The 57,671-nt window shown below is 50.0% G+C and carries 47 protein-coding genes and 2 riboswitches (1 of these 49 running past the window's edge); of the genes, 26 read left to right on the top strand and 21 right to left on the bottom strand.

Going from position 1 to position 57,671, the window contains the following annotated elements:
* The 4 genes in view from folB to AC4PME_RS07045 are tightly spaced (at most 18 nt apart) and all read left to right on the top strand, a layout consistent with a single transcriptional unit that may run on beyond the window.
* Positions 1 to 177, top strand: the 3' end of a protein-coding gene (gene folB / locus AC4PME_RS07060) for a dihydroneopterin aldolase (RefSeq protein WP_491045132.1). It extends 189 nt beyond the left edge of the window; only the last 177 of its 366 coding nucleotides appear in the window; its start codon lies off the left edge, out of view; the stop codon is at positions 175 to 177.
* Positions 177 to 671: a 2-amino-4-hydroxy-6-hydroxymethyldihydropteridine diphosphokinase gene (gene folK, locus AC4PME_RS07055; RefSeq protein WP_119500105.1), complete on the top strand. Its 495-nt coding sequence runs from the start codon at positions 177 to 179 to the stop codon at positions 669 to 671. Before folB ends, folK begins: the two co-directional genes overlap by 1 nt.
* A gap of 2 nt (positions 672 to 673) precedes the next feature.
* Positions 674 to 1,474, top strand: a complete 801-nt coding sequence (locus AC4PME_RS07050; RefSeq protein ID WP_491045133.1) for an undecaprenyl-diphosphate phosphatase — start codon at positions 674 to 676, stop codon at positions 1,472 to 1,474.
* Between the two features lie 18 nt (positions 1,475 to 1,492).
* Positions 1,493 to 1,864 (top strand): histidine triad nucleotide-binding protein, encoded by a 372-nt coding sequence (locus AC4PME_RS07045; protein WP_491045134.1) that lies wholly within the window; start codon positions 1,493 to 1,495, stop codon positions 1,862 to 1,864.
* 66 nt (positions 1,865 to 1,930) lie between these two features.
* Here AC4PME_RS07045 and AC4PME_RS07040 read toward each other — a convergent pair whose 3' ends face one another.
* Positions 1,931 to 3,619 carry a DUF8614 domain-containing protein gene (locus AC4PME_RS07040; RefSeq protein ID WP_491045209.1) on the bottom strand — a complete coding sequence of 563 codons (1,689 nt, stop codon included), beginning with the start codon at positions 3,617 to 3,619 and terminating at the stop codon, positions 1,931 to 1,933.
* A 270-nt stretch (positions 3,620 to 3,889) separates the two neighbouring features.
* Between AC4PME_RS07040 and AC4PME_RS07035 the strand changes: the two genes are divergently transcribed.
* Complete coding sequence (locus AC4PME_RS07035; RefSeq protein WP_491045135.1) at positions 3,890 to 5,887, top strand: cache domain-containing protein; 1,998 nt, start codon at positions 3,890 to 3,892, stop codon at positions 5,885 to 5,887.
* A 49-nt stretch (positions 5,888 to 5,936) separates the two neighbouring features.
* Here the strand turns inward: AC4PME_RS07035 and AC4PME_RS07030 are convergent, their stop codons facing one another.
* The 12 genes from AC4PME_RS07030 to AC4PME_RS06975 form a co-directional block, all read right to left on the bottom strand.
* On the bottom strand, positions 5,937 to 7,775 hold the full coding sequence (locus AC4PME_RS07030) for a TonB-dependent receptor plug domain-containing protein (protein WP_491045136.1): 1,839 nt from the start codon (positions 7,773 to 7,775) through the stop codon (positions 5,937 to 5,939).
* A gap of 165 nt (positions 7,776 to 7,940) precedes the next feature.
* Positions 7,941 to 8,094: riboswitch (cobalamin riboswitch) on the bottom strand.
* A 53-nt stretch (positions 8,095 to 8,147) separates the two neighbouring features.
* Positions 8,148 to 9,197, bottom strand: a complete 1,050-nt coding sequence (cobD, locus tag AC4PME_RS07025) for a threonine-phosphate decarboxylase CobD (RefSeq protein WP_491045137.1) — start codon at positions 9,195 to 9,197, stop codon at positions 8,148 to 8,150.
* Positions 9,194 to 10,156, bottom strand: a complete 963-nt coding sequence (locus AC4PME_RS07020) for a cobalamin biosynthesis protein CobD/CbiB (RefSeq protein WP_491045138.1) — start codon at positions 10,154 to 10,156, stop codon at positions 9,194 to 9,196. Before AC4PME_RS07020 ends, cobD begins: the two co-directional genes overlap by 4 nt.
* Positions 10,149 to 11,006 carry a cobalamin-binding protein gene (locus tag AC4PME_RS07015; protein WP_491045210.1) on the bottom strand — a complete coding sequence of 286 codons (858 nt, stop codon included), beginning with the start codon at positions 11,004 to 11,006 and terminating at the stop codon, positions 10,149 to 10,151. Before AC4PME_RS07015 ends, AC4PME_RS07020 begins: the two co-directional genes overlap by 8 nt.
* Entirely contained in the window at positions 11,006 to 11,599 is a 594-nt protein-coding gene (gene cobO, locus AC4PME_RS07010) for a cob(I)yrinic acid a,c-diamide adenosyltransferase (protein ID WP_119500114.1), read from the bottom strand. The genes AC4PME_RS07015 and cobO overlap by 1 nt, the downstream gene beginning before the upstream one ends.
* A gap of 89 nt (positions 11,600 to 11,688) precedes the next feature.
* Positions 11,689 to 13,170: a cobyric acid synthase gene (locus tag AC4PME_RS07005; RefSeq protein WP_491045139.1), complete on the bottom strand. Its 1,482-nt coding sequence runs from the start codon at positions 13,168 to 13,170 to the stop codon at positions 11,689 to 11,691.
* A complete protein-coding gene (gene cobC, locus AC4PME_RS07000; protein ID WP_119500116.1) occupies positions 13,171 to 13,797 on the bottom strand; it encodes an alpha-ribazole phosphatase family protein in 627 nt (208 codons plus the stop codon). It abuts the gene before it with no gap.
* The gene (gene cobU, locus AC4PME_RS06995; RefSeq protein WP_119500117.1) at positions 13,794 to 14,327 is read right to left on the bottom strand and encodes a bifunctional adenosylcobinamide kinase/adenosylcobinamide-phosphate guanylyltransferase; all 534 of its coding nucleotides are present in this window, start codon (positions 14,325 to 14,327) and stop codon (positions 13,794 to 13,796) included. Before cobU ends, cobC begins: the two co-directional genes overlap by 4 nt.
* Positions 14,324 to 15,121, bottom strand: a complete 798-nt coding sequence (locus AC4PME_RS06990) for an adenosylcobinamide-GDP ribazoletransferase (protein ID WP_119500118.1) — start codon at positions 15,119 to 15,121, stop codon at positions 14,324 to 14,326. The genes cobU and AC4PME_RS06990 overlap by 4 nt, the downstream gene beginning before the upstream one ends.
* Positions 15,122 to 16,195 (bottom strand): nicotinate-nucleotide--dimethylbenzimidazole phosphoribosyltransferase, encoded by a 1,074-nt coding sequence (gene cobT / locus AC4PME_RS06985; protein WP_119500119.1) that lies wholly within the window; start codon positions 16,193 to 16,195, stop codon positions 15,122 to 15,124. It lies immediately after the preceding gene.
* A 16-nt stretch (positions 16,196 to 16,211) separates the two neighbouring features.
* Entirely contained in the window at positions 16,212 to 17,222 is a 1,011-nt protein-coding gene (locus AC4PME_RS06980; RefSeq protein WP_491045140.1) for a FecCD family ABC transporter permease, read from the bottom strand.
* Positions 17,212 to 18,045: an ABC transporter ATP-binding protein gene (locus tag AC4PME_RS06975; RefSeq protein WP_491045141.1), complete on the bottom strand. Its 834-nt coding sequence runs from the start codon at positions 18,043 to 18,045 to the stop codon at positions 17,212 to 17,214. The genes AC4PME_RS06980 and AC4PME_RS06975 overlap by 11 nt, the downstream gene beginning before the upstream one ends.
* A gap of 164 nt (positions 18,046 to 18,209) precedes the next feature.
* A riboswitch (cobalamin riboswitch) is annotated at positions 18,210 to 18,351 on the bottom strand.
* A gap of 303 nt (positions 18,352 to 18,654) precedes the next feature.
* On the opposite strand from AC4PME_RS06975, the gene AC4PME_RS06970 reads away from it, so the two are divergent.
* Together AC4PME_RS06970 and AC4PME_RS06965 are read left to right on the top strand one after the other, a co-directional pair.
* Positions 18,655 to 19,491 (top strand): HDOD domain-containing protein, encoded by an 837-nt coding sequence (locus AC4PME_RS06970; protein ID WP_119500121.1) that lies wholly within the window; start codon positions 18,655 to 18,657, stop codon positions 19,489 to 19,491.
* A gap of 252 nt (positions 19,492 to 19,743) precedes the next feature.
* Positions 19,744 to 20,928, top strand: coding sequence for a benzoate/H(+) symporter BenE family transporter (locus AC4PME_RS06965; protein ID WP_491045142.1), 1,185 nt, complete (start codon positions 19,744 to 19,746; stop codon positions 20,926 to 20,928).
* Between the two features lie 17 nt (positions 20,929 to 20,945).
* Here AC4PME_RS06965 and rdgC read toward each other — a convergent pair whose 3' ends face one another.
* The gene (rdgC, locus tag AC4PME_RS06960; protein WP_119503293.1) at positions 20,946 to 21,851 is read right to left on the bottom strand and encodes a recombination-associated protein RdgC; all 906 of its coding nucleotides are present in this window, start codon (positions 21,849 to 21,851) and stop codon (positions 20,946 to 20,948) included.
* 98 nt (positions 21,852 to 21,949) lie between these two features.
* Complete coding sequence (locus AC4PME_RS06955; RefSeq protein WP_491045143.1) at positions 21,950 to 23,680, bottom strand: sensor histidine kinase; 1,731 nt, start codon at positions 23,678 to 23,680, stop codon at positions 21,950 to 21,952.
* Between the two features lie 198 nt (positions 23,681 to 23,878).
* On the opposite strand from AC4PME_RS06955, the gene phoB reads away from it, so the two are divergent.
* From phoB to AC4PME_RS06890, 13 genes are all read left to right on the top strand, one after another.
* The gene (phoB, locus tag AC4PME_RS06950; RefSeq protein ID WP_119500123.1) at positions 23,879 to 24,568 is read left to right on the top strand and encodes a phosphate regulon transcriptional regulator PhoB; all 690 of its coding nucleotides are present in this window, start codon (positions 23,879 to 23,881) and stop codon (positions 24,566 to 24,568) included.
* An 83-nt stretch (positions 24,569 to 24,651) separates the two neighbouring features.
* Entirely contained in the window at positions 24,652 to 25,950 is a 1,299-nt protein-coding gene (gene phoR, locus AC4PME_RS06945) for a phosphate regulon sensor histidine kinase PhoR (protein WP_491045144.1), read from the top strand.
* On the top strand, positions 25,947 to 26,909 hold the full coding sequence (locus AC4PME_RS06940; RefSeq protein WP_119500125.1) for a PstS family phosphate ABC transporter substrate-binding protein: 963 nt from the start codon (positions 25,947 to 25,949) through the stop codon (positions 26,907 to 26,909). Before phoR ends, AC4PME_RS06940 begins: the two co-directional genes overlap by 4 nt.
* Before the next feature lie 315 nt (positions 26,910 to 27,224).
* Positions 27,225 to 29,984, top strand: a complete 2,760-nt coding sequence (locus tag AC4PME_RS06935; RefSeq protein WP_491045145.1) for a beta-helix domain-containing protein — start codon at positions 27,225 to 27,227, stop codon at positions 29,982 to 29,984.
* Between the two features lie 123 nt (positions 29,985 to 30,107).
* The gene (locus AC4PME_RS06930; protein ID WP_491045146.1) at positions 30,108 to 32,759 is read left to right on the top strand and encodes a TonB-dependent receptor domain-containing protein; all 2,652 of its coding nucleotides are present in this window, start codon (positions 30,108 to 30,110) and stop codon (positions 32,757 to 32,759) included.
* Positions 32,760 to 32,932: 173 nt separating this feature from the next.
* Positions 32,933 to 33,691, top strand: a complete 759-nt coding sequence (locus AC4PME_RS06925; protein ID WP_119500128.1) for a DUF3450 domain-containing protein — start codon at positions 32,933 to 32,935, stop codon at positions 33,689 to 33,691.
* A 12-nt stretch (positions 33,692 to 33,703) separates the two neighbouring features.
* A complete protein-coding gene (locus AC4PME_RS06920) occupies positions 33,704 to 35,068 on the top strand; it encodes a MotA/TolQ/ExbB proton channel family protein (protein ID WP_491045147.1) in 1,365 nt (454 codons plus the stop codon).
* Between the two features lie 3 nt (positions 35,069 to 35,071).
* Entirely contained in the window at positions 35,072 to 35,596 is a 525-nt protein-coding gene (locus AC4PME_RS06915; RefSeq protein WP_119500130.1) for a MotA/TolQ/ExbB proton channel family protein, read from the top strand.
* A 23-nt stretch (positions 35,597 to 35,619) separates the two neighbouring features.
* Complete coding sequence (locus AC4PME_RS06910; RefSeq protein WP_070123859.1) at positions 35,620 to 36,027, top strand: ExbD/TolR family protein; 408 nt, start codon at positions 35,620 to 35,622, stop codon at positions 36,025 to 36,027.
* 3 nt (positions 36,028 to 36,030) lie between these two features.
* Entirely contained in the window at positions 36,031 to 36,639 is a 609-nt protein-coding gene (locus AC4PME_RS06905; protein ID WP_119500131.1) for an energy transducer TonB, read from the top strand.
* A gap of 5 nt (positions 36,640 to 36,644) precedes the next feature.
* Positions 36,645 to 37,949 (top strand): tetratricopeptide repeat protein, encoded by a 1,305-nt coding sequence (locus AC4PME_RS06900; protein ID WP_119500132.1) that lies wholly within the window; start codon positions 36,645 to 36,647, stop codon positions 37,947 to 37,949.
* 352 nt (positions 37,950 to 38,301) lie between these two features.
* Complete coding sequence (locus tag AC4PME_RS06895; protein ID WP_491045148.1) at positions 38,302 to 38,949, top strand: class I SAM-dependent methyltransferase; 648 nt, start codon at positions 38,302 to 38,304, stop codon at positions 38,947 to 38,949.
* Between the two features lie 95 nt (positions 38,950 to 39,044).
* Positions 39,045 to 40,151 (top strand): energy transducer TonB, encoded by a 1,107-nt coding sequence (locus tag AC4PME_RS06890; protein ID WP_491045149.1) that lies wholly within the window; start codon positions 39,045 to 39,047, stop codon positions 40,149 to 40,151.
* Positions 40,152 to 40,167: 16 nt separating this feature from the next.
* Here the strand turns inward: AC4PME_RS06890 and AC4PME_RS06885 are convergent, their stop codons facing one another.
* The 4 genes from AC4PME_RS06885 to AC4PME_RS06870 form a co-directional block, all read right to left on the bottom strand.
* A complete protein-coding gene (locus tag AC4PME_RS06885; protein WP_119500135.1) occupies positions 40,168 to 41,235 on the bottom strand; it encodes a response regulator in 1,068 nt (355 codons plus the stop codon).
* Positions 41,236 to 41,248: 13 nt separating this feature from the next.
* Positions 41,249 to 44,563 (bottom strand): PAS domain-containing hybrid sensor histidine kinase/response regulator, encoded by a 3,315-nt coding sequence (locus tag AC4PME_RS06880; RefSeq protein WP_119500136.1) that lies wholly within the window; start codon positions 44,561 to 44,563, stop codon positions 41,249 to 41,251.
* Positions 44,563 to 45,705, bottom strand: a complete 1,143-nt coding sequence (locus tag AC4PME_RS06875) for an FIST signal transduction protein (RefSeq protein WP_119500137.1) — start codon at positions 45,703 to 45,705, stop codon at positions 44,563 to 44,565. The genes AC4PME_RS06880 and AC4PME_RS06875 overlap by 1 nt, the downstream gene beginning before the upstream one ends.
* Before the next feature lie 95 nt (positions 45,706 to 45,800).
* Entirely contained in the window at positions 45,801 to 46,241 is a 441-nt protein-coding gene (locus AC4PME_RS06870) for a hypothetical protein (protein ID WP_491045150.1), read from the bottom strand.
* A 94-nt stretch (positions 46,242 to 46,335) separates the two neighbouring features.
* Here AC4PME_RS06870 and AC4PME_RS06865 point away from each other — a divergent pair, with 94 nt between their 5' ends.
* The 6 genes from AC4PME_RS06865 (at position 46,336) to AC4PME_RS06840 (ending at position 53,926) form a co-directional block, all read left to right on the top strand.
* Complete coding sequence (locus AC4PME_RS06865; RefSeq protein ID WP_491045151.1) at positions 46,336 to 47,424, top strand: PQQ-dependent sugar dehydrogenase; 1,089 nt, start codon at positions 46,336 to 46,338, stop codon at positions 47,422 to 47,424.
* Positions 47,425 to 47,612: 188 nt separating this feature from the next.
* Complete coding sequence (gene acnB / locus AC4PME_RS06860; RefSeq protein ID WP_491045152.1) at positions 47,613 to 50,225, top strand: bifunctional aconitate hydratase 2/2-methylisocitrate dehydratase; 2,613 nt, start codon at positions 47,613 to 47,615, stop codon at positions 50,223 to 50,225.
* A 67-nt stretch (positions 50,226 to 50,292) separates the two neighbouring features.
* Positions 50,293 to 50,742: a DUF192 domain-containing protein gene (locus tag AC4PME_RS06855; protein ID WP_490708402.1), complete on the top strand. Its 450-nt coding sequence runs from the start codon at positions 50,293 to 50,295 to the stop codon at positions 50,740 to 50,742.
* Positions 50,743 to 50,775: 33 nt separating this feature from the next.
* Entirely contained in the window at positions 50,776 to 52,125 is a 1,350-nt protein-coding gene (gene lysC, locus AC4PME_RS06850; protein WP_119500141.1) for a lysine-sensitive aspartokinase 3, read from the top strand.
* Positions 52,126 to 52,163: 38 nt separating this feature from the next.
* The gene (locus AC4PME_RS06845; RefSeq protein WP_491045153.1) at positions 52,164 to 52,871 is read left to right on the top strand and encodes a helix-turn-helix domain-containing protein; all 708 of its coding nucleotides are present in this window, start codon (positions 52,164 to 52,166) and stop codon (positions 52,869 to 52,871) included.
* Positions 52,872 to 52,981: 110 nt separating this feature from the next.
* A complete protein-coding gene (locus AC4PME_RS06840) occupies positions 52,982 to 53,926 on the top strand; it encodes a DMT family transporter (protein WP_119500143.1) in 945 nt (314 codons plus the stop codon).
* Here AC4PME_RS06840 and AC4PME_RS06835 read toward each other — a convergent pair.
* Both AC4PME_RS06835 and AC4PME_RS06830 read right to left on the bottom strand, forming a co-directional pair.
* On the bottom strand, positions 53,880 to 55,502 hold the full coding sequence (locus AC4PME_RS06835) for a sensor domain-containing diguanylate cyclase (RefSeq protein WP_491045154.1): 1,623 nt from the start codon (positions 55,500 to 55,502) through the stop codon (positions 53,880 to 53,882). The genes AC4PME_RS06840 and AC4PME_RS06835 overlap by 47 nt on opposite strands.
* Before the next feature lie 134 nt (positions 55,503 to 55,636).
* Complete coding sequence (locus tag AC4PME_RS06830) at positions 55,637 to 57,661, bottom strand: methyl-accepting chemotaxis protein (RefSeq protein ID WP_491045155.1); 2,025 nt, start codon at positions 57,659 to 57,661, stop codon at positions 55,637 to 55,639.
* Positions 57,662 to 57,671 lie beyond the last annotated feature (10 nt).

Raw genomic sequence — 57,671 nt, 5'->3', positions numbered from 1 at the left:
CAGGATGCCGCCGCCGATCAGACCTTTGAGTTGCTTGAAGCCCTGGGCGGCCACGTGATGAACGCTGTCTTTAAGAGCTTTCCTGTCGGGCACATTAAGCTGGCGATCACCAAGCCGGATATTCTGCCGGATGTGAATACAGTGACAGTGGTCTTTGAACAGAGTCGTGGTGACTGATGCACCTTATTACCATCAGCCTGGGCACAAATGTTCAGCGTACCTGGTACGCCAGACAAGGGTACGTTTATTTAAAACGTCACTTTTCTGCGGTAACGTGTTCAAGAATGTTTGAAAGTGAAGCGGTTGGCTTTGATGGTTCACCGTTTTATAACTGTGTGATCAGTGCTGAAACGACTTTAAGTCCCGGTGATGTGAATGCTACGCTGAAAGCGATTGAGCGTGAAAATGGCCGGACTCACAGTGAAAAAAAGTATTGTGCTCGCACTCTGGATTTAGATCTATTAACCTACGACAACGTAGTGACAACGCACCCTGTTGCGTTGCCGAGGGCAGAAATTTTGCACAATGCATTTGTACTGCAACCCCTTGCAGAACTGTTGCCTGACCACGTGCACCCCGTAACAGGAAAAACCTACCGGCAGTTGTGGCAGGAATACGATCAAACTTCCCAACGGCTATGGCCAATCGATTTTACATGGAGTGATTCTTAGGGATGACGCTTTTTGAAATTATTATTCTTGCCCTGATCCAGGGTATAACTGAATTTTTGCCAATCAGCAGTTCGGGACATTTGTTGTTGCCGGCGGAACTGCTTGGCTGGGATAGTCAGGGGCTGGCCTTTGATGTGGCTGTTCACGTAGGCAGCTTGCTGGCCGTTATGCTGTATTTCCGTCAGGAAATCGCGCAAATGACAGTGGCCTGGCTGACCAGAGGATTTACAAAGAATCAGAATACCGACAGCAAGCTTGCCTGGTATGTCATTCTGGCGACTATTCCTGCTGTGCTTGTGGGCCTGGCACTGGATGACTGGATTGAAATGAATGCCAGAACTGCGCTGGTGATAGCGGCCACAACCATTATTTTCGGACTCTTATTGTGGTATGCCGACGTGAAAGCGACACACACACAGTCGCTGGAAAATATCACCATGAAACAGGCGATCATCATTGGTCTCGCTCAGGTGATGGCGCTGATCCCGGGCACATCACGCTCTGGCATCACGATGACGGCCGGATTGATGTTGGGTCTGGACCGCGAGAGTTGTGCGCGGTTTTCTTTCTTACTGTCTATTCCGGTAATTCTGGGAGCCGGTACGTTGAAAACCTTTGATTTAGTTCAGGCGACAACAGCAGTAGACTGGAGTGCGTTACTGTACGGTGCGGCATTCTCGTTCATCAGTGCCTATTTATGTATTTTCCTGTTCCTGAGCTGGATTTCCCGTATCGGCATGCTGCCGTTTGTGATCTACCGCATGATTTTAGGCGCGGTGTTGCTTTGGTTCGTGTTCGCTTAACCTGCATGGAGAATTAGAATGTCAGAGACTATTTTTACGAAAATCATCAACAAAGAAATTCCCGCTGATATCATTTATGAAGATGATCTGGCGCTGGCATTCAAAGACATTAATCCGCAGGCGCCGGTGCACTTTCTGGTGATCCCGAAAAAGCCCATTGCAACTATTAACGACATTACAGAAGAGGATCGTGCCGTGGTCGGGCACTTAAGTTATGTGGCTGCGAAAGTAGCCGCAGAACAGGGCTTCGCAGAGCAGGGCTATCGTACGGTAATGAACTGCAATGAGTTCGGTGGTCAGACGGTCTATCACATTCATCTGCACGTACTGGCAGGTAAGCCGCTGGGCTGGCCTCCGTACACTGAAAAGCTGAAGACAGCGCTGGAATAAGCAGGAAGTCACAGAGAATGTAACCTCCCGACGAGCCCTGCAATAACATGCAGGGCTTTTTAATTTCTACAATCCCAGAACGTCTTTACCTTGTTTAAAGGTAATATCGACAGGAATATTAGCGGCTTCGAGCTTCGCCAGGTCAGACGCTAATTCAGGTTTTATGATCCACATTTCGTCCACCAGTTTTGCGACACCGTCGTAATCGCCGTCACCCTGATAAGTTAATATTAACCGGCTTAGTGCTTCTACCGCGCTGCCCATTTTTTCCATGTTTACGCTGTAGTAGCCGTCTTCATCTTTGGTAAACGCACCTTGTTGAGCAAAGAAGTTAAAGCGGATCATATTGGCTTTGCCGTGGGCAGAGCTGGCACCGAAACGCACGGAACGGAAAATCCCGGCAAGGAAAGTCACGTAGTAATCTTCAAGTACACCTTCAGTGATCTCGCCTTTTTCCAGCAGGCTCTGCACCATGTATAAACCGAGAATGTCAGCTTTCCCTTCTTCAAGGGCTGATGCATGTTCTTTCAGTGCGGCACGCACGGTGCTGCTGCCGTCCAGCGTGTTTTTGATACCCAGACCATGAGCAACTTCATGGAACATGGTATTGGCAAAAAACGCGTCGAAGGTGATGTGATTGCGCTGTTCAGGGTTGATAAGTTCATCTGCAATGGGCATGAGGATCTCGTCGAATTTGGCGCGCATGGCGTTTTTAAGCTGCAAACGCCGTGTTCCTTTCGCCAGCTGTACCCGCTCATCATTAGGCAGGTTAATTGCTATAGTTTTACTGCCCGCATTGGAGTGGCCTGCGTAGTAGATGACATCATAGGCGTTTAAATCAGCATCGGAGCCGGGCATTTCTGCTTTGTAGGCATCCGGTACCGGTAAGCCCTTTTGCAACTCCGGCAAAAACTGCGCGTATTTAGACAGTTTGTCACTCCAGGCCAGGTCTTTAATCAGAACATAAGCTTCAAAGGCGGCACGGTAACCGAAAAGCTGATCTTCATAGGTTTCAATGGGGCCAATCACCAGTTCAACAGGATTGGTTTTCATGTCCATCCAGGCCATATCTGATGCGTAATAATCGTTGCTTAACAGGGCGTCTGCCCGCAAATTCAGGTAATTCGCAAATTCTTCATTGCCGGCCAGTTTTGCGGCTTTTCTCAGCAGCGCCGCCGCTTCGGTAAGCTCAGGTTTGTATGCGTCTGAGTAGGGTACGCTGTAAAGAGAGCCGTCGTCTTTGCGTTTTACCAGCGAATAAAGGCCGTCCTTATCCGCAAAGTCTGCTGCCGCGAACTCCTCTTTAGTCATGTCGTGAGGATAGAATTCTGCGCCGGCGGGCTTGCTGTCTGTGTTTTTAAGAAAAGCGGCGTCACCGTTCAGGCGATCCCAGGGGCCATAATTAATATCTGCAAAACGGGCAACGTCTTCGTTACTGAAAGACTTCAGGAACGTATCTTTATCGCCACTGAACGCCTGCTTCCAGAAAAGTCTGTCCATGATGACAGAGGCATCGATGAGCAGCGAAAGCATGGCCTTCTGATCATCAGAAAAACGTGACAGATCAGTGGTTAATTCGACAGGCTTGTAAATAGATAGACGGGCAGGGTCGACCAGCAACTGGCCGGATTTTTCTGAAGCAGATTGCGCTTCAGGTGTATGGGTGGTTGTCGTTTCCGGTGCTTTTGAGCAGGCTGACAGCGCAAAAACGGCAGCGGCGACGGCAATACTCAAACGGGCTTTACGGGTATTCATTATCATCGTTATTTTTCCAAACAAGTTTGTCCCACCGATTGATACACAAAACATTGTGCATGTTCAACATCTGCTGCGGTCACTTGCGCTGAATATCCGTCTGTTAAGGGGAAGTCCTTTTAACAACTTACGCCGGCATGACGCATAAAAAAGTTTAAAAAAAAGCCAGATTTAACAAAATTTATACAAACTAGCGTTTTAATATCTGCTAGGGTAATTTAAAAATTCTGATTAAAAACAATAATTTATACTAAAGTATAAGGTGTCACAGTGGAAGCGCTACTCAAAAATAATAAAAGTCAGTTCCTCGATATTTTTACAACAGTATCCGGTCATAAATCGAATCTGGTCAGTCTCAACAGCTGGTGGGATAAGGTGGCACTGGTCGGCAAAATCAATTCTCTGAATGTACCCCAGAGTTTGCTCAGCAATATGCTGGAAACAAAAGCCGAATTCAGCGAGCTGCAGGAAATCCTTATAGAAAATCTGCTGTCTGAAAACATGCAGCAATGCGGAGTAAAAAATCAGGCTGTAGCGCAAACACTCATTGATATACCGGTCCGAAATCTGTTTGAACGCACTGCAGACGTTGGATTTCTGGCAACTGATGCTGACATACTGGCTTTCCTGAGTGACAGCACAGATCACGTACCGGATACGTCAGCCATAGTAAAACGCCTGACTGAATATGCTGCCAAGTATTCTGTCTATGATGACATTATGTTGTTTGATGAGACCGGACAGTTAAAAGCGCAGATGGATACAGGCGCAGATATTTCCGGCGATGATCCGGTGATTGCAGAAGTACTGACCGGCGAACATGAATATCTGGAAATTTGTCGCTATTCTCCTCTGAGGCCAGCCTTTCCCTTGTCCTCCCTTTTCCTTGCGCCTGTGAAAGATCCTGAAACTCAACGTGTTACCGGCGTTTTATGTATGAGTTTCAAGCTGGAAGGTGAGATGCGCAGTTTGTTTGCCGATCTGGATGACGGGTCCGGTGCGATCATGGCACTGCTCGATAAGCAGGGAAATACACTGGTGTCGGCTGACGAAACTGTGCTACCACGGGGGACAGCGCTGAATGTCAGTCGCAGCAATCAGATCATTACTCTGGGTAAGCATGAGTACTACTGTACCGTAGCCCGGACACGCGGCTATCAGGGCTATGCCGGGCTTGGCTGGCAAGGATGTGTATTGCTGCCGTTTGCCAGCATGTCGGCACATTCTGAAAACAGTGATGAAAACAGTGACGATGTTCAGCGCTGGCAAGGCTTTTCACCGGCATTGAGTAACATACGTCACAAGGCGAAAATTGTGACTGAGGACCTGGATCTCGTTGTGCTTAACGGACGGATAGCTGCTGCCCGCAGTGATGCTGACGAGTTTATTCCTATTCTGGAAGAGATCCGGCAAATTGGCAGACAAATGCAAACAATTTTTACCGACTCAGTAAGTCAGTTGATGAATACTGCGCTGAACACGCATTACGACGGACTGATTTTTCAGGCTGCTCTTGCCATCGATATCATGGACAGAAATCTCTATGAGCGGGCGAACGACTGTCGTTGGTGGGCACTTACCGGTTTGTTTCAAAGCGTACTCAACAAGAGGCAGATTTCCCCTGATGATGCTGCAGCAATGGCCGGCGTGCTCGGCTATATTAACGATCTCTATACTGTTTATACCGGCCTGTATATTTATGACCGGAATGGAAAGATCGTTGCCGTTTCCCGTCCGGCAATGAAAGCGCTGGAAGGGACCACGGTTCATGCTGATACAGGGGCCGGACAGGTGTTTAACCTGAAAAGTTCACAGCAATTTTGTGTATCAGAATTTGTGCCCTGTCATTACTATGAAGATAAGTACACCTACATTTACAACGCTGCGATTGCCAATGACGGTCAGGTAAATGGTGGGATCGGACTGGTGTTCGACAGTGGGCCCGAGTTTAAACAAATGCTGGAGGATGTCACCGGCGGGGAAAATGACGGTATATTTGGTCTGTACACCGACAGGAACGGGCACGTGATCAGTGCCACTGACAATGCAAACTGGAAAACCGGTGACAGAATTACATTGCCGGATACCATCAGTAAAGGTGGTAACGGGCACAAAGGTGCAGGTATTCATGAGATTAACGGCGAGGAATATATTCTGGCTTTTGCTGTATCAAAAGGCTACCGGGAATATAAAACGTCAGACGGTTATCATAATGATGTTATCGCTATTATCGGTGAGCCAAATCAACCGGTAAAATCACAGCAATAAAAAATGGCTGCCCGGGGCAGCCATTTTTGTCTGTATTAATGCACAACTATCAGAATGCGTAAGTCAGACCAACATGGGCTGCCCGTCCACGTGAACGGAATGCTGATGCGCCCTGATAATCTTCATCCAGCGCGTTTTCAATGCGACCAAATACGTCCAGGTGCTCATTAACACTGTAACGTGCGCTCACATCTACCAGTGCATAGTCTTTCAGCTTTACACCACTGTCGACTGCATCAGCGACCAGACGGACGTTAGCTTCTGCGGTCAGTGCTTCGTACTGATACATAACCCCTAATGAACCCAGTTGCCGGGGCCGACGGCTGCGCTGAGCGCCGGTGGCATCTTCGGTATCGTTATAGGTATAGTTAGCTTTCAGTAACCAGGCATCTGTTACCGCCCACTGACCAATCAGCTCGACACCGTCAGAATACGACGTGCCGGATTCCTGCAGATAACCGGAGTAAGTGGCGAGATCAAAAGAAATGGCGTCTTCGATTTTTTGATCGAAGTAAACCACTTCAACAGATGTGCCTGCAGCCGGGGTAAATTGCAGGCCGATTTCGTAACCTTCTGAGGTTTCTTCTTTCAAATCGATGTCTGAAGCAGGGGCATAACCGAAATCACGGTTGTACTGAATTTCGTACAGGCTCGGCGCGCGGAAACCTGTTCCGTATGCACCACGTAATTTCAAATCACCCTGTTCCAGTGCCCAGATGTATGCAGAACTCAGACGGAAGCTGACATGTTCGCCGAAATCTTCGTTATCATCGTAGCGAACGCCGGCGGTGGTGAATAAGTTTTCAGTAAATTCGCTTTGCAGCTCGGCGTAGTAACCGGTCTGTGTGCGGCTTTCTCCGGAAGATGTAATGCTCTCTTCCTCCCAGTCGATACCGTAAACTACGTTGTTCTGAGCATTTACCTGTGTATTACCCAGATATTCGACACGCTCGATATTCCCTTTCGTGAAGTAGCTTTGCTCGCCGAGAGTCAGGTTTTCACGCTCTACCAGGCTTTTAGAGTACGCCAGTTGCTGGTTACCTGAATCTGTTTCGTAGTTTGCATTTACGCGAAAGTTGGTCTGTTTGAAATTGCTCTGACAGTCGTCTACGTAACCATCGCTGTAGCAATGGTCAAACTCACCTTCACCGTCGTTATTACGGACAACAAAACCCAGAGATAAATCTTCAACCGGACGAACATTCACGCGGGCGTGCACGGTGGTATTTTCATAGCCGTCATCATCCTGCAGGGTGGTATCGTCAAGACGTGCGTTAAAGCCATCTGTTGAGTAATCGGACACTGACAAATAACCGTCGACCAGTTCTGTACCGGCACCCACTTCACCGGCAATGTTATTGGTGTTATACGCGCCGGCAGAGGCGGACACGCTGCCAAATGTACCCTGTTCAACACGACCGGTCTGAATGTTGATAACACCACCGGCATCTGCGCCGTATACCAGGCCTTGTGTACCACGGAGGATCTCTACCCGCGACACATTGGCGCTCTGTAACTGACCAACGTGGGGTTGAACCTGTGTGCCAGTTGGATCAGAGATGTCCACGCCGTCAATACGGATAAGCGTACGGTAACCTTCTTCACCACGGATCCGCAGTGCCGACGTCGAACCGATACCGCCGCTGTCAGTCACATGAATGGATGGCTGAATGCGCAGTACTTCTGCCAGGTTGGCATAACCGCGAAGTTCGATTTCTTCCTGCGTAACAACAGATACGGAGGTTGCCAGTTGCCGCAGTGGCGTGGCAATACGGCTTGATACGACAACGTGTTCAATAGCGTCTTCTGTACTGCCTGCGTCTGCCGCCATAACAGATGTAGCAGCGCAGCTCATAGCAACGGCCAGGGCCAGTTTGCTGGTTTTCATGTGTGTTCCTCAATCTTATTGGTGTCAACGATTGAAGGAGGGAAAGGGAGTGCGGAAACGTAAAGTCAGTTTAGCCTGAACATCCGGCATGGTGTTACATGCAGGAATGAAATGCATAAGGTAGTCACGAACAATGCAATCCGATGAAGCCCTCCGCTTCATTCGTAAAAAACTGTCTGACAGGCCGGTGTCGGGCTGAATGCATTAACTGCATTGTACCGTTGCGGGGGCAGCGGTGGATTAGAACCACACTTCCCGTTTACCTTACCCAAATACACATCGGTGTGTACCGGTAAGCACCTGAAACAGCGGGCGCAACCTTACAAACAGCAGAGGCTAAAGTCAATGTGAACAGGCGGTTTGGCACTAAATTTACGGCCTTTCTATGATCCCGCCCACCCTGGCGACAACTTGTGCCAGGCGGGGTCTTTGCGAAACAGTGACCATACCAAACCGCAGTGCGTCTTTCTCATCGGTAAGACGGGGATAAACCCCCTCAGCACAGAATGCTGAAAACAGGTCCGGAGCGCGGGGATGTGGCATGGTGCAAAAGAGCGGTGTGCCCGAACATTTAACGCCGAAGTGCGTTGTCAGTAAGTTACCCATCCACAATGCAGACTCGTTGAGTTGCCGGCGCCGCGCTGATTGCCATGACACATCGTTAAATGCGGATTCCAGCACATGTAATGCCGGCCCGTTAATCTGCCAGGGGCCCAGTACCGCGGAGCAACGTTCCCGCCATTGACGGGATGCAAACAAAAAGCCGGCGCGGATGCCGGCAAGGCCGAAGAATTTCCCTGCCGAGCGCAATACCAGTAAGTTATCCCCGTGCAGAGACTGCAACATGGAATGTTCCGGTGTGCAGTCCATAAATGCCTCGTCAATGATGAGGAGGCCGTTGAGCGCATGCAGTTGTTCCTGAAGGGGAGCGAGTGTGGTCCTCTCTTCAAGGGTGCCTGTCGGGTTGTTCGGGTTTATCACTACAACAATATCGCCGCTTTTCAGTGCGGTCAGATGAGGGAGATGCCGGTACCGGTAAACCTGTATGCCAGCATCTGTCCAGGCTTTTTCATGTTCCTTGTAGCCCGGATGCGGCACCCATACACGGGATGGTTTGCGCCCCGCGCGGCTGACTATGGCAGGTAAGTGCTGAATAACGCTCTGTGACCCGGCAACCGGTAAAAGGCTGTCACAGCCGTAATAGTCTGACGCTGCCTTAAGAAACGAAGGGGTAACTTCGGGCAGACGGTGCCAGGCTGAAGACGGTAAATCCGGTAGCGGATAACTTTCCGGCGCAATGCCGGTAGATACGTCCAGCCAGTCTGCAACCGGCCGGTTATATTGCTGTGCGATTGCATGCAGGCGGCCACCATGCTCAAGCGGTGACGCAGAAGATGATGGAGTTAAAGGTGATGACGTCAAAATGAAAGTGCTCCGGCAGCGAATATGGCGGAAAAAACTGATATTACGACACAGAATAACACTGCAGCTTTACTTACCAGAGTGAGACTTTGCCGGATATGCTCCGGCTCTGGTTTGCTGCCGCTGCCCAGTTGCGGTGCCGGCACAGATACACCGTGATAAACCGGCGTTCCGCCTCCGATGGTCACGCCCAGCGCATGTGCGCCGCCAGCCATAACCAGCCCGCCATTAGCACTTTTATAGGTTGATGATTGTTTCCGGCTCTTAGCCAGGTTGGTAAACAACTGTCGCGGATGTTTTTGTATTAAGTAGCCTGCAGCAGAAAGCCAGGCGCCGGGCAATGCCATCATATCGTCAGCTTTCGCAGCAGCCCGTCCGAAGTAAAAGTAACGGACATTTTTGTAGCCCCACATGGCATCCAGCGTGTTCACCAGCCGGTGGAGCAGGGCGAATGCAGGTCCTCCGGCTGCGAAATAAAACAACCCGGAGATAACAGCGTCATTCCCGTTCTCCAGCACGGATTCAACCGTGGCGCTGGCCATCTCGTCTTTGCTCAGGCTGGTTGTATCTCTGGACACCATATAACCGGTAAAGTGTCTGGCGGTGGTGAGGTCGTTCCTGCTCAGCGGTCCGGCAATCTGCAGCGCATGAACACGCAAACTTTGCAGGCCGGTACATAAATAAAGCGTCAGTGCGCTGAAAATAACGTACAGCCAGCCGTTCAATGTCCATTGTAAGTAAAGCACAAGGCAGAAGGCCGGTACGGTAAGCAACATTAGCGCCAGCGAACCGGTAACGATACTGAATGATGACGCCGGAGCACGGTTAAGAAAATGCTCAACCTTACCGGCAAGGGTACCGAAGCCAACCAGCGGGTGAAAGCGTGCTGGCTCGCCCAGTAACCTGTCAAGGAGCAGGGCCAGCCACAACACCAGCGGGATGACTACCCATTCATTCATTAGAGGCGTAAAACCGACGTGCTTTGTCTATGCCTTCACACATACTTTCTACTTCCCCGAGCATGCGGGTGGTCATGCGGTGAACTTTGTCTGCATCCGGAGTGAGAATAAATGCATTCTCTACGGCGGGAATATTGGGCCATTTTTGCCAGTCCATTTTGTCCGGCTGTCCCCGCCCGTGGGTTGAAGGTTGAATAATGATCTGTGGTCTGGCTGACAACACCTGCTCGAGGCTGACCTGAGGATAATCGTCATCAATACTTGCAAAAATATTGTCTCCGCCACATACCGCGATTTGTTGCTGCAACCAGGCTTCGCCGGCAACCGTGCGGAGAGGCCGGGCCCACAGTTCATAAAATACGCTCACCGGCATGGCAGAGTTATACCTGTTTTTTAAGGTTTCAAGACGCATAAGGTAGTCATCTGCAATGCGGTTGGCGGTGGAGTCCCGGCCTGTGATTTGACCTAACAAGCGGATCTCTTCTGCCACGTCTTCCAGTTTGCCCGGTTGGGTATACACCACATTAATATTGTACTTTTCCAATCGCAGTAAATCTTCAGCAGGATTACCGGTTCGCCAGGCAACCACAACATCCGGTCGTAACTGAAGGATTTTTTCAATCTGTAAGCGGGCGTAGTTGCCAATTCTCGGAATGGATGAGGCAGCCTGCGGGTAATCGGAATGGTCGGTGGTGGCAATGATTTGATCGCCGGCACCGATTTCATACATTGACTCAACCAGATGCGGCGCCAGCACGATTAACCTGAGTTGTTGTTTCTGTAAATCGTCAGCACGGACGGCGACAGACAGAAATAAACAGAGAAAAGGCAGCAGAAAGCGCAATCTCATCACCAGTCGATTCCTTTTTGCGCTTTAATGCCGGCGTCGAAGGCGTGTTTGCGGGATTGCACTTCACTGACAGTATCTGCGATATCGATAACTGCGCGGTGGCAGGCACGTCCGGTCACGACCACGCTCTGGTTTACCGGGCGGTTTTTCAGGGTATCAATGACGTCATCGAGGTCAAGATACTTGTAGGTCAGCATGTAAGTAATTTCATCCAGCAGGACCACATCAATGGACGGATCGTTGAGCCAGACTTTCGCCTGCTCCCAGGCTTTGGTGGCGGCTTTAATATCTGTGTCTTTGTCCTGAGTTTCCCAGGTGAAGCCGGTTCCCATCACGTGGAAGGGTACACCTACCTGTTGCAGCAAATCCCGTTCGCCGCAAGGCCAGGTGCCTTTGACAAACTGCACCACGGCAGCTTTCAGACCGTGACCTGCTGCCCGCGTGACAGTGCCGAAACCCGACGTTGACTTGCCTTTACCGTTTCCGGTGATCACAATCAAAATGCCCCGTTCTTCCGTGGCCTGTGCAATGCGCTCGTCTACTTTCTCTTTTTGCGCCTGCATGCGCTTTTTATGTTTATCCTGTTCACTCATGTTTTTGTACCTTTTACGTTTTCAGGGCCGTGCCTGACTCTGATGTTCTGATCGCCACGCACTATACGTGGTTACCGGCTGACAATGGATTACGTTAAATTCAGGATTGCGTTAAGTTTCGTCCAGTCCAGATACTCGTCACACATGCTGGCAAGCCGCGCGATTTCCCGCTCCTGTTGAACCTCGTAAGGCACGGCTAAATCTGTTTTTAATCCTGCCCAGTCAATAATGTGCTGCAACGCTTCCGGCGAATCAAAAATGCCGTGTAAGTAAGTACCTGCTACCTGATTATCGTTGCTGATACAGCCATCTTGTCCGCCATTTTTTAGTATGGCAAAGGGCGACTGCCCCGGGGAAACGGTGCTTCTTCCTGCATGGATTTGATAGCCGCTGACAGGAATACTGTCTGCCTGATGCAAACAGAGTTGTCCTTCGTCACGGGTCAGTTGCTTTTCTTTTTCGAGACGGGTGGAGACGGGCAGATATCCCAGTCCCTGACTGCTGCCGGCTTTATCTTCTATTCCGTCCGGGTCGTGAATGTCTGTGCCCAGCATTTGATAGCCGCCGCAAATTCCCAGTACTTTTCCCCCGTAGCGCAGATGCCGGTTAATATCGTGGTGCCAGCCGCACTGGTGTAATAATGCCAGGTCGCCGCGAACATTTTTGCTGCCCGGTAAAATGATGAGATCAGCGGGGGGCAAGGGACTGTGTTGCGGCACAAACTGCAGGTTGATTTGCGGATGGGTGCGCAACATATCGAAATCTGTATGGTTGCTGATGCGGCTGAAAACCGGCACAACCACGTTCAGAACCGCCTGTTCAGGGTTTGTATACTGAGAGGCCTGAATGGCATCTTCAGCGGCCAGTTGCAGGTTGTGCAGGTAAGGCAGTACCCCTAAAACCGGTTTCCCGGTCTTCTTCTCAAGCCATGTCAGTCCTGATTCCAGCAGACTGATATCGCCGCGGAATTTGTTGATCACCATGCCGCATATTCTTTCACGCTCACTGCCAGAGAGCAGCGCAAGAGTGCCCACCAGTTGGGCAAACACACCACCCCGGTCAATATCAGCAACCAGAATAACCGGACAGTCCGCAGCTTCGGCAAAGCCCATATTCGCAATGTCACGGTCGCGCAGATTAATCTCTGCCGGACTGCCTGCACCTTCAACAATTACCCGTTCATACTTAGCGGTGAGTCTGCGGTGCGATGCCATGACGGCTTCCATGGCGATGGTTTTGTACTGGTGGTAGGGCGCAGCCTGCATGTTGCCAATGGCTTTACCATGCACAATTACCTGTGCGCCTGTGTCGGAAGATGGCTTCAGCAGAATAGGGTTCATATCCGTGTGCGGTGCAATGCCCGCTGCCTGTGCCTGCACTGCCTGCGCACGGCCAATTTCACCACCTTCTGCTGTTACCACACTGTTTAAGGCCATGTTTTGCGGCTTGAAAGGGGCTACGGTGTATTGTCTGTTCTTCAGACACCGGCACAGGGCGGCAACCAGCATACTTTTTCCGGCATCGGAAGATGTGCCCTGAACCATTAACGTGGTATGACTTTTATATCCCATTTATCTGTCTGCTCCGTTTACAGCCGGTGGCGGTACGCCAATGAACTGAATGGCAGGCAGGGCATCAGCATAATCGCCAATAGTTATCCGGGTCAGACTACCGTAGCCGATAGTCAGGTGTTGATATACGCTGGCCTGTTGCCAGTCGATATTCAGTAACCGGGCGATGATCTGGCGAATCACACCGCCATGGGTGACAACCAGACAATGTTGCCCTTTTACATCGTGCAGCAGGGTATGCCAGGCGTCCATCACACGTTGATGGAATTCTGCAAGGGGTTCTCCTCCCGGCAGCGGACAGGCAACCGGTTGTTGCCAGAATGCTTCCATCGCCGGCCACTTATCTCCTGCGTCATCAAAGGGCAGGCCGTCCACATCACCAAACCGGCATTCTGCGATGCCGGACAGCAAAGACAGTGGAGCTGTCAGGGCTTCACTTAATGCCACTGCACCTTTGCGGCAGCGCTGCAAAGGAGAGGAAATGAGCCGCTCTGCGCCGCTGACATGAGGCACTTGAGACATCATCTGCTGTAAACCGTTGTCACTGAGAGGCACATCGGTTTCGCCGTAAAGTGCCGGTTTCCCTGCTACTTCGCCGTGTCTGATTAAGTCGATTGTGGTGATCACTGTCCGGTTCCTTTTTTCAGTGACAGGGGCAGACCGGCAGCCACAAAAGTCACGTTGTCAGCCGCTAAAGCCACCGCCTGATTCAGCCAGCCGGCAAGATCGACAAATCTGCGGCTGACAGCATCAGCAGGAATGACGCCAAGACCCACTTCATTCGCCACCACGAAGGTAGGGCCGGTACGGGTACTGAGTACATCTGTAAGTGCGCTGAACAGTGCCGTAAAATCCTGATCCGGATAATGATACAACTGATTATTGAGCCACAGTGTCAGGCAGTCGGTAAGCACGATATCGTCTGCAGGCAGTGCAGCCAGCGCCTCTGCCAGTAACAGCGGCGCTTCAACAGTTTGCCAGTGTGCTGGACGGTCCTGGCGGTGGCGTGCAATACGTAACTGCATCTCCTCATCCAGGGGCGTCGCTGTAGCGATGTAGTGAACTTGTTGCACACTTTGTGCAGCGGCTTGTTCTGTAAGAGTCTGTGCGTAGCGGGATTTGCCGGAACGGGCGCCGCCGGTAATAAAATGGATCACAGGGTACCTCCGGCTACGGCTGCGAAGAACAGATAAATCAGCAACTCCTGGCATTGTTGGGCTGCGCCGAGGGTATCACCGGTAAACCCCTGAATGTGTTTTTGCATACGATTTTTCAGCACGCTGCGCATCAACAGGCAGGCTGCAAGCAGCAGCAGACTGTGCGCTAACGGAATAAACAGCAACATCAGACCGCCGGTAATAAACAGAAATGCCATTGAAGCTGTATTGTAAGGCACTGCAAACGGCATGCTCTTGCTGGCTTTACCGCTGAGATCGCCGGTGGCATAGGGAAGATGCTGCACATGGCTTAACGCGAATGCCCTTGAAAGCGGAACGGCGGTCAGTAATGCCGGGAGCAGCGCATCCTGTGCAGCCAGTACCGACAGCAGTAACCATTTGCCCACCAGTGCGCCGGTGAGTGCGCAAACACCGTAAGTACCCAGCAGGCTGTCTTTCATGATTGTCAGTTTGTGTGCTCTGTCCCGGCCGCCGCCGAATGCATCGGCCGTATCGGCAAGACCATCCTCATGGAAGGCGCCGGTGAGCATAAGGCTGAGTGCAATCATCAGAAAAACACTGATTTCAGGGGCGAAGACTAACGACAGCACACTGTAAAAAGCATAGAGAATAAGGGCGACTAGCCAGCCGGTAAGCGCAAAGTATTTACCGGCATCGTGCATGGCTTCGTCGCTGTAGGCTACATATTTGCCCACAGGGATACGGGTGAAAAAACTTAACGCCAGCAGAAAACTGGCAGTATGCCGGTTAAACCCGGAAATGCGATGACTCATTTACAGCACCACTTTCGCACTTTCAAAAGAGGCCATGTCGTTATAGAAGGACGCAGCAGCTTTTAACAGCGGTAACGACAACGCCGCGCCGGTGCCTTCGCCCAGCCTCAGGCCTAAATCCAGCAAGGGCGTGGCATTCAGTTGCTCCAGCACAAACTTGTGCCCCCGTTCCGCTGAGCAGTGACAAAACACCATATAATCCCGCACTTCGGGGGCAATTTTTGTCGCCAGCAGCGCCGCAGCCGAGACAATAAATCCGTCGACCAGAATGAGCTTGCCCGCCTGTGCGGTTGCCAGCATTGCGCCTGCTATCTGCCCGATTTCAAAGCCGCCGGTGTGAACCAGTGCCTGTTCAGGACTGACGGGTAAATTCCCGCAGGCAGTTTCAGTTCTGGCCATTGCCTGTTCCAGCAAGTTTTGTTTCACTGTTAACTGAGAGTCGTTAATGCCGGTGCCTTTGCCGGTCAGATTTCTAACCGGTTCGCCGGTGAGTGCGCTGATCAGAGCGGCTGCCACACTGGTGTTGCCAATGCCCATTTCGCCAAAGCCCACCACATTGCAGCCTTTACCGGTAATGCATTTAGCCACGTCAGCACCATGCAGGATGGCCAGTTCGGCCTCCATGTCAGACATGGCGGGTTGACGGGAGATGTCATGACTACCGGAAGCAACCCGTTTAACGATGTAATCTTCATGGGATACCGGGAGGGCTTTAATCATCCCGCAATCTATGACTTTCAGAGCCAGCCCGTTGGTGGCACAAAAGGCATTGATGGCTGCGCCGCCATTGAGGAAATTCAGCACCATCTGCTGAGTCACAGTCTGCGGGGCAATACTGATATTATGGGCAGCAATACCGTGGTCGGCAGCGAACACCAGCATGGCCGGTTGAGTAATGTAGACAGGTTGGATCGTTCCCTGCCATTGCATCAGCGCCAGTTGCAACGCCAGTGACTCAAGTTGGCCCAGTGCTCCCGGTGGCTTGGTTTTGCCATCTATATGCCCGCGGATCAGCGGTTCCGGTTCGCGGTTTAATGGCGGGACTGACCAGAATGTACTTTCAAATATCGACATAAATTATGACTTGTCCTCAGGTCTGACGCTGTCGCATGACCAGCAGAAAGAAAACACTGCCGATGGCCGACGTGATAATACCGATGGGAATTTCCCTTCCGGTAAAGGCAGTGCGGGCGAATACATCTACCCACACCATGAAAAATCCGCCGAGCAGCGCGCAACCAATAAACAGGATGCGGCTGGTGACGCCCAGCCAGTGCCTGACAATATGCGGGATCATCAGTCCCACAAAACCAATGCCACCGCAGTAGGAAACAATGGCCGCTGTCAGAGCGGCGCAAAGGAGTAAACATAAAACGCGCATCCTGGTGACGTTTACGCCCAGCGTACGGGCACTTTCATCGCCCAGCAGTAACGCATCAATCTGCGGTCCGTAGAGGTACAACACGCCGGTACTTACTGCCACAATCAACAGCATGGCCCAGGCATACCAGCCTTCCACCCGCGCCAGCGATCCCATGAGCCAGAACACCACCTGGTTGGCAGCGAAAGGGTCACCGACAAACAATAAAAACTGGCTGAGTGCACTGAGCATGAAAGACACGGCAACACCAGCCAGTAACATGTGTTCTATGCGTCTGCCGAAAGTAGTGTGTGACAACACCTGCACCAGCAGCACAGCCAATACCGCTCCGGCTAACGCAGATGCGGGCAGGGCGATGCTGTACATTTGTGCCGGAAAACCGGCTTCGCTGCCGGCAGGGCTGTTAAACAGCAGGGCGGCAACGGCTGCGCCAAGTCCTGCGCCTGCAACAACGCCGAAAAGATAAGGATCGGCCAGGCCGTTCCGTGTGACATTCTGCAGTGTTGCGCCGGCTACAGACAAACCTGCACCCACAAGAAAGCCGGTGAGTACGCGGGGAGCACGAATTTCCATAAAAATGGCTTGATCAACCGGATCGGCACATTTTGCAAATACGCACTGAAAAATCGTATCTGCGGATAATGATGCTGCACCAAAAAACAGTGACAGAACAGGGGCTGAAAGTGCCAGTAATACCAGCAGGAACCATTTAAACTTCATGGGATTGTCCTGAATGCTGTTGCCATTGATGCTCAGTATTTTGTGGCATGAACTCTACACGGGCAGAGCCGGGTGAATGGCCTTTATGGACGGTACAGGGGATCCTGAATGTGGCACTCAGCCTTTCTGCTTCCAGGACCTGTTCCGGTGTGCCGGTGGCAATGGCTTTACCGTTGTTGAGTAAAACAACGTGATCGCAGTAGGCGGCAGCCAGATTTAAATCATGCAAACTGACAATCACGGTTTTCCCGTGTTGCTGACAAAGGCTGTGCAGCAAATGCAGAACCTGGTGCTGGTAATACACGTCAAGATGATTAACCGGTTCATCCAGCACCAGTAGTGATGCGCCCTGTACAAGAGCTCTGGCGATAAGGCACCGTTGTTGTTCACCCCCGGACAACTCACTGAAAAACTGGTCCCGTTTGTCGCTCAGGCCCACATCATTCAGCGCGCAGTCCACCACCTGCATGTCTGCTTTGGTGTAACGGGACAGCAGGTTTTTATGGGGAAGCAAGCCCATGGTAACCACCTGACGACTGGTGAGGGCAAATACCGTATCGTTTACCTGATTGACCACGGCGATTTGTCTGGCGAGTGCCTGAGGAGAAAGGGTATTAAGGTGCTGGCCCTGCCATATTACCTTGCCTTCACTTTGCCGCTGGCCGGTGAGGATTTTCAGTAAACTGGTTTTACCCGCCCCGTTAGGGCCCAGAACACCGTGAAACTGACCACCGCAAAAGGATAAGGTCATATCATCAAGAATGACTTTGTCACCGGCTTGTAACCGGATGGCTTCAGTTTTTAAAGCCGTGGTTGTGGTCATGGTGTTCTGCCGCGTCAATCCGGGCGCAGGAGAAAACACCGGTCAGAACCGGTACAGGCAAGGTCTCCTGCCAGAAGATGTGGCAGAGACAGTGTCACTGTCTTCGTGTTTTCCCGCACGAGTTAAGTATTTAAATGGTTATATTTGCACCTTGATGTCTGTCAAAAGGCGCAAGGCCGGAGTTTGGTATCTGACTTTGCTGACAGGCAGCATTACAGTTGCGGGTACAGTTCCGGATTTTCACCGGATTCCCAATCAGGCTGCTCATTATCTGATGAGTACAGCACCTCCGGAATGTGTGCCGGAGTCTAGCAAGTTTTCTGCTGGCTGACGAGTTCGCTGATACATATATCAACGATTTACCTGCCTGTTCATGCCACAATACTTTAGGAGAGAAAACGTATGACAGAAGAAACGCCTGTATATGACCTGTTTCAATAAAATCGCATTTGCAGGATGCAGATTACTTATTCTGCTGATATATTTTCATTAACACGCTTTAATGATGGCCTGGTCGTTCCACTGCGAAGGATTGCCGGATTTCCACATACCTCTCGGCTACTCTATGCTTTCAGGCAAGTGGCTTACAGACACTAAAAAGGTAGGTATATGTCAACACAAAACGCGCTTCTCACGATTCTTGTTGAAAAGATTAATAACGATACACTGGTACTGCCCACTTTACCGGCCATTGCGCTGAAAGTCCGTAAGGCAGCAGATGATCCGAACGTGAATCTGAATGCCATGGGAGACGTTATCGGCAAAGATCCTTCTTTAAGTATGCGGATGATCAAAATTGCCAACAGTGCATACCTGGGTCGTACAGTTAAAGTCACATCCATCGGTCAGGCGGTAACCCGTATCGGCCTGCGCCAGATAAAGAACATTTCCACTGCGCTGGCAATGGAACAGTTGTTCGTGTCTAAGAATGACGTGGTTGCCAAACACCTGAAAAAAGAATGGGCTTCAACGGTTAATGTAGTGGCCTATTCTATGGCGACGCTGCAGCTTTACATCAACCGCACAAAGAACCGTGAGCTGAGCCTGGACACCATGACCCTCGCTGCACTGGTTCACAACATTGGCGTACTACCTATTCTCACAGAAGCTGAACGCCACGAAGAGGTGTTTGCGAACCCGACCTTCCTGAATGTTGCCATTGATAAGTTGTCCGGCCGGATTGGCGGCAGCATCATGCGAGCCTGGGATTTCAGTGATGATTTCACCGTGGTAGCCGAGCAATGGCGGGATCTGTCAGTCATACCGGAGAAGCTGTCTTATCTGGATTTTGTCCGTGTCGGTGCAGCGCTGGCGGGTAAAATGGAAGGTCAGAAAGATGCCGTTCTGAATCTGGCAATTCAGCGTGGCGTAATTGAAGACATTAAAGAACTGACCACTGACGAATATAAAGAAATGTGTGTTAACGCCAAGCAAGTCTTCGCCTGAGCTTAACCGCAATACCCGACCGGCAGCGCTGTTGCCGGTCTGAATCTTCCGCTCATCCCCGACAACATCCACGTCCTTTCTGACTTTTTCTGTTCATATTCCTGTTCTTTCGTTTACAGGTATTCCTTTTATCCCGGACAGAGACGTTTTCGGGTGAACGATGAATTCGTTTGTGCGCTATAGCGCACAGTGATAAACTCTGTTGCCTTTAATGTGCGTTATAGCGCACGTTTCAACTTGACGGAGAATATCGTGTCCACATCATCACTTCCAAAGCTGAGCCATATAACTGCCGGACTCACCGCTGTTATTGTGGGGTACAGCAGTGCAGTGGTGCTGGTAATAAAGGCTGCTCAGGCTTCCGGAGCAGATGCGGGCATGATTGTCAGTTGGTTGCTGATGCTTGGACTGGGTATGGGCATTACCTGTATCGGCTTTTCCTGGTTTTATAAGGTGCCGGTGGTTACGGCATGGTCCACGCCGGGCGCTGCTTTTCTCATTGGTGCTGCAGGCGGATTTTCGCTGGCAGAAGTCATCGGGGCTTTTGTCATCGCGGCATTGCTGGCACTTATCGCCGCCCGGAGCCGCTTTATTACTACGCAAATTGAGCGCATCCCGTCTGCGGTGTCTTCGGCCATGCTGGCGGGCATTCTACTGCCGGTATGTCTGGGCATATTTTCTGACGCGCCGGAGCATCCGCTTCTGGTGGTTATCTTTATCAGTGTGTATTTGCTGAGTACGGTATGGTTTACCCGCTACAGCATGCTGATATTGCTCGCCGTGGCACTGGTTGCTGGTATGTGGGTGGCCGGTGAGCCCGCAATGGCGTTTGAGTGGGCCTGGCCGGTGCCTGTTTGGGTCGCCCCGGTATTTACCCTGTCAGCGACTGTGAGTCTGGCAGTGCCGTTATTTCTTATCACGCTGTTATCGCAGAATTTACCTGGCATCGCTATCTTAAAAAGTTATGACTACCATCCGGATGTGAGACAGGTTCTGTCAGGGGTGTATGTGGTCAATCTGATCACTGCACCTTTCGGGGGTTTTGCACTGAATCTGGCAGCCATTACTGCGGCGATTTGTATGGGGGAGAACGCGGGAACAGACCGCCAGCAACGTTATAAGGCCGGAATCATGGCCGGTGCAGGTTATATACTCTTTGGTGTACTGGCTTCGCTGGTGGTGTATTTGTTCAGCCAGATGCCGCTGGTGGTTGTGCATCTGCTTGCCGGACTGGCTTTATTCAGCACATTACAGGCATCATTGATCAAGGCGCTGGATGATCAGGCTCACCGTAAAGCGGCTTTGTTGACTTTTCTTTGTTGTGCATCCGGCATCACTGTGGCTCAGCTTGGGGCACCGGTATGGGGATTACTGGCTGGTTTATGCGTGCTGGGGCTGGATAAACTGCAGGCCCGCGTTAAATCAAAGCGGGCCTGAGCCGGGTAAGCTTAACGTTATTCGTCGTTAAGCTTCAACGTGGTACGCATGAAATCGAGGAACTGACACAGTTCGGCTGACATCAGTGCAAACTCTGCATCCATACGGGCTTCAACCTGATCTTTAGGAATATCTTCAGATTCTTCTTTTAAACGGTCAGTAAATTTCACCCGCTTAAATGAACCGTCTTCCGCGATGGTCGCTGTGAGTACTTCCTGCCAGGCGAAGCCGACTTTCTGAACCAGCTTGCCGTTGTCCAGGTGCATAGTGATTTCTTCGCTGTCCAGAGGCTGGTTTTTACAACGGATCACACTTTCCAGATCGTCTGTCGACTTCAGCTCTGCTTCTTCAAGCAGTTCAATACCTTCCGGCGCGCCATCTGTCAGCCAGTGGGTCAGCTCTGATTGCAGGCTGCGGCGGGCCAGTGGTACGACAGGCAGTGACGAAATGGCTTTACGGACCAGAGCGAGCCAGGCTTCAGCTTTACCGTCTGCAGACGCGTCTATTACGACCATTTTTTCAGGAATAGAAATGAAGCCATGGGTGTACGTGTTACGCACGAATGCCTGTGGCAGCAGTTGGAAAATGATTTCCTGCTTCAGATCCTGCTGTTGTTTTTTGCCCACCGGTGAACCGGTTTCCGCTTCAATGTGTGCGACCTTGTCTGCCAGTTCAGCATTGACCACTGAAGAGGGGAGAATTTTTTCCTGTTTCTTTACCGTGATCCAGTAGCGTTCCTGCACTTTGTGGAACATCACGCCTTCTTTTCCGGCCTGAGAGAAAGGCGAAGCAAAGCCCATAGTGGCGGTGTCCTGTTTACCACAGGGACGGAAAGCGTTATCCATCAGCATTCGGCTGAGATCATCATCGTCCAGAGAAAGTGGTTGAGTAAGCTGATAGGCTTTGAGGTTTTTGAACCACATAGAAAATACGTCCTGATCCAGATTGTTTTTATTAAGGGCGGCAAGCGTACCAATGCCAGCGATTTGCTGCAACGCCGGGCTATGGTTTTTAGTAAAGATCAGGCGTGTTTATCAGGGAAGCGGATAACGTAGCGGAGGCCTTTTTCCGGTTCGCTGAAGGCTTCAATTGAACCGTCCAGCGTCTGGGTAACCAGGTTAAACACAATATGTGTACCCAGACCACTGCCACCCTGGTTTCGTCGGGTTGAGTAGAAGGCGTCGAATAAATGAGTTAAAGCCTCTTTACTCATTCCTTTACCATCATCCTGATATTCCATCACGATATGACCGCCATCACGGGACACGGCCAGCGAGATATGTCCTTCTTCTATATGCTCAAAGCCGTGCATCAATGAGTTGATCATCATATTGGTGACAATCTGGGCAATGACGCCGGGCGCGCAGAGGATCTCAAGATCAGCAGGACACTGAATATTGACCTGATGTCTGGTGTTCTTAAAGGTAGGTTTCAGCGACTGTAAAATTTCATGCAGGTAGCTGTTCAGATTGAAAAGGCGCTCTGCTTCACTGGTCTGATCTACTGCGACCTGTTTAAAACTGGCAATCAAATCAGATGCCCGGTTCAGGTTGCTCAGTAGCAGGGTGGACGCCTGTTCGGCTTCATCTATGAAAGCATTCATGGACTTGTTCGATAACGTTTTGTCATCGAAGGCGGCCCGTAATGATACCAGGCGCTCATTCAGGTAACTGGCAGCGGTAACACTCACGCCGATGGGGGTATTAACGTCATGGGCGATACCGGCTACCAGACCGCCCAGTGATGCCATGCGCTCAGATTCCACCAGTTGATCTTTGATCAGATTGAGCATTTCCATATTTCTTGCCAGTTCAGTATTCCGCTTCCGCAATTCATCTTCAATGTACTGACGGTTTTCGTTTTCCTGGCGCAGTTCCCGCTGATTAGCGATGAGCTCATCTTTTTGTTGTTCAAGATCGAGCATAATTTGCGATAAGGATGCGGTTTTTTTTGCAACTTCCTGCTCCAGGATGAGGTTCTGATCATCCAGTTTTTTATTCGCCTGGCGCAGAGCTTCCCGGGTACCTTTCAGCTTTTCCTGGGAGTCGACGAAGTCGTCGATAACCTGATTAAAAGACTGTTGCAGCATGCGTAATTCGTTGTCTTCGCCGTCTGTCACCTGAATTTTAGAATCTTCCGGATGTTCAGGATCGAAAGTCGTCATTTGCCCGGTCAGTTCTGCCAGTGGCTCAGAGAGCATATGTTTAAAGGCCGTCATGAACAGAAATATCAGAAAAGCGGTTTTTACAATGGCATTACCGATAAGGAAGAAAATACCGACTTCGATGCGGCTTAAAATGATGTCGAAGCTGGAGTAGAGGGTTACATCACCGACGAAAGACTCCCGGCCGGAAAACTCAAAAATGAGCGGGAAGCTGTAACTGAAAATACCGCCGGGGTGGTCCTGCATGATACCTGTTTGCACAGGGCTGCCGTTGCTCGGAATAGTCTGACCTTCATCGGCCACCAGATCGCCGTTTTCATCCCTTACCTGAACGCCTTCAATAGTAGGGAGTTTAGTCAGGCCTTCTGCAATGATGCGGGCCTGAACCTTGTTCAGTTCCCAGTTGGCCCGTGTCAGGCTTTCTGCAAAGGTATTTTTGAGGGTACGGAGTTCACTTTCGATGTGATTTTTTGTACTCAGATACTCAGTGAAAATTTGTCCCACTGTAACGATGAGTGTCAGGATGAAATACACCGACAGTACCCGCGTGAGCAGCTTGCGCGACAATCCTGTCTTAACTGTGGCCATCCAACCGTAACCTCACCGTGAAATCCTGATTCCTGCTACACAGAATAGGCGTAAAAGCTTGAATTAACAAGCGAGATGATATTCGACAAAAGCATAAAAAACCGTAATCTCCTTGACACATAAATGTAATCGTTTTAATAAAACTGTCACAGATCACCTTAATAATAGCGGCGTTTTGTTATGAGCAGGAAAATATCAATGTCCCGTACTGTCTTGATAGTGGAAGACGAAGCGCCAATTCGCGAAATGCTGAAATTCGTTCTTGAGCAATCAGGTTTTGATACCGTTGAGGCTGAAGATTTTGATGTGGCACAACAGAAAATCTGTGAACCATATCCGGATTTGATATTGCTTGACTGGATGTTACCGGGCGGTTCCGGTGTCCAGCTTGCTAAAGGATTGAAGCAACATGAGTTTACCCGTGATATTCCCGTTATAATGTTAACGGCACGGGGTGAAGAAGAAGATAAAATCCGCGGGTTAGATGCCGGTGCCGACGATTACGTCACCAAGCCATTCTCTCCCAAGGAACTTATCGCCCGTATTAAAGCGGTAATGCGACGTGTGACACCGACGTCCAGTGAAGAGCCTATTGAGTTTAATGGTCTGAAACTGGAGCCGATTTCTCACCGTGTTATGGCGAATCATGATCCGTTGGATATGGGGCCTACAGAGTTTAAGTTACTCCACTTTTTCATGACTCATCCGGAGCGGGTGTACAGTCGTGAATTGTTGCTGGATAACGTGTGGGGCACGAACGTCTACGTTGAAGACCGTACCGTTGATGTGCACATCCGTCGTTTACGGAAAGCCATTTCTAAGCACGGACATGACGCGATGATTCAGACAGTACGTGGTGCAGGTTACCGGTTCTCTACCAAATTGTAATCTGACGGCGCACCGGCATACGTTGCGTGCGCCGCCCGACATTGTCACAATAGCCTTCACATTAAAATAAGGCCTTCAATTACATGTACTATCCTTTTTCCTGGCTGAGAAGCGCAATTCGCCTGCTGGCCTATTTGCTCGTCTTCGCGCTGGTGGGGTTGTACCTGGATGACATGTTATTCGCCATTACGCTGGGCGCGCTGGGGCTGCTGATAATCAACTACTGGCAGCTTTTTAAGCTCAACCGCTGGTTATGGCATAGCCGGAAAATGTCTCCGCCCACGGTCAGCGGGGTGTGGGAGCATATCTACGAAGGTATTTATTATCTCCAGCGGCGAAACCGCAATAAAAGGAAAGAACTCGGGGAGCTGGTAAAGCGTTTCCGTGAAGGGTCGGAAGCCTTACCTGATGCCGCAGTGGTGGTGGATTCCAAGGCCTGTATTATCTGGTGCAACCGGCTGGCAAGACTGGAAATGGGGCTTAAATGGCCCGGCGACGCCGGCGCACGTATTGATAACCTTATCCGGCATCCTGAATTTATAGAATATTTTCATGCCGGCGATTTCAGCCATCCTATCGAAGTACCCGCACCGGCAAACCCCAGTAAAACATTCGAATACCGGATCATGCCCTATGGGGAAGAGCACCTGTTGCTGATTGCCCGTGACGTGACCCGTGTTAGCCAGTTAGAAGAAATGCGTAAGGATTTCGTGGCAAACGTTTCACACGAATTACGCACGCCGCTCACCGTGATCTCCGGTTATCTGGAATTGTTACCGGATAATGAAGACAATCCCATGGTGACCAAAGCGCTCAAAGAAATGAACGCCCAGACTCACAGAATGCAAAACCTGATTGAGGATCTGCTGGTATTGTCACGCATCGAAGCCAGCTCTGAGCGTATCTACGAAAATAAAGTCAATATGCCTTCCATGTTCCGGCAACTGGAAAAAGAAGCGCAGACACTTAACGCAGAAAAAGGTCATACCATACGCTTCCATATCGACCCTGAACTCTGGGTTTTCGGGGTGGAAACAGAACTTCGCAGTGCCTGTTCTAACCTGGTGTTTAATGCTTTGCATTACACGCCGGCCGGGGGCGAAATTGATGTTTACTGGAAACGGGATGATCACGGCGCGTTATTTGCGGTGGTGGATAACGGTGACGGTATTGAGCAGAATCATCTTGCGCGGCTGACTGAGCGTTTTTATCGTGTGGATAAGGCACGTTCCAGAAAAACAGGTGGTTCCGGTCTGGGCTTATCTATTGTGAAACACGTGCTCAGCCATCATAATTCGCAGCTGGATATCACCAGTACAGTAGGCGAGGGGAGTCAGTTTTCTTTCCTGCTGGACGAAGAGTTAATTACGGAGAAGTCATGAGCCGGTTTACGGCCTTAGTTCTGTTCCTTTGCTGTTCTGTTATCTTCCGGGCCCATGCCGCTGAGCCTGTGCCGGAATATAGCCGCAGCCCGGGCGTGGCAGGGAAAATTACCTCCGTAGGGTCTGATACGCTGGCCAACCTGATGACCCTTTGGTCGCAGGAGTTCATGGAAATGTATCCGCAGGTGAAGTTTCAGATCCAGGCTTCCGGTTCTTCTACTGCGCCGCCGGCGCTGACAGAGGGCACGGCGACGATCGGCCCCATGAGCCGTGAAATGAAACCTTCGGAAATCCGCGATTTTGTCCGTGAGCATGGTTATCCGCCTACGGTGCTGAAAGTGGCCATGGATGCCATTGCCATTTTCGTCGAGCGTCGTAATCCGGTTGAAGGCCTGACACTGGAGCAGGTTGACGCTATCTTTTCTGCTACCCGTTATTGTGGCGCCGGCTCACCGGTGACAGACTGGTCAGAACTCACCGGGAATTCAGCAAACAGCCCTTCACCCATTCGCCTGTTCGGGCGAAATTCTGTTTCCGGTACTTACGGCTTGTTTAAACTCATGGCGTTATGTGACGGAGATTTCAGGACGACAGTGAATGAACAGCCCGGTTCTGCTTCCGTGGTACTGTCGGTTGCAACCAGTCAGCATGGAATGGGGTACGCGGCCTACGGGTACAAAACCGCCGGTGTAAAGGCGCTGTCAATTGGCGAAAGCGTGGATTCACTGGTGCCCTTGACCACAGAGACTGTACGTAACGAAACCTATCCTTATGCCCGCTTTCTCTACCTGGTAGTGAATAAAGCGCCGGGTAAACCTCTGCCCACACTGGAGCGGGAGTTTCTGAAGTATGTACTGTCAACACAAGGGCAGCTGCAGGTTCAGCGTGACGGCTATTTTCCTGTCAGGGAAGATGTATTACTTCGCCAGCGCCGTCTTCTGGACAACGTTCAGCGTTAAAAACGCCATGATGGCTGTCATTTTTCCTTCATACTTTCGTTTAATTGTTACCGGCAGATTCGCCGGACTGCCGCTTTTTTAACGCTAAACAACGTATCCAGCCTTTAATTCCCCCTGTGACGGGAAATAATAAATTAAGCAAAATCATATACTAAGATTTTTAATCATCCTACAGGTCTGATTTAGATACTAAAAGTTCACTTTTCACTGTGAAAGTTTTGTGACAACGCAGAAGTGTAACAAATGTGTCATTTAGCTTAGGTAAAGTGCCTGCGTTTTCTAAATCCATAATTATATTTGCACTTGGAGAGATGAATGGAACTTAAGCACTTATTTCAGGCTTCAGCAATCGCAGCAGCGCTTGTTTTAGCCGGCTGTGGTGGTGACATCAATATCAGCGAAGGCGACATCGACAACAGCGTTACAAATAACAACGGAAGTAGTGGCGATTCTGGTTCAGGTGATTCTGGCGATACTGATACTGCACCCGGCGAAGTGAGCTCAGGTCTGAGCACTCAAGTTTCAACTGCATTTGGCAGCGACGTCACTGTTCGCGTACTGTCTGGTCGTTTAACTGCTGATGACGCAGACGACAGCGGTAACATTACTCTGACTAACGACACCGTATGGGCGCTAGACGGCGCGGTTTTCTTCGGTAGTGACAACGCAGACAGCGTAAACCTGGTTATTGAGCCGGGCACAACTATCTTCGGTCGCAGCGGTAACGACTACATGGTTGTCAGCCGTGGTTCTACTATTGAAGCAAACGGTACTGCAGCAGCACCGGTAATCCTTACCTCAATTGAAGACGTAGTTGGCGGTGACGCTCAGCCTGGTCAGTGGGGTGGTCTGGTATTGTTGGGTAATGCGCCATCTAACCAGTGTCCTGATACAGGTGACTGTTCTCTGCAAATCGAAGGTGCTGAAGAAGGCGCGGTATTCGGTGGAACAGACGATACAGACAGTTCCGGTTCAATCAGCTACATGGTTATCAAGTACTCAGGTTTCGAAATTGCACCGGATAACGAGCTGCAAGGTCTGACTATGGGTGGTGTGGGTTCAGGTACTTCTATCGACCACATCCAGGTACACGCATCTTCAGATGACGGTATCGAATTCTTCGGCGGTAGCCCGCAACTGAAATATGTTCTGATCACTGGCGCTCAGGATGATTCATTAGACTGGGATAACGGCTTCACCGGTAAAATCCAGTATGCATTCATCGAGCATGCCACTGACGATTCTGACGCAAACCGTGGTATCGAAGCGGATAACGACGGTTCAGATCCGGCTAACGAGCCTCAATCTAATCCTATGATTGCTAACATGACAATCATTGGTAATAACTTCGACGGTGACGACGATTCAGAAGGTGTTTACCTTCGTGAAGGTACCGGCGCACAGATCTACAATATGGTTGTAACGGGTCCTGCCGGTATGGGCGAGTGTTTCGAAGTTGAAAACGTGACTGAATCTCAGGCTAACCTGGCTGACGGTACTATCACGATTCAAAACTCTGTTATGGCTTGTCGTAACGGCGAAAACTTCAAGAACGACGACGGTGCAGTTGACCTGGAAGACTGGTTCCTGAACACCATGACAGGTAACTCTGTATCTGAAGCTATTGCACTGAATGCAGACGGTTCTCCTACTTCAGGCAGCCCGCTGTTAGGTGCCGGTGCTGATGCATCTCAGATTGACGGCTTCTTCGACGCAACTGACTACATCGGTGCGTTAGACGGAACAACTGACTGGCGTGAAGGCTGGGCATTTGGTTACGGCGGCGGTGAAGTAACCGGCGTAGTTGAAACTGTAGAAGGTTGCCCTACCGGTACGTCTGAAATCACTTCTGTTGATGGTACAACCACAACATGTGAACTGTCTGGCCGTATTACTTCTGACCTGACACTGACTGAAGGCAACATGTATGCTCTGTCTGGTGCAGTATTCATCGGTAATGACAATGCTGACAACACCACACTGACTATCGAAGACGGTGTAACACTGTACGGTGCAAGCGGTAACGATTACCTGGTAATCAGCCGTGGCTCTAAAATTGATGCGCAGGGTACTGCTGCAAACCCAATCACTTTCACTTCACAAGCTGATGTGGCGTCTGACGCCGGTGAGCCTGGTCAGTGGGGTGGTCTGGTAATGCTGGGTAACGCCCCATCTAACCAGTGTCCTGAATCTGGCGCATGTTCACTGCAAATTGAAGGTGCAGAAGAAGGCGCAGTATTCGGTGGTACAGACACTGCTGATAACTCAGGGACTATCCGCTACGTGCGTATCATGTACTCTGGTTTCGAAATCGCACCGGACAACGAGCTGCAAGGCCTGACTATGGGCGGTGTGGGTTCAGGTACTGATATCAGCTACATTCAAATCCACAAATCATCTGACGACGGTGTTGAGTTCTTCGGCGGTAACGTTGATATGAAGTACGTAGTACTGACTGACAACCAGGACGACAGCATTGACTGGGATAACGGCTTCCAGGGTCGCATGCAGTATGTATTAGTGCGCCAGGCGACTGACAACTCTGATGCAAACCGTGGTATCGAAGCTGACAACGACGGTTCAGACCCGGCTAATGAGCCACAGTCTAACCCGACTCTGTCTAACGTCACTATTATCGGTAACGAGTTTGACGGTGATGACGATTCTGAAGGTGTTTACTTACGTGAAGGTACCGGCGCTCAGCTGTCTAACTTCATCGTAACAGGCCCTGCAGGTATGGGTGAGTGTTTCGAAATCGAAAACGTTAACGAATCACAAGCTAACCTGTCTGACGGTACAACAACCTTCACTAACTCGGTTATCGCTTGTGAAAACGACGAGAACTTCAAGTTTGATGACGGTGCAGTTGACCTGGAAAACTGGTTCCTGAACACCATGACCGGCAACGCAGTTGTTGCTACACAGGCTGAAGTCGTTAACGGTATCTACAGCATCACTGATGCAGTAACGCCTAAAGACTGGACTGGCGACACGTTCTTCGACAATGCTGACTTCGTAGGTGCAGTATCTGAAGACAACGACTGGACAGCTGGCTGGACTGTTGGTCTGGAGTAATCACTCCTAATCTCACCATCAGAGCAGGCACGTTGCGCTAAAAGTAACGTGCTTGCTTTTTAAGTATTAAAAGCATCGATTTTTATCGTTGTATTGTAAGAACGCTTTTCCACGAGGTTTACAATGAAAAAGCCTGCAATCAGGTTTCCTGTCAAACCACTGAGTCTGGCTGTACTGGCAACATTATCTGCCAGCATCGCGCCCGCAGTTGCTCAGGAAACCAATGACGAAGAAGTCATTGAAGAAGTGGTTGCCACCGGCACCCGCTTAAAAGGTACGGCGACTGCCGTTATGGAAGAACGTAAGAACCAGGCGTTTGTTGCGGATATCATGGGTGCTGAGCAAATCTCTCGTACCGGTGACTCAGATGCGGCATCAGCATTGCGTCGTGTAACAGGGTTGACCCTGGTTGACGGTAAGTTCATTTACGTTCGTGGTCTGGGTGAACGTTATTCATCTACCCAGTTAAACGGTCTGGCAGTACCAAGCCCGGATCCTACCCGTAACGTTATGCCTCTCGATTTATTCCCGTCTTCTATTATCGAAAGCTTATCGGTTCAGAAAGCGTATTCGCCTTCAATGCCGGCTTCGTTTGGCGGTGGTAACGTAGATATCCGTTTGCGTACCATTCCTTCCGATTTTGTGATGAGTGTGCAGGGCCAGTTAGGTTACAACTCCGATAACTTTGACGATGCCTACATGTACAATGGCGGCAGCGATGACTGGATGGGTAAAGATGACGGCACCCGTGCCATGCCTGCTGATATTGCAGCCCAGTATGCCAGCAAAGACTTTCTGGATGATTTAAGCCAGGAGGAATCTGTCGCGCTGTTTAAGCAATTAAACCGTGACTACGACCCTGTACTGGAAAGTGTTGACCCTGATATGAAAGGCAACTTCTCCATCGGTAACAGTTTCGATTATAACGACGACTGGCGTTTCGGTTTCCTTGTTGCTACCGGTTATGACCGTTCTACCAATGTGAGTGAAGAATACATCGGTGAGCAGCCACTGCGTAACGGCGATGAAATCCGTATGGTCCGTTACTACGACGAAGTGAACACTACAGAGAAATCTGTGAAGTGGTCTTCACTGTTTAACGTCGGTATCGACTATAACCGCCAGCACCGCGTGGATTACAGTGTTATTGTACTGAGCGATACCCGTGACCAGATCCGTGACATGATTGGTAATACGGCGAACATCACGTTGTCTGATAACCAGCGTGTTCGCAAATATGAAGTGCAGTACGAAGAACGTAAACTGTTCACCAATCAGATTCGTGGTACCCATACGTTCCCTGAACTGGGTTTCTTAGGGTTTGACTGGAAATACTCGTTGGGCCGTTCACTGCGTGACGCGCCGGGTAATATGGAAGCCCGCTTCCTGCTTGAAGACGAAAACCTGGATGGTATTTACGATCGTGAAACCGAAAGCAGCGTGAGTAACTCTACCGTTGCCGGACGTTATTCATTCCAGGGTCTTCATGACCGCGTAGAAAACTATGCCTACAACTTTAACTATCCGCTGATGTTAGATAAGTGGGAGATGGAATTTAAAGCGGGTGGAAATTTCCTGACCAAAACCCGTACTGCAGAAAACCGCCGTCTTGATGTGAGCACCCGTGCGTTCTCTGATACCTCATTGCTTACCGGCTATGAGTTTGACGAAGTGCTTGACGATGAAGCACTGGACAATGCCAGCTACACCACACAGAACCTGCTGCGTGACACCACCGTTGCCGGTGATGACTATGCCGCCGGTCAGAAAGTGGATTCGTACTACTTCGAAGCGGATCTGTTCTGGAACAACCTGTGGCGCTTCAGTGGTGGTGTGCGTTACGAAGACTTCCGTCAGGCTGTTGTCCCGTTCGATCCACGTACCAACCAGTTTGACTTAACTGACGATGCAGACCGTTCACAGCTGGCGTTTGCTGAAGCAGATTTCTATCCGTCTCTGGCAGTGACTTATTTCCTTGAGCAGGATATGCAGTTGCGTTTCAGCTACGGTAAAACGGTAGTACGTCCTGACTTACGTGAAGTGTCTTCCGCTACCTACATCGATCCGCTGACTGAAAACCCTGTGGGTGGTACGCCGGGTCTGGAAACCACGTCCATCGATAACTTTGATATTCGTTGGGAATGGTACCGTGAGGCCGGTAACAACCTGTCTGTAGGTTTGTTCTACAAAGACATGGATACACCTATTGAATCTGTTCAGTCACCTGCACAGGACGGTCCGCCGCTCATCCGTATCGCTAATGCCGAAACCGGTAAGATGTACGGTGTGGAAGTGGAGTTCCTGCAAGGGCTTGAGGTGATCGGTGACGGCGTATGGGACAACCTGTTCCTGTCCGGTAACCTGACGTTAAGTGACTCTGAGATCGAGCTTGATCCGGCAGCCATTGAACAGCAAACCGGTGTGTCTACATCTATCACTAATACTACGCGTGCAATGACAGGTCACTCTAAATGGGTAGTCAATACGCAGTTAGGTTACGACTCAGATAACGGCGAACACTCTGCATCTTTAGTCTATAACGTGTTTGGTCCGCGTATTCTTATTCCCGGCATCGACGGGTTCGATGACAGCTTCGAGCAGCCTTTCCACTCTCTGGATGTGGTGTACAAGTGGTACCCTGATTTTAATACCACTGTCACATTGAAAGTGCAGAATATGCTTGATCAGGAAAAGAAAATTGAGTTTGAGGACACACTCCTAAGGTCCGAAACCGTGGGAACGTCTTTCAGTCTGGCTTATCGCTATGACTTCTAAAATCAACTCAAAAAGAGCCGCATCAGCGGCTCTTTTTTCATCACCTCCCGTCGGATTATGACAGAGGAAATATGACAGTCATGTAATAAAACTGTCATAGAAAGTTCCTATCCTACGCGCAGAAATTTACGCTCGGTTAAATCCGATTCCTTTTAACAGTAAGGTTTGAATGTATGAAGCTTTTCAACTCGTTGCTGCTGGCGAGCGCCCTGACGGCCACTACCGCCATGGCACAAGACGATAGCGTCTTGAAACCCGTTGTCGATGAGGCTGCAAAAATCAATGAAAGTGCAGCTAAATCACAAGACAAAATCAACAATATCGCTGACCAAATCGATAATAAACTTCAAACGTTCAAAACGTTGAATAAAGAAATCGAAGGACTGGAAGTTTATAACAACCAGCTGCGCAAACAGATTGCCAACCAGGAACAGGAAATGGCTGATCTGAACGCATCAATCGACGAAGTCTCTGTTATCGAGCGTCAAATCACGCCGTTAATGATTCGTATGATTGACGGTCTGGAGCAATTCGTTGCCCTGGACGTGCCTTTCCTGGAAGAAGAGCGTGCCAAGCGTATCGCTGACTTAAAAGACATGATGGATCGTGCTGACGTGTCTGCCTCTGAGAAATTCCGTCGTGTTATGGAAGCCTACCAGGTTGAGATGGATTACGGCCGCACTATGGAAGCTTACACCGGTATCCATGAAATTGACGGTACAGAGCGTGACGTTGAGTTTTTACGTCTTGGCCGTACTGCACTGATTTACCAAACCCGTGACGCTGGTAAGCAAGGTGTTTGGAATAAACAAACACGTCAGTGGGAAGAACTGGACAGCAGCTACCGTACACAGATCACTAAAGGTCTGCGCATGGCGAAGAAACAGCTTGCACCAGACCTGTTAATGCTGCCTGTTGCAATCACGGACTAAGAGGTATTGACCATGTTAAAGCAGATTAAATTTTTAGCAGCTGGTCTTGCCGCTGCAACATTAAGCTTCGGTGCAATGGCAGAAAACGACCGCGCACTGGATCTTGATGCCCTGTTGAAGCAACTGGAAGAAGGCCAGTTCGCCCAATCACAACAGAATAAGCAACGTGAACAGGAATTCGCACAACAGCGTGCTCAGCAGGACCAGATCCTGGCTGATACCCGCAAGAAGCGTGATCAGGCGCTGGCGAATTCAGAAAGTCTGGAAACTCAGTTTGAAGAAAACGAATTTAAACTGGCCGATCTGAATGCCGCTCTGGATACCCGTTTAGGTTCTTTGAAAGAACTGTTCGGTGTACTGCAGCAGGTTGCCGGTGACTCCAAGAGCAAATTCCAGAACTCTGTTGTTTCCGCTCAAATCCCCGGCCGCGCTGAGTTTCTTGACAACATGGCACAGTCAATGGGTAAGAGCTCAAAGTTAGCGTCTATCGAAGAGATTGAGCGCGTATGGTTTGAAATGCAGCGTGAAATGACTGAGTCAGGCAAAGTGACTAAGTTCGACACGTCTGTTGTTGAAGCCGGCGGCGAGAAAGTTAATAAAGAAATCGTACGTGTTGGTCCGTTTGCACTGGTTGCTGACGGTAAATACCTCGACTTCAACGGCATCACCGGCACAGTAGCTGAACTGGTTCGCCAGCCGGCTGACCGTTACGGCGATTCTGCACAGGCGCTGCAAAACTCAAACGGCGAACTGGTTGAGTTTGGTATTGACCCTACAGGCGGTTCTATCCTGGGTCTGCTGGTTCAGGCACCTGATCTGAAAGAGCGTGTAGAGCAGGGCGGTGAAGTGGGCTACATCATCCTTATCGTAGGTGCTATTGGTCTGCTTCTGGCGATTGAGCGTCTTATCAGTCTGACGCTGATTAACGCGAAAGTACAAAAGCAACTTAAGCGTAAAGAAATCAAAACTGACAACCCGCTGGGCCGTGTACTGAAAGTACGTGAAGATCACCCTAATGCGGATGTTGAAGCGCTGGAATTGCACTTAACAGAAGCGATTTTAGGTGAAGTACCAAAACTGGGTCGTAACCTGACCATTATCAAGATTATCTCAGTGGTTGCGCCTCTGATGGGTCTGTTAGGTACAGTAACCGGTATGATTAACACCTTCCAGGCAATTACCCTGTTTGGTACCGGTGACCCGAAACTGATGGCAGGTGGTATTTCTACCGCACTGGTAACTACAGTACTGGGTCTGGTTGTAGCAATTCCTATGACATTGTTATACGCCATGCTGAATACCCGTAGTAAGAATATCGTGTACGTGCTGCAAGAGCAGGCGTCTGGTGTTATCGCAGAGCGCGCTGAGCGGGGCTAAGCCATGATCGCATTTCTCGAAGCCATTCGTGATTTTACAGAGACAGGGGGCCAGGTTCTTCTGGTCATCGGTCTGCTGATTTTCATCATGTGGTTACTTATTCTCGAGCGTGCGATGTACCTGCTGATTTGGCACAAGAACTTTAAGAAACAGGCCGTAGCTGAATGGAAAGCCCGCAGTGATCGTTCCTCCTGGTTTGCTGAGCAAGTACGCCAGAAAACGATTTCTGCACTGACCATTCGTTTACGGGGCAGCATTCCGATTATTCAGGCGCTGGTGGCATTGTGTCCGCTGCTGGGTCTGATGGGTACGGTTACCGGAATGATTGAAGTTTTTGATGTAATGGCCATCTCCGGCTCGGGTAACGCCCGCTCTATGGCATCTGGTGTATCTAAAGCCACTATCCCGACAATGGCGGGTATGGTTGGCGCGTTGTCAGGCGTATTCGCCTCGACCTGGCTGAACCGTATGGTGAAGACCGAACGCACACACTTAGAAGACGCCTTGATTATTGATCGCAAAGGCTAAGCCTTTCTGTCAGGAACCTTATTATGAAGCAGCATTTTCAAAATCTGATTGACGAAGAAGAAGCCACAATTGATATGACGCCCATGCTGGACGTTGTTTTCATCATGCTTATCTTCTTCATTGTAACGGCGTCTTTCGTGAAAGAAGCCGGTATCGATGTAAACCGTCCTGAAGCGGCCACCGCAGTAAAACAGGATCGCGCTAACATTCTTATCGCGATTTCTGATACCGGTGAAATCTGGATCAACAAGCGTCGTGTTGACGTACGTGCGGTACAGGCCAACATCGAGCGTCTGCATGCTGAAAACCCGCAGGGTACTGTGGTGATTCAGGCAGATCAGAAGGCCACCACCGATACGCTGATCAAAGTTATGGATGCCTCCCGTGCGGCGGGTGTTTACGAAGTTTCAATCGCAGCACAAGAGCCTTAAGCCATGCCACGATTTATCATCGCATTTGTCATTTCGCTGGCGATTACGCTCGGCCTGTTCTTCTTGATGCAATCACTCATCAAGATGGGCGGCAGTGCGTTAACAGAGCCACCAAAAGGCAGTGTGCTTGACTTTGTGCGGGTGAAGAAAGAGGAAACGGTTGAACAAAAAGACCGTAAGCCCCGGAAGCCACCACCGCCAAAAGAGCCACCGCCGCAAATGAGTTCACCGCAAATGGATTCGCCTTCGCCTGACGCCAATGGTACGTCTATGGACTTCGGTGGTGATGTTGGCGCTGACGTAGCCCTGGACGGCGGCTTAGCACTTGAATCCGGAGACGGTGAGTATCTGCCTATCGTTAAAGTTGCGCCGGTCTATCCCCGTCGTGCATTGCAGCGTGGTATCGAAGGTTTCGTTATTGTGGAGTTTACGGTAACCAAACAGGGTACAGTGCGCGATCCGGTTGTTGTAGAAGCTAACCCTTCGGGCATATTTGAGCAGGCTGCGATGGATGCCGCCATGAAGTTTAAATATAAGCCCCGTGTTGTTAACGGTGAAGCGACTGAAGTGTCCGGCGTGCAGAACCGAATCACCTTCCAGATTGACGGGTAAGTACTATGAAGAATCATTTATCCAAACGTTTGGTTTGCGCTTTTTCACTGGCCTTAAACCTGGCAGTTGTACCCGCCGTTGTTATCAGCGCGCAGGCACAGGCTCAGGAAGTTAAAGCCAGCGAAAAGAAAACCCGCAAAGTACCGACTTTGCGTGGCAAAGTTTACGAACAGTTAGCCCGCGCTCAGGCGGCCGGCGATGAAGGAAATATTCCTGAAGCCATTGCCATCCTGGATGAGGTGAAAGGCAAAGACAGTTCGATGAACAGCTACGAAAAAGCCATGATGTATAACTTCTACGGCTTCATCTATTACAACGATGAGCAGTACGATAAAGCATTAGACAGCTTTGCGCAGGTGGTGGAGCAGCAGCCGATCCCTGAAAAGTTTGAGATGACGACCTTGTTCAGTCTTGCTCAGTTAAACCTGATGCAGGGTAACTACGACAAGAGTATTGCATATCTTGAGCGCTGGGAAGCATTGAACGACGGTGTCGTTCCGCCTAAGAATCTGATTTTAAAAGCTCAGGCTTATTATCAGAATAAGGAATACGCTAAAGCCGAACCGTTCATCACTAAAGCGATTGCTGATCATGAAGCTGAGGGCATGCTCCCTGATGAGAACTGGCTGATTCTGCAGCGGGCCATTTACTATGAACTGAAACAGCCTGAAAAGGTGAAGAATGTTCTGATTAAACTGGTGAAGTTGTTTGACGAGCCCAAGTACTGGATCCAGCTTGCCGGCATGTACGGTGAACTGGGTGAAGAACGCAAGCAACTGGCAATCATGGAATCAGCTTATCAGCAAGGTTACGTGGAATCGTCTGCCGACATCTTCAACCTGGCACAGCTTTATTACTATCACAAAGTCCCTTATAAAGGCGCTTTGCTGATGGAACAGGCGATGAAAGACGGTACGCTGGAAAAGAACCTGCGTAACTTACGTTTCCTTGGCCAGAGCTGGACCCTTGCCAAAGAGCAGGATAAAGCCATTCCGGTGATGCAGTCTGCCGCTGAATTGTCAGAAGACGGCGAACTGGATGCCCAGCTCGCACAGGTATTGCTGAATGCTGAACGCTGGGATGATGCCATTACCGCTGCTGACCATGCTATTGAAAAAGGTCAGTTACGGAATCCGGGTATTGTATATCTGATTAAAGGCATGGCACTGTACAACAATAAGCAGTACGCCAAAGCACTGGATCAGCTTGCTGAAGCTGAAAAGCATCAAAAGAGCAAAGCAATGGCACAGCAATGGAAGCGCTTTGTACAGTCTGAGAAGACTCAACAGGAAGCGATGGCTGAAATTTGATAAGTGTTAAATGCTAAGCCCGTTGCATGCCACACGGGTACAAAGAGGCCGGTTGTCCTGATAAAAAAGGGATAACCGGCCTTTTTTATGTTTGTAAGATGTCATTTTACTTTCATTTACATAGCGCATGTCAGCGACTATGCTCATGGCTCGTGATTCCGGCTGTCCGGCATAGTATTTATTCTGCGTGTTGCGGATTCATTCCTATGTATATGTTTGGTATACGTAGTTTTTCTCCACCTGATGTATAGTTTTGTAAAGCGTGGATAGTAGCCCGTGTTAGTTAGCCGGGCTGTCTGTCGTCATGATAGCTGAATATGAACGGCAGTTTTTTGAAAGAGGGCATTTTGTCATGTCAGATGAAAGTATCATTAATGAAAACAGTTATAACCTGACGCCGATGCTTTATGACGTCCGTGGTTTTTTTATTCTGACCCTGGCGTACCGCAATACCTTATCTTCCCAGGTCCGTTTTTTTGCCGAAAACCTTAAAGGCAAACATCTTGAATGTGCTATCGGTACCGGTACATTCACCCAAATTTGCATGAAACATGCGCGTAAGAAACAGAAAGATCAGCCGTTTTCACTGGTAGGCGTAGATTATTCCAAAGCCTTAATGGGGGGCGCGAGGAAGAAGCTGAAAGGGGCTGAGCTGGCCATCGAAGATCTGAGAAATATGAGCTTCGAGGACGAAACGTTCGATACTGCGAACCTGCCAAATGGTTATCACACCATTGGCGGGATTGAAAAAGCCATGCATGAAATTGTCAGAGTGCTGAAAAAAGGCGGTACCCTCTACATGAATGTGCTGCTGTACCCCGGTGAAGGGTTTTTGAATAAAATCAGTACGAAGGTGAACGATTACGGACAATCTATCGGTATCCTTAACCGTCCTTACACAAGGGAAGAAGTGCTGGCCAGTTTACCTGAGTTCGGACTGCGTCTTGACAGTGAGCACATCAGCCAGAACTGTATTTTCCTGAAAACCACAAAAATCTGATATTTCCTCACAAGAAACCCGGCCTGTAAGCCGGGTTTGCTTTTACTGCATCATTTCACTACAGTGAAAACTCACTAATGAACAAGGATGCTGTCATGAGTGGTCTTAAACGGCTCGCACAAATCACACTTTTCTCTTCTTTGCTTTCAATGTCTGCTGCGGCTGATGAATTCAGCGATGTCTACCGTGCGTTTCAGGAGGCGGTGGAAAAAGATGACATCGTATTAAGCACGGCGCTGGCGAAACAAGCCTGGCAGCTGGGTCAGCAAAAATACGGTGCTGACAGCGAAAATGCGGTGAAGCTCAGGCATTCCTACGCCAATATGCTCGCACAGCAGGACTATATGGATGAGGCTGTCAGCCAGTTCAAAGCTGTACTGGAGCAATACGATTCGCTGTATGAAGAAAACTCCCCTGCGTTACTGAATATGCACATCGATATTCTCAGTGCAGTGAATAAGCTTAAGGGCATGGATAAGGCTAAAGTCAGCTTTTCACAACGGCTGAGTCGTTACATCATTCTCAACATGGACGACATCCAGTTTAAAGATGATGCTCAGAAGGTTATGACGCATTACCTTGCTGCCACAGTAGTTATCAATTCAATCTTAGGAGTGACCAACAACGCAATATTGCGTTTCTATAAAGACAACCTGAGTATCGTTGATGGCTTTTGGGGGGATAAAGATTTACGGACTCTGGAATCCCGCTTGTTGCTGGGTTTGGTGTATGAGAGTTATAACCACCGTTCTGCGGCCATCGAGAATTATGAGATTGTTGCTGATACCTTCGACAGTAATCTTGATTTCTCCCATCCGTACGCATTGAATGCCCATGCGAAACTGGTCGGTTTGTATGAGAAGAAAGGAGAGTCAGATAAGGCTACAGAGCACTGCCGGGCGATAGGGAAAATGAAGCCGTGGTCAGATGATCAGGAGCCCGAGCCGCTTTATCGTGTAAACCCGGATTATCCGGTGTCTTATGCAAGGCGGGGTAAAGACGGCAGTGCAGTCCTGTCATTTACTATCGATGATGAAGGCTTTGTCCGTGATATTGAATTGATAGAAACTGACGGTGGCAGCATGTTTGGTACCGCAGCCATAAAGGCGCTGGAACACTGGCGTTATGCTCCCAGATTTGTCGGTGGTAATGCGGTTGCAACGAAATCGCGCATGGTCAGAATGGATTTTAAATTGGGTTGAGTGGGCTGCACAGGGGTTATTTCTCCTCCACAAATCCGGCGTAAAAGACTGATTCTTCATTCTCAGAAGAGGCATTATCCGCTTTTTCTTTAATGCTGATAATGTCATCTTTTATGGTCAGGAATTTCTCTGCCAGTGCCGGATCAAAATGAGAACCTGCGTTATCGCGGATGTAGTCAAAAGCGTCGCTGACGCTCCATGCTTTTTTGTAAGGTCTTATCATGGTCAGCGCGTCGAACACATCAGCGATAGCAACGATACGGCCTGACTCGGGAATATTTGTCCCTTTCAGTCCATTCGGGTAGCCAGAGCCATCCCAGCGCTCATGATGACTCACCGCCACTTCAGCAGCCAGTTTGAACAACGGTGAATGGCTGTTAGATAAGATATCGTGACCGATTTGAGCATGGGTCCGCATGATCACCATTTCTTCGTCTGTCAGCCTCCTGGGCGCTTTCAGAATGCTGTCGGGAATGCCTATTTTTCCCGTGTCATGCATAGGAGCTGCATGTTCCAGCAATCTGGCTGCTTCCACAGACCATCCCGTGGCAGTGGCCAGCCTCCTGGCATAAGCCGCCATCCGCCAGATATGCAGTCCCGTGTCGGTATCGTTATAGTGACCCGCTGCAGCAAGCATACTGATAGCACTCAACTGACTTACCTGAAGTTCTTTTGTCCGTTCCTCCACTTCCTGGCGGGTGACCCGTTGCTGATGGGCAAGTGAAATATGGGTCTTTACCCGGGCCAGCACAATGGCGGGTACAATAGGCTTGGCAATATAGTCCACTGCGCCGGCGGCGAATCCGCGCTCTTCATCTTCACCTTGCCCGAGCGCCGTGACAAAAATCACCGGGATGGAGGCCGTGGCCGGATCTGCTTTCAATCTCCGGCACACTTCCAGACCATCCAGATGGGGCATCATGACATCAAGCAAAATAAGATCGGGAGGGGCTTTACTGACAATTTTCAGTGCAATTTCCCCCGACGGTGCCACCTTTACCTGATATTGATGGATCAGTATATCTTTGAGAATATCAATGTTTGCCGGTTCGTCATCAACGATTAAAACACTAAACGCTTTCACTTTACGCCCACAGTTATTGCCCGTTTACTAATGGCTGCAAGAGCACAGCCGCAGCTTCAAAATCGTATTGAGATACTTTCTGTATTGCCTGTTGCAGCACCCAGCGATGGGGAGACTGCTGATGTTCACTATAGAGTTGTTGCAGGTTGTCCGATGCTTTTGCATCGTAGTCTTCCAGTAAGTTTAGTATAAATTGAACTTGTGACGTGAAATCCTGTTCATTTTCTTGTTTTTCCTCAACATTGCTCAGTGCATCCAGGCTGGCAACGACTTTCTTCAACGTCATATCCAGCTCTCCGGCAAGTTTGGGAATGGCGGCGTGAACCAGCTCAGCCGGAGTATCCTGCTGCAGCAGTGCGCCGAGCATTTTCTTCAGTGGCTTCGCGCCAATCGCTGAGGCATCTTTTCTGATCCCTGCAAGAATTTCCACCGGCACTGATGACTGTTGCTGCAGACCTTCAACAAGGAAGTCAAAGGGGGTATTTCCGCTGACACTGTATTTCCGGTAAAAACTCTGAAGCAGTGACGCATAGGGATCTTTTATGTCGTCGAAGTCATCGCCGGCGTGTTCTGCTTCGCCGGTATAAATCATGTAATTATCGAGAGTACGGAGTAGATCATCATTGCTTACCGGCTTGGTGAGCAAGGCACACATTCCGGAATCACTGATTAAATCTTCAATGGCAGAGGCATCTTCTGTGGAAGTGCAGATAATCGGGGTGGTCAGGCTGTTGCCAAATACAAGACTTTCAGCCACTTCCCAGCCGGGAATGTCAGGTAATTTATTGTTCAGAATAATGGCGTCAAAGGTCAGCTGTTTACACAAGGTGATACAGTCTGCGCCGGAAGAGACACTGGTAGCTTTAATGCCGGCAGAATTAAGTTGTTGGGACATTACGGTCTGACTGATGTCGTCGCTGTCAGCTATCAGTACATGTTTGCCGTTGAGCCTGCGCTCAACCAGGCCAATGTCGTCCAGTGAAGTGAAACCCGTTTGAGCGTCCTTAATCATTGCTCCCTGATTGAGGAAGTCGTGCATAGAACGCTGGGTAAACGGAAGTTGCATCACAGCGGCATCAGACAATCCGTGACTGATCAGAAGATGACGCATCTCCTCCTGATTGCCCGGGGTGAGGATGCGCAGGTGAGAATAATCCAGTTGTTTCGAGCGGAATGCCTCAGCCAGTTGTTTCATCCGCTCTTCCGTAATTTTATCTGCAACAACCAGCAGGTGGGTGGTTTGTTCCGGCAGAGATTCAGCACGGTGAGTTGTGCAGTGTTCATGAGGAACCATCAGCGTTGATAACGTTTTTTCCACCAGCCCCACTACCGGTAAAAGGGCATCGTTCAGACAGCAAAGGGTAAGAAACTGGTGGGCACCTAAAGGCGGCATAGTATTGCTGGTTCCGGCCAGAGGTAACACCAGATCAATACTGAACTTACTGCCTTCACCGGGAGCGCTTTCTACCGAAATGGTGCCGTTCATCTGTTCGACAAGGTGGCGCGTAATACTCATGCCCAGACCGGTGCCGCCGTATTGTCTGGATATAGACGCGTCGGCCTGAGTAAAGGGGTCAAACAGCTTTTTTTGATGGGCATCACTGAGACCGATACCGGTATCTGTAACGCTTAATTTAACCGATACCTGTTGTCCCTGACGGGGTTGTAATTCAACCGACACAATAATTTGACCCTGCCGGGTGAATTTAACGGCATTACTGACCAGGTTATTGAAAATCTGCATCAGGCGGTTTTCATCGCCCAGCAGAGGCAGGCTCATATCGCCGCCCATATCAAAAAGCAGTAATAACCCTTTGCTGACAGCTCTGTCCTGAAACAAATTCGACACTTTTTCCAGTAAATCGTCGAAGATGAATGGCTGAATATCTAAATCCAGCTTACCCGCTTCAATTTTGGAATAGTCCAGAATGTCGTTAATGATGCCCAGCAGAGTGTTGGCACTGTTGGTGGCCTTTTGCAGATAATCTTTCTGTTGAGTATTAAGAGGCGAGTTCAGCACCAGATGAGTAAGGCCCAGTACGGCATTAAGCGGCGTGCGGATTTCGTGACTCATGTTTGCGAGAAATTCGCTTTTCGCGTTATTTGCCCGCTCAGCCTGAGAGAAGGCATCCCGCATGGCTTGCTCAATATTCTTACGTTCGCTGATATTCCTGAACACACCGACGTGTCCCCGTATGTTACCCCTGTCATCCTCCAGTGGCACGGCAGTGATAGAAACCGGAAACATAAGCCCGTTCTTATGGGTGAAATAAGTTTCTTCTGAAAAATAAATTTCACCTTTCTTAATGGTTTGAATAAGAGGGCTTTGCTGTACCGGAATGAACTTTTTATCCGGTGACTGGAACTGCACGGTGTCGTGGAAACGTCTGTTTCTCAGTTCATCCATAGTCCAGCCGAGCAGGCGACTGGCTTCCGGATTAAGAAATTCAATAGTACCGCTGCGGTCAACAGCGAAAATGCCCTCACCGATAGAGTCGGTAATGCTCTGATAAAAACGCTGGCTGTCGGATATACGTTCCTCCAGCAGTTTCTGATGGGTAATGTCTGTCATGATGGCGACGTACCGCTCAGCTTGTCCGGCGTTGCCTTCGATTGGCACAATGGTGGAGGACACCCAGAATGTCTCGCCGTTTTTTCTCAGATTGTGCACTTCGCCGTGCCACACCTCGCCAGCCCGCACCGCGCGCCAGATTGGTGTATAGAAACTCTCTTCGTGATAACTGCTGCGGATAATTTCGAGGCTTTTGCCGTTAAGCTCCTTCTCTTCATAGCCTGAAATCTCACAGAACTTACTGTTGGCGAAGAGGATTTGCTTTTCATTATCCACCACCACAATAATCGCATGCTGGTCGATGGCACGGCGCTGAACTTCTACTTCATGCAGTGCTTCATTACGTTCTCTGGCGAGGTCAGCCATCAGCTCTGCCAGTCCGTTCAGTGAATCTGTATCTTCTGATAATTCCGGCTTGGCCAGGCCTTTCAGCAAGTCATTTGCCGCTATTTTCAGTTCCCGTACTGCCTGCTTTTGCTTAACCGCATCACGGCGGGCCAGCTCCAGTGATTCAGTGAGCTCCTGAGAGCTTAAACGGATACTGCGGTCGCGGATTTCCATGTCTCTTTCATGGGATTTGTAGCTGGTATCGACCCTGTCGACGAAAGGCATCAGACCCTGTAATAAGGTCAGAACCGCCGGTGGCAGTGAATCGTCAAGGGCATGCTCCAGCAGCGTATCAAGCCATTGTTCAGCCTCTTCAATGGTCTGAAAGCCCATGGTTTTCTTGATTTGTCTGAACAGCAACCTGTGCATCAGTCAGTCGTTCCGAAAAGCGTGACAATCATTGTCTGGTTATGCAATTTGCAGGGGCCCGGGGCCGTGAGGGGGCCAAACTCTCCGTTTGAATAGAATCCGCAAACCGGCAGGTTCTGCCCGAGTGCACTGGTTATGGCCTCTACTTCTTCTTCCACCTGATCGCCCATGACAATTTTGCGGGCTAGACAACTGACTACCAGAGCAAAAGCCGGCTTAAACTGATTTTCAACACTGAGACTGAAGGACTGCGCTGCATCTTCCACACCGCTTATCAGATCGTTTGTGGAAGCATGCATGAGCCTGAGATAGGCACCCTGTTCAATCTTTCCTCCCAAAATCAGGCTGCCGTCTGATTCGTTGACATCATAGAGTACGCGAAGTAACCCGGAGGGCTCGTCATAGCTGTCCATCATCTCAAGGGGAAAAAGTAGCCCTGATACGGGCAGGCGACTGGCTGAACGGCCCAGGTATTTTTTATAAATATCCAGAGCAGGTGTGCCGTCCAGTTCATACAAAATGTTATTTTCGCTGCGGGTAACCTGACGGATCGGGCCGAAAGACTGCCACCCTCCGATAACGGCCTGGCTGACGGCAAGATTGTCTCCGTAGAGTCCGGCTGCAACCACATCATGATCGCTGATCCCTTGCGGAGAGAGTGTAAAGGTCTGCACATAACTGGCGTTGTCACCGGCCATGCCACCACATATCAGTAAATCTGTTCCGAGCACGTGGTGTAAGCCGTCGAACATTTCACCGGGTACGAAGTCGATACCGCGGGTAAAAATAATAACGGCTTTTAAGTCGTCGCCACGAAGCGATTCGCCAAGGGCTTTACCGCAGTTAAAATAATCTTCTTCATGCACCTGACTGACGGCAATATGAGCAAATCCTTTACCTTTAAGATCGATGCGGGTGAAAACTGCGCTCTGTTCACGCACATCGCCGGCAGTAATTTCTCCGCTGGTACCACAACCTGCCACCGGTACGCCTGAGGCGATGATGTCAGTGAGCAAAGATGATGAGGAGAAAAATGCAGGGCTTGCGAATACCAGCAGTAAATCGCAGGGCGCTTTAATTGCCTGCAAAATAGCATCATCTTCCGTTTGGGTACTGCGAATAATGTGTTGGGTAACTTCCATGCCGCAACAACCGTGGCTAACATAAAAAATATAGAATAAATCTAGCGCGACCTTACGGGTAACGCCATAAATTTACTGAAATTTAATGCGCAGGATCAACCGGGACGGGACCTCCGCAGGAAGACAAGTCCGCCAAGACAACCCGCCAGACATTGTAAAGCCAGGCCGGCAGCAGAACGTGCGCCGGCGATAAGTGTGACATGCATTATCGGGTACATGGCCATCAACAGAACCAGCATCGCCACGCCACCGGCCAGTGGCAGCAGCCACCTCAGACGGGTGAAGTTTCCCGTCAGCCAGCCGCACAGGGAGAAAGCGATAAACAGGGCGGCGGCTGTGGCAGAACCGTACACAGGTAACAGACCAAAAATATCTTCGAATGTTGTTTGCAACCAGAGCGGGAGAGGAATGACCACGTCTAACCTGAGCAACTCAAGCAGTACCATTTGCGTATGGAAAACGCTTGCCAGGCAGTAACAAAGCAGCCAGGCGGGGAAAAAAGCCAGTGAAAACGATTTTGCAGTTGCTAACGGCATGTTGTTCAGACGATTTTTCGATGTATAGTGCGAAACTGATTTATCGCATCTTTTCACGCCATGCTACAGATCACAAGAGGAACGATACAATTCCATGTTTGAAAACACGCTCGTTGCTATCACTCTGACCATTCTCGCTTTGCCCGCTTTTGCTGAAGACATTCGTTATCAGGCAAAGCGTATTGCACCATGGACGATACACTATCCCAAAGCGCTGGAACCTTTACCTGATGGCCGGTTACTGGTCACTGAGCGTGAGGGCAATGTGGTGATCCTCGGAGGAGAATCGCGGCTGGTCAGGGTACCGCTGGCGTTGCCTGACCTGTACGTAGCCGGACAGGGGGGGCTGCTGGATATTGCGCTGGCACAGGACTTCGACTTGTCCGGACGTATCATACTGACATTTTCTCAGGGAACAGAAACGGCGAATCATCTGGCAGTGGCCACAGCAACGCTTCAGAACGATACCATTACCGGTATCGACGTCGTGTTTTCAGTTTCACCGGATAAAGACACGCCGGTTCATTTTGGTGGTCGTCTGGCAGTGCTGAATGACGGCACCTGGCTGGTGTCATCCGGTGACGGTTTTGATTACCGGGAGCATGCACAGCGGACTGACAGTCAACTGGGCAAAATTCTGCGAATCCGCGAGGATGGCGCCGCGCCGCTTGATAATCCATTTTATGATACTGCGCCCTATATTTATTCAATGGGCCACCGCAATCCTCAGGGACTGGCTATCGATGAAGATGCCGCCGTCATCTTTGAACACGAACATGGTCCCGACGGGGGCGATGAGATAAATATACTCCGCCCGGGACTCAATTATGGCTGGCCGGTAGCGACATCGGGCAGAGACTATTCCGGTGCCCGTATTTCACCATTTACAGATTATGCCGGCATGGAGTCTCCGCTGGTTGAGTGGACTCCCTCTGTGGCGCCGTCTGCCATGGTTTTTTATAACAGTGATCTGTTTCCCGGCCTGAAAGGGCAGTTGCTGGTGACTACGCTGAAAGAGCAGTCCGTCATCGCTGTGGATATGTCAACCACGCCTGCCCGTAAAACAAAATTGTTTGCTACTATTAATCAGCGTTTACGGGACATTGAAATTGATCGTAAAGGCGCAATCTATGTACTAACCGATGGTGAAAACGCCACCGTTTTGCGAATTGCACCCCTCTGAATCTAATAATCATTATTTTTGTAGTTCCATATATTTATAAATTTTGTGAATGGTGGTGATAGGCGTAACAAGGGTGCAGTCCGGTGTTATTTTATACTGTGCGCCGATATAATTCCGGCGTCGATAACGTGTAGTCAGGCTCAGGACCGTTGAATCCTTCCAGCCTGAGTAACAAGGAGGAAGCAATCGTGTTAAGTGAATATCGTAAACATGTTGAAGAACGTGCCGCTGAAGGTATCCCCCCTAAACCCCTGAATCCGGAGCAGGTTGCCGGTCTGGTCGACTTACTGAAAAATCCGCCTGCTGGTGAAGAAGAGACGTTATTAGAACTCATTTCTGAGCGTGTTCCTCCGGGCGTGGATGAAGCGGCTTACGTTAAGGCCGGTTTTCTGAGTGCCATTGCGAAAGGCGAAGACAGTTGTCCCCTTATTGATAAAGAAAAAGCGGTTGAACTGCTGGGTAACATGCACGGCGGTTATAACATCGCTACACTGGTAGAGCTGCTTGATGATAAAGAACTGGCTCCGCTGGCTGCGAAAGAACTTAAACATACCCTGCTGATGTTTGATGCCTTCCATGATGTAGATGAAAAACGTAAAGCGGGCAACGAATTTGCTGCTGATGTGATGACATCATGGGCAGAAGGCGAGTGGTTTACTGGCCGTAAACAAATGGAAGACAAGATCACTTACTCTGTTTTCAAAGTTACCGGCGAAACCAATACTGACGATTTGTCTCCGGCCCCGGATGCATGGTCACGCCCTGATATCCCTTTGCATGCCCTTGCGGCTTATAAAATGACCCGTGACGGTCTCGAGCCGGAAGAGCACGGCGTGAAAGGCCCGATGAAGCAGATCGAAGAGGTGAAAGCGAAAGGCTACCCGGTTGCTTTCGTCGGGGACGTTGTAGGTACCGGCTCCTCTCGTAAGTCAGCTACCAACTCTGTTTTGTGGTTCTTCGGTGAAGATCTGCCGGGTGTGCCTAACAAGCGCGGTGGTGGTGTCTGTATCGGTTCTAAAGTAGCACCAATCTTCTTTAATACCATGGAAGATGCCGGCGCACTGGTATTCGAAGCCGACGTGGAAAAAATGAACATGGGTGATGTTATCGACATCTATCCCTTCGAAGGCAAAATCACTAATCACGAAACCGGTGAAGTACTGGCTGAGTACAGCTACAAATCTAAGGTAATTCTGGATGAGGTACGTGCTGGTGGCCGTATTAACCTCATCATCGGTCGTGGTCTGACTGAGCGTGCCCGCGAAGCGCTGGGTATGGGCCCGTCTGATCTGTTCCGTAAGCCGGAGCAACCTGCCGACACCGGTAAAGGCTTCTCCCTTGCACAGAAAATGGTTGGCAAAGCTTGTGGCGTGGAAGGTATCCGTCCGGGTACTTACTGTGAACCTAAAATGACCACTGTGGGCTCTCAGGATACTACAGGCCCGATGACGCGTGACGAACTGAAAGACCTGGCCTGTCTTGGCTTCACGGCGGACCTGACCATGCAGTCTTTCTGTCACACCGCGGCTTATCCTAAGCCGGTAGACATCGAAACCCAGCACACCCTGCCTGACTTCATCATGAACCGCGGTGGTGTCTCCCTGCGTCCCGGTGACGGTATTATCCATAGCTGGCTGAACCGTATGCTGCTGCCCGACACGGTCGGTACCGGTGGCGACTCGCACACCCGATTCCCTCTGGGTATTTCTTTCCCTGCGGGTTCCGGTCTGGTTGCTTTTGCTGCGGCTACCGGTGTGATGCCCCTGGATATGCCTGAGTCAATCCTGGTTCGTTTCAAAGGCGAGCGTCAGCCCGGCATCACCCTGCGTGACCTGGTACACGCGATTCCTCTTTACGGTATCAAGCAGGGCCTGCTGACGGTAGAGAAGAAAGGTAAGATTAACGCATTCTCCGGCCGCATCCTCGAGATTGAAGGTCTGGAAGACTTAACGGTAGAACAGGCTTTCGAATTGTCTGATGCCTCTGCAGAGCGTTCTGCAGCCGGTTGTACTATCAACCTGTCAGAAGAGTCTATCGCTGAGTACCTGAAATCTAACATCACCATGCTGCGCTGGATGATCAATGAAGGTTACGGCGATCCCCGTACGCTTGAGCGTCGTGCTCAGAAGATGGAAGAGTGGCTGGCGTCACCTTCTCTGATGCGTGCTGACGCAGATGCTGAATACGCAGAAGTGATTGAAATCGACCTGTCAGAAATCAAAGAGCCCATCGTGTGCTGCCCGAACGACCCGGATGATGCGAAAACACTGTCTGAAGTTGCCGGCGACAAGGTGGACGAAGTATTCATCGGTTCCTGCATGACCAACATCGGACACTTCCGTGCCGCAGGTAAACTGCTGGAGCAGTATAACAAAACCATTCCAACCCGCCTGTGGATTTCTCCGCCGACTAAGATGGATAAAGCCCAGTTGATGGAGGAAGGTTATTACAACATTTACGGCCGCGTGGGTGTTCGTACCGAAATGCCGGGCTGTTCACTGTGTATGGGTAACCAGGCGCGTGTTGATGCCGGTGCCACGGTACTGTCTACTTCGACCCGTAACTTCCCTAACCGTCTTGGTGATGGTGCCAACGTATACCTGACTTCTGCTGAACTGGCAGCTGTCGGCGCGATTGTCGGCCGGATCCCCACGGCTGCAGAATACATGGAATATGCCGGTAAAATCGACTCTATGGCAGCCGATGTATACCGCTATCTGAACTTCGATAAGATGGAAAGCTTTAAGAAAGCAGAAGAGGATGCAAAGGCTAAGATCATTCCGACATTGAATGTTGCCTGACTTGAGTTATAAACTATCGGGCCGGGTACCACATGGACCCGGCTTTTTTTGTCTTTGCAAGGAAGAAATAATGAAATCATTCATGGCGCTGAGAAATTGCCTGCTTATCTTGTGTGTTGCTCTTGCTGCATGCCAGAGTGCTGCGCAGGAGCCGGTTGAATTTGACACTGCCGCCATTGAAGTGGCGGGTAAATCGCTGCCGGTGGAGTTTGCAAACACACCAGAGCAACGGGCACGTGGCCTCATGTATCGCCAGTCTTTATGCGAAGATTGTGGCATGCTGTTCAGGTTTGTGCCGGTGAGGCAAGCCAGTATGTGGATGAAAAATACATTTGTACCGCTGGATGTGGCATTTATCGACGGGAATGGCGTGATTACAGATATAAAACCGCTGATGCCGCATGACTTAACGTCTGTGGGAGCATCGAAAGCGGTGATGTACGCGCTGGAAATGAATCAAGGGTGGTTTGCGGCAAATAATGTTCGTGTCGGCGACCACATTAGTATCAAAATTTAACACATCAACGTGTTGGGAAAACCGGAGAATACCGTGACGAATCCTCTTAATATCGCCAAATTTGGTGGTACGAGTGTTGCTACTTATCAGGCTATGCAAAACTGTGCCAGAATCGTGGCTGGCAATGAGGCGACACGCATTGTTGTCGTCAGTGCTCAGGCAGGCGTAACAAATCACCTTGTCAGCATTGCGCACACAGCGTTGACCAGCGAGCAGATCAAAGACACCTGCCAGGCTATCATCGACATCGAAATGGCTGTGCTGGCACAAATTAAAAACAAAGATTCGGTCAGTGACAAACTGGAAGACTTGTTTGAAGAACTTCGCGGTCTGGCGAATCATGAAGAAATTTTGCACCGCGACGATTTAAAAGATCAGCTGCTCTCTATGGGCGAACGTATGTCGTCGTTGTTGTTCAGTGCGGTTCTGGCAGAACAGTCGGTGACTACTCTGAACTTTGATGTGCGTAAAGTACTGCGTACTGACAGTGAATTCGGTGAAGCCGTTCCGCAACTGGAAGACATTGAGCAGTTAGCTGAACAATTGCTGCGCCCGGAAATTAAAGACGCAATCGTAGTGACTCAGGGATTTGTCGGTGCCAACGAAGAAGGCAAAACAACCACGCTGGGTCGTGGTGGCTCAGACTTCACTGCTGCCTTATTGGCTGAAGCACTGAAAGCTGATACCTGCGAAATCTGGACCGATGTAACGGGTGTTTACACCACGGATCCCCGTATTGTTTCTGCAGCCTATCCATTACCTGAACTGAGCTTTGAAGAAGCGGCAGAGATGGCCACATTCGGTGCCAAAGTTCTTCACCCGGCCACTATGGAACCGGCGCTGCGTAAAGATATCAAAGTGTTCGTGGGTTCCAGTAAAGAGCCTGAAAAAGGCGGCACATGGATCATGCGCGACTGCGAAGTTGAGCCTCCGTACCGTGCGATCACCCGCCGTAAAGAGCAGGTGATGGTAACGGTTAAAACGCCGAAGATGATGTATGCTCAGGGCTTCCTGCAACAGGTTTTTGCTATAATTGCCAAGCATAAACTCAGCGTAGATCTGGTAACGACTTCAGAAATTTCTGTGTCATTCACGCTGGATAACCCGGCTAACTCTGTGGCATCCCGTTTGAATAAAGAAACCATTGCAGAGCTGGAAACGATTTGTGATGTAACCGTTGAGAAAGGTTTCGATCTGGTTACCGTGGTCGGCAATCACATGCAAACAGCGAAAGGTGTATCCAGCCGTATTTTCGCGGCAGTACATGATTACAATTTGCGGATGATTTGCTTCGGCGCAAACCCCCACAATTTGTCATTCCTGGTGAATGAAGAGAACAGCACTGACATTGTGCAGAAACTGCATAAAGAGTTGTTTGAATAATAAGAGGAGGGCAGTTATCAGACTGCCCTTTTTAATGCATGCCTGATTCCCTTTCAATCCGTTCTTACAGCAAGCAAACAACGGGTCACAGTCACGACTTTCATCAGCTCGTGCTGCCCCTCAGTGGTGTTATCAATATTGCCGCAGGGGACATAAAGGGGAAGGTCGCACCCGGTGAATGCGTAGTTATCCGGCGTAACACCCTGCACATATTTACTGCCGAAGAACAGGCCAGGTTTGTTGTGGCAGACTTACACGAGTTACCCGATAACCTCTCAGATGCAGTTGCCAGCGTTTTTGCTGTCAGTAAGCCCATGACATCGCTTTTATCTTTTATCGCAACCCAGCTTGAACACAGAGTCAGTAGTGAGGTGGAAACACTGATGCTGCAAACTTTTCTGGCGGTGCTTGCAGAACAGGAGCAGGGCGTTGCATTAGACCCGCGGATCCGGAATGTGGTGGAGTTTATTGAAATCCGGCTCAGTGAGTCTCTCACCATAGAGGATATGGCTTCTGTGGCGTGCATGAGCGGGACTCAGTTCAAAAAGATTTTCAGGGCACAAACGGGGAAAACGCCGGCACGGTATATCACGGCATTAAGAATGGAGAAGGCGAGAGCACTGCTTATTCATACCGATATGCCGGTACAGCGGGTGGCTGAAGAAGCCGGTTATCAGGACCTTTCTGCCTTCAGCCGCCGTTTTTCTGCCTATTTCGGACTTCCCCCGTCTAAAATGCTGCAGTAATCAATGCCCCTAATTGCGTCTTTGCAACACCATGAAGCGTCCTTTCTGCAAAGTGCTTTTCAATTCGCCTGTTTATACTGTCTTTAAATTCATCATTTATTAAAATTTTCATGTCTGAACAGCAACACCTCTTCCGCTGCGTGCTGGCTATTATCATTGCCAGTTTTTTATGGGGAACCACAGGGACCGCCGCCAGCTTTGCGCCGGATGTCAGCCCCCTCGCCATTGGCGCTGTGGCAACGGGTGGTGGCGGTTTTCTGATGCTGTTGAAATCTTCCGGTCCGCTGCTCAGGCAACGGGGTTTATTGTTTTCTCAATATAAATACGTTTTCTGGGGAGGTCTTAGTGTGGCCGTCTATCCACTGGCCTTTTACTCTTCAATGCGTCTGGCCGGCGTCGCCATCGGTACAGTCATATCCATTGCCAGTGCTCCGTGCTTCGCAGTTTTAATGGAGCGGTTTATTAACGGCAGGCCTGTAACGGCAAAATGGATGCTGAGTTTTTTGCTCGGGTTTGCCGGGATCTTGTGCCTGGTCATGGCTAAACCACACGCTGATACTGCTGTAGCCGGTGATCAACGTGAATGGGGGATTCTGCTCGGCTTGTTGGCAGGCTTAACCTATGCCGCCTACTCATGGACAGGTAAAACTATGATAGTCAACGGCGTGCGTTCAGATGTCGCCATGGCAGTACAATTTGGAGTTGCTTCCTGTCTTCTGCTGCCCTCATTGTTCTTTACCGGAGATAATCTGCTTGCCTCTTCCGGTAATATTACGGTTGCCCTGTATATGGCTCTCATCCCTATGTTTGGCGGCTATCTGTTATTCGGATACGGATTACAAAAAATAGATGCGAGTATTGCCACGCTGATCACGCTGCTTGAGCCGGTGGTCGCCACGTTACTGGCTGTGTGGATGTTGTCTGAACGGTTTTCACTGACCGGATGGATGGGGATTGGACTTATTGCGGGTTGTATTGCTGTGCAGATGATAAAGGGCGGACGGAAAGCTAAGCGCCGCCGGCACGCAGAGGTGCTTCAGTCTGACCCTCAGTAATAAAGCAGTCCCGTCCCGATGACTTCGCCCTGTACAGGGCGTCATCTGCTTTCTTAAGCAACTTTTCCGGCAGCAGGGGTTCCCCCTCTCTCTGCCAGGCAATACCGGCAGACACAGTGACTATATGCTTACTGTCATCTCTGCTTTCGTGGGGAATGTTTGCCAGTCTGATCCCGTTCAGTAAGGTTTCTGCAACCTTGACAGCTCCCTGCGCAGAGGTTTGCTGAAGCACGATAAGAAATTCTTCTCCGCCATAACGGACAACGATATCTGTGCCGGTGCGGGTATTTTTACGCAGCAGAGCGGCAACCTGTTTTAACACTTTGTCACCGCCTGCGTGGCCATAGTGGTCGTTATAACGTTTGAAATAATCTACATCGGCCAGGATAACGGCAATATTACCGCCTCCTGCTCTGACCGGCAGAGGGAGATTTCTGAAATAACTGTCCAGGTGCCTCCGGTTCGCAAGCCCTGTCAGGGGATCGGTATTGCTGATCTTTTCCAGTTGTTTGTTGTGCTGGAGTACCTCGTTGCGCTGATGATTTATCAGGGCGAACATCTCATTGAGCTTACGACCCAGCCGGAAAGCTTCATTGCGGCCTCTGTATGGCGTCTGGCGGGAAAAGTCCCTGCTACGCATAGCAAAGCTTACGTTGTCGTGAATACTGGCTATCGGCGCGATAAGTTGCCGGTTTACCCACAAATAGAACACTGCAATTACAGTCAGCGTGATCAGAATCCCGGCAATTAGGCTGGCATCGAACAACGAATTATCATATTGCCTTGGTCTGGGTTGTATCGACAGAGCAAAAAGCGGGGTGTTCTGCAGACTGTTGATGACCAGATACAGTCTGCCTTTAAATGGCTGTGCATGCACCGGGCTGCCGGATGCAAAGTTCAGTGAAAATGCTTCAGGGTTATCAGGCAGAGCTTTTTGCGAGTGAAAGATAATGTCACCTGCCATACCCGGCGTAAGTGAATCGACAAACTGTTGATCGATAATGCGCCACAGCACCAGTGTACCGGCTGGTTCGCCATTTTCATCAGAAGGTAACACGGGATGAAAAATTGCCACTGCAGGATTCCCCGCAATGCGGGTGAAAAGAGTGTGGGCAGATGGCTGTGCCGGTGCTTCATTACCGGCGCTGTTCAGATTCAATTTCGTCGAAGATGACAGGTTCTCCGGCACGAGTTCTGTGCCGTCGTCACGATAACTTCTGCCACTGATTAATTCACCGCTACTGTCATAAAGGTACCAGCCATTGATATGAATTCGCCGGTAGGATTCGGGGATGAGATAATTTTCTTCAAACCAGTCACTGTCTCTGTGCATGGCGGCGTTATACATTGCATCCCATACGGCACTGTCGTAGACCAGATTGTGCAAAGACTCCAGTTCCTGTCGTACCTGAGAGGCGACCCTTTCAAGGTCCTGACGATCACCCTCCTGCGCCATTGTTTCAAATGCTGGCAGGATGTAGTAATAGCGGATAAATGCTTGAGCACTGAGAATAGTCAGGCACGCCAGAAGGATGCCCAGCATAAGCTGGGTGCGCAGCGTGTTGAATTTAATCATTCGTCGGGGCAGCATTGGTCGTTTTGCATCTTTACAGTATAAACGCTGTCAGCAGCTTTGCCTGAAAGCCAGGCAGAAAATAAAAAAAAGGCGCGTCCTTACGGACGCGCCTTTGCATTGAAAAATGTGAAAAATTACACTTTAAACTGTCGGATAGATTGCTGCAGTTCTTCAGCCAGACGGGCCACCTCTGAGCTGGACTCAGAAGTCTGCTGCGCACCGATAGTGGTTTCTTCAGCAATACCAACAATGGTTTCCAGTTTCTCACTGATTTCCTGAGAAACTGTGTTCTGTTCGCGGGCTGACTGCTCAATTTGAGTACTGACATCATAAGCCTTGCGAACCGCATCTGAAATCACGTCCAGCGCTTTCGTTGCATTGTCTGTTTGTTCAACACACACAGCCGTCTGCTCTTTACCCTGATTCATGACTGACACGGCTTTTTCTGCTCCGGCCTGCAGCATTTCGATCATAGCATTAATTTCCTGCGTCGATTGCTGCGTGCGTGAGGCAAGGGTACGCACCTCGTCAGCAACAACCGCGAAGCCACGACCCTGCTCTCCGGCACGGGCAGCCTCAATAGCTGCGTTTAGAGCAAGCAGGTTGGTCTGGTCGGCAACACCACGGATAACATCCAGAATGCCACCGATGCTTGCACTGTCCTGATGCAGTTTATTAATAACTTCAGCGGCTTGCTGAACGTCCTGGGCAAGTACTTCAATAGTGCGTTTGTTTTCCAGTGAAATAGTACGCACTTTTTCGGCTTCGCTGTCCGCGTGGCGGATTTCGTTCAGCGTGTCTTCCGCACTCTGACTGACCAGTTGAGAAGTGCTGTGCATCTCTGTAGTTGCTGTTGCCACCTGGGCGATTTGCGACTTCTGGTTCTGAATAGAATGGGTCGTTTGCGTTGTTACCGTTGATGTTTGCTCAGAAGCTGCAGCCAGTTGCTCTGCACGGGTATTGATACCGGTGATTAATGACTTCAGGTTGGCAATCAGCTTGTTACAATTCTTCGCTAACTGACCAAATTCGTCCTCAGCAGTGTCATCCAGACGGCGGGTTAAATCACCGGAAGATGCCACGGTCAGCAGTTCGTTCACGCGGTTTAACGGACGGGTAATGGCAATCACGGTCCAGTATCCGATAACAATGGCTGCTGCAAGCGATGCAAGCGCGACAATGATAACGATGGTATTACCTGAGGTAACTTTCGAAGATACCTGCTCATCAATATCATCTGCTTTCTGATCGGCTTGCTTAAGTAAGGCTTCCAGAGCAGCGATACCTTCCTGACCATTTTTGTCAGAACGGGCCAGTGCCTGTTCGGCAGCATTGCGGAATTCCAGACGCGCTTTTTGTAACTGCAGCACACCGTCTGAACCTGTGATGGCATCAATGGCGTCGTCCACCAGGCCTGAGATTTCATCCAGCGTACCTGAGGTATCACTGCCGGCTGCCGTCGCCTGCATGTTGTTCATGAGTTCGCGGACTTTACCCACGGTGAGCTCTACTTCATTGCCCAGTACCTGTGCCCGCACCAACGTCTGAGTTTTGGCATATTCGTTAGCAACGGTAATAAGACCAAGCAAAGTGCTTTCCAGCTCACCACCGATATCTGAAGCTTGCTGAAGGGCACGGTTTGCAGCGACTGCATCAGATTCAGAGAAATCCAGCAGGTAGGTAGAGGCGTCGTCGGCATTATCTTCCACATCACCAACCTTGTCGAAAATGGCATTACGCATTTCCATAGACTGACGGTGATTGCTGTACATGGCTTCGACGTTAGTCACGTATTCATTATAAGATTCACGGACACCGGTAAGACTGCTCTGCATGGCACTGTCATCAGACAATACGGAATTCAGCGCTTTTAATTCAGCATCAAAGTCGGCTTTGCTGTCGGTAAACCGTGCATATTTGTTTTCCAGACCGGTGACCTGCTCTTCGATATAAGCTTCGAAGGTGACCCGGCTCATATTCAGAAAACTCGCTTTTAATGAGTTGCTGCTTGAAAGGGTAGGTACCGCGACCCGGTTAACCTCATCAACCGCTGATCCCACAGAGTTGAGGTTAATGAGTGACGACACACTGATAATAATTAACAACAGACTTATAGTGATAAATCCGCCGATAATACGCATTGCTACCGTGATTTTCATCCGAACTCCT

It is taken from the genome of Alteromonas sp. (genome assembly GCF_984505615.1).
The sequence above is the reverse complement of the archived record's forward strand: the minus strand, read 5'-3'. Positions and strand labels throughout refer to the sequence as shown.

Excerpts from the sequence above, each read along its gene's own strand:
- folK (WP_119500105.1), top strand. The coding sequence starts at position 177 with ATGCACCTTATTACCATCAGCCTGGGCACAAATGTTCAGCGTACCTGG.
- AC4PME_RS07050 (WP_491045133.1), top strand. The coding sequence starts at position 674 with ATGACGCTTTTTGAAATTATTATTCTTGCCCTGATCCAGGGTATAACT.
- AC4PME_RS07045 (WP_491045134.1), top strand. The coding sequence starts at position 1,493 with ATGTCAGAGACTATTTTTACGAAAATCATCAACAAAGAAATTCCCGCT.
- AC4PME_RS07040 (WP_491045209.1), bottom strand. The coding sequence starts at position 3,619 with ATGAATACCCGTAAAGCCCGTTTGAGTATTGCCGTCGCCGCTGCCGTT.
- AC4PME_RS07030 (WP_491045136.1), bottom strand. The coding sequence starts at position 7,775 with ATGAAAACCAGCAAACTGGCCCTGGCCGTTGCTATGAGCTGCGCTGCT.
- AC4PME_RS07020 (WP_491045138.1), bottom strand. The coding sequence starts at position 10,156 with ATGAATGAATGGGTAGTCATCCCGCTGGTGTTGTGGCTGGCCCTGCTC.
- AC4PME_RS07015 (WP_491045210.1), bottom strand. The coding sequence starts at position 11,006 with ATGAGATTGCGCTTTCTGCTGCCTTTTCTCTGTTTATTTCTGTCTGTC.
- cobO (WP_119500114.1), bottom strand. The coding sequence starts at position 11,599 with ATGAGTGAACAGGATAAACATAAAAAGCGCATGCAGGCGCAAAAAGAG.
- AC4PME_RS07005 (WP_491045139.1), bottom strand. The coding sequence starts at position 13,170 with ATGGGATATAAAAGTCATACCACGTTAATGGTTCAGGGCACATCTTCC.
- AC4PME_RS06990 (WP_119500118.1), bottom strand. The coding sequence starts at position 15,121 with ATGAGTCATCGCATTTCCGGGTTTAACCGGCATACTGCCAGTTTTCTG.
- cobT (WP_119500119.1), bottom strand. The coding sequence starts at position 16,195 with ATGTCGATATTTGAAAGTACATTCTGGTCAGTCCCGCCATTAAACCGC.
- AC4PME_RS06980 (WP_491045140.1), bottom strand. The coding sequence starts at position 17,222 with ATGAAGTTTAAATGGTTCCTGCTGGTATTACTGGCACTTTCAGCCCCT.
- AC4PME_RS06975 (WP_491045141.1), bottom strand. The coding sequence starts at position 18,045 with ATGACCACAACCACGGCTTTAAAAACTGAAGCCATCCGGTTACAAGCC.
- AC4PME_RS06970 (WP_119500121.1), top strand. The coding sequence starts at position 18,655 with ATGTCAACACAAAACGCGCTTCTCACGATTCTTGTTGAAAAGATTAAT.
- rdgC (WP_119503293.1), bottom strand. The coding sequence starts at position 21,851 with ATGTGGTTCAAAAACCTCAAAGCCTATCAGCTTACTCAACCACTTTCT.
- AC4PME_RS06955 (WP_491045143.1), bottom strand. The coding sequence starts at position 23,680 with ATGGCCACAGTTAAGACAGGATTGTCGCGCAAGCTGCTCACGCGGGTA.
- phoB (WP_119500123.1), top strand. The coding sequence starts at position 23,879 with ATGTCCCGTACTGTCTTGATAGTGGAAGACGAAGCGCCAATTCGCGAA.
- phoR (WP_491045144.1), top strand. The coding sequence starts at position 24,652 with ATGTACTATCCTTTTTCCTGGCTGAGAAGCGCAATTCGCCTGCTGGCC.
- AC4PME_RS06940 (WP_119500125.1), top strand. The coding sequence starts at position 25,947 with ATGAGCCGGTTTACGGCCTTAGTTCTGTTCCTTTGCTGTTCTGTTATC.
- AC4PME_RS06935 (WP_491045145.1), top strand. The coding sequence starts at position 27,225 with ATGGAACTTAAGCACTTATTTCAGGCTTCAGCAATCGCAGCAGCGCTT.
- AC4PME_RS06930 (WP_491045146.1), top strand. The coding sequence starts at position 30,108 with ATGAAAAAGCCTGCAATCAGGTTTCCTGTCAAACCACTGAGTCTGGCT.
- AC4PME_RS06925 (WP_119500128.1), top strand. The coding sequence starts at position 32,933 with ATGAAGCTTTTCAACTCGTTGCTGCTGGCGAGCGCCCTGACGGCCACT.
- AC4PME_RS06920 (WP_491045147.1), top strand. The coding sequence starts at position 33,704 with ATGTTAAAGCAGATTAAATTTTTAGCAGCTGGTCTTGCCGCTGCAACA.
- AC4PME_RS06915 (WP_119500130.1), top strand. The coding sequence starts at position 35,072 with ATGATCGCATTTCTCGAAGCCATTCGTGATTTTACAGAGACAGGGGGC.
- AC4PME_RS06910 (WP_070123859.1), top strand. The coding sequence starts at position 35,620 with ATGAAGCAGCATTTTCAAAATCTGATTGACGAAGAAGAAGCCACAATT.
- AC4PME_RS06905 (WP_119500131.1), top strand. The coding sequence starts at position 36,031 with ATGCCACGATTTATCATCGCATTTGTCATTTCGCTGGCGATTACGCTC.
- AC4PME_RS06900 (WP_119500132.1), top strand. The coding sequence starts at position 36,645 with ATGAAGAATCATTTATCCAAACGTTTGGTTTGCGCTTTTTCACTGGCC.
- AC4PME_RS06895 (WP_491045148.1), top strand. The coding sequence starts at position 38,302 with ATGTCAGATGAAAGTATCATTAATGAAAACAGTTATAACCTGACGCCG.
- AC4PME_RS06890 (WP_491045149.1), top strand. The coding sequence starts at position 39,045 with ATGAGTGGTCTTAAACGGCTCGCACAAATCACACTTTTCTCTTCTTTG.
- AC4PME_RS06880 (WP_119500136.1), bottom strand. The coding sequence starts at position 44,563 with ATGCACAGGTTGCTGTTCAGACAAATCAAGAAAACCATGGGCTTTCAG.
- AC4PME_RS06875 (WP_119500137.1), bottom strand. The coding sequence starts at position 45,705 with ATGGAAGTTACCCAACACATTATTCGCAGTACCCAAACGGAAGATGAT.
- AC4PME_RS06870 (WP_491045150.1), bottom strand. The coding sequence starts at position 46,241 with ATGCCGTTAGCAACTGCAAAATCGTTTTCACTGGCTTTTTTCCCCGCC.
- AC4PME_RS06865 (WP_491045151.1), top strand. The coding sequence starts at position 46,336 with ATGTTTGAAAACACGCTCGTTGCTATCACTCTGACCATTCTCGCTTTG.
- AC4PME_RS06845 (WP_491045153.1), top strand. The coding sequence starts at position 52,164 with ATGCCTGATTCCCTTTCAATCCGTTCTTACAGCAAGCAAACAACGGGT.
- AC4PME_RS06840 (WP_119500143.1), top strand. The coding sequence starts at position 52,982 with ATGTCTGAACAGCAACACCTCTTCCGCTGCGTGCTGGCTATTATCATT.
- AC4PME_RS06835 (WP_491045154.1), bottom strand. The coding sequence starts at position 55,502 with ATGATTAAATTCAACACGCTGCGCACCCAGCTTATGCTGGGCATCCTT.
- AC4PME_RS06830 (WP_491045155.1), bottom strand. The coding sequence starts at position 57,661 with ATGAAAATCACGGTAGCAATGCGTATTATCGGCGGATTTATCACTATA.